Below are 57,450 nucleotides of genomic sequence, written 5' to 3'. Positions count from 1 at the left end.
CACATAGGTTTCGAGCCGCGCGCCGTTGTCGATGTCGACGATGCACACCTGCTCGCCCTCGAGGAGGTCGGCGGCGTCCATCAGATCCTGGTCGACCGTCACCGAGCCCACGTAGTGCAGGTCGGCGTGTGTGACGGTGGCGCGGTGGATCTTCGACTTCATCATGGTGCGAAACATGTTCCGGTCCTTACTCTTCTAGCGGGAAAGAAGTTCGTCTGTGGCCGCGCCCGACGGTGGTTCGGCGTCGCGTTCGAGGAAACCGGTGCCGACGGCGACACCGACGTTGTCGATCAATCGGGTGGTTCCGAGCTTGGCGGCGACGAGCAGCCGGCCGTCGCCTCGTTCGGGGGCGGGGCCGAGATCGACGCCCCGCACTTCGAGGTAGTCGACCTCCACCTCCGGGACGGAGGCCAGCACCTCGCGCGCGGTGGCCAGGATCGCCTCGGCGCCACCGGCCGCGGCGTGGGCGCCGGCGATGAGCGCCGCGGACAGTGCCGTCGCCGCGGTGCGCTGCGCCTCGTCGAGGTAGCGGTTGCGCGAGGACAGTGCCAGCCCGTCGTGTTCACGCACCGTGGGCACGCCGAAGATCCGGACGTCGAAGTTCAGGTCGGTCACCATCTGCCGGATCAGCGTCAGCTGCTGGTAGTCCTTCTCACCGAAATACGCGACGTTCGGCGCCGCGATCTGCAGCAGCTTGGCGACGACGGTGAGCATGCCCGCGAAGTGCGTCGGCCGGGACGCGCCCTCCAGCTCGGCACCCAGCGGTCCGGGATGGATCGTGGTCCGCGGTCCTGCCGGGTACATGGTGGCTGCGGTGGGCACGAACGCCAGCTCGACTCCGGCCTCGCGGAGCAGTTCGAGATCGGCGTCGAGGGTGCGCGGGTAGGCGTCGAGGTCTTCGCCGGCGCCGAACTGCAACGGGTTGACGAAGATCGAGACGATCACCACCGCGCCGGTGAGCTTGGCCTGCCGCACCAGTTCCAGGTGACCCGTGTGGAGGGCTCCCATCGTCGGCACGAGCGCGACCTGGCGGCCGACACCGCGGAGCGCCTTCGAGACCCGGGTCAGCACGTTCGGGTCGTGGTGCACGGTCAGTTCGCCGCGCTTGTATCCGCCCTGCAGATCGCTCACGGAACTCACCTCCGGTCTTCCAGGATTTCCAGCAGTTCAGGTGTCGCGCCGGCGCGTTGCGCCGACCTCAGAGACAGGGCACGGTAGCCGGCCGCGATCCGCGGATCGACCTCTTCGAGTACCCGCAGATGCGTGGCAACCGCTTCCGAATCGCCCCGCGCGACCGGCCCGGTCAGTGCCGACGGCCCGCGCCGCAGGGCGTTGTCGAGCGCCGCGGAGAGCAGCGGCTGGAGGACTCGTTCGGCCAGGCCGTTCGGATCGTCGCCGATCAGCTCCTGGCCGAGCAGTTCCTGGCCTTCGAGGGCGACGCGCAGCGCGGCCACGGCGTCGACGACGAGCGTCACCAGGTGGTTGCTGCCGTGCGCGAGAGCGGCGTGGTACAGCGGTCGCATGTCCTCGCGGACCCGGACGGGCTCGCCGCCGATCTCGAGGACCAGCGACTGTGCGATCGCGTAACCGATGTCGTCGGCGGCAGTGATGCCGAAACAGGCGGACGCGAGACGGACGGTGTCCTCGTCGTGCCCGGTGAACGTCATTGCGGGGTGAATCGCGAGCGGAACGACGCCCTGCTCGGTGAGGGGGTCGAGGATCCCGATGCCGTTCGCGCCGGAGGTGTGCGCCACGATCGCGCGACTCGGCACCGCACGGGTGGAGGCCAACCCCGCGATCAGTGACGGCAGTTCGGCGTCGGGGACGGCGAGAATGAGCAGCTCGGAGCGGGCCGCGACCTCGGCCACCGGCAGAATCTCGGTCTCGGGGAGCCGGGTCCGTGCCCGGTGACGTGAAGCGTCGGAGACAGCCGAGCAGGCGACGACGACGTGACCCGCCCGCTCCAACGCGGCACCGATTGCTGTACCGACCCGGCCGGCGGAGACGATTCCTACCGTCAACCTCGCAGGCGCAGGGCCATTAGTGATCCCGAAAGAGGTCACCTTCGTCCTCTCGTTCGTTCCAGTCCCGCTCGGCGGGTACCAGACGTTCCAGGGTGAGGATAGCCCGGCTCGAACGCACCCCGCCATGCGCCGGCAGAGTGATATATGCCTCACACGATGCGGGTTGATCCTCGGGCGCGTCCGGCCTTACTCGGCCCGGCGACGCCGGCCACCGGTGCTCTGGCCGGTCCCGGATGCCGACTGCATGTTGGCCATGATCTCGGCGACGGACAGCCCGTTCGAGTGCGCACCCGACGGTTCGTCGTCCTCGGGCGCCCGACGGCGGCCCTGCCGCGCTTCGGGCTCTGCCTCAGCCTCTGCCTCTGCCTCTGAGTCGGGCTCGGGGACCGATTCGGGCTCGACCGGGGCGACAGGCTCCGGCTCGGGTGCCGGCCGGGTCTCGGCAACCGGCTCGGGCTCCGGTTCCGGTTCGACCTCGATCTCGGGTTCGGTCTGCCCGGCGTAGGCGGGTTCCACGATGGACGTCTCGGCGGTGACCGGATCGTCGTCCGGATTCGCGAAGTGGTGAGACGACTGGGCGGAACCGCTCTGATGCCCGGCCCCGGCGGCATGCCCTGCTCCCGGGATGTACAGGCCCGACGCAGCCGGCTGATAGCTGCTGTACGACCCGCCTGCGAGTTCCTGCACACGCGTCGAATCCGCCCGCAGCGCAATCCGTTCGGTCGGCATCGCGCCGTCGAACAGGGCCTCGAGATTCTTGCGGAGCGACGCGAGTTCGGCACGCAGCGCGGCGAGTTCTTCGGCGTCGGCGCGCACGTCGCTGCGCACCCGCTTCTCGACGGTGAGCTCGTATTCGCGCCGTGCCGAGATCTCCCGCTCGAGCTGCAACTCATAGACGGTCTGCAGGTCGTTGACCTTCGCCTTGTCGAGCGCCGACTCGCGCCGGTACTTCGTCATGGCGATGGCACCGACCGTGGCAGCCCACAGCGCGGCGACCAGGCCCACTCGCAGGAGTTGGACGCTGTCGCTGAAGATCAGGAAGAGGGACGCGATCACCGCGAGGGCGAGCAACCCCGCAACGATCATCTGGCTCGCGCTGCGCTTGTTGCGGCGCGCAGACTTGAGGCGACCAGGATTCGTCATGGTGCCAGGGTACTTGGCCGCGAAGGGTGCGCCGCGCATTCCATCGGACCTGCGGCGATCCTCCATGTCCTCAATGCGCCGGCTCGTCCGAGGGGTCGTCGGGGGTGCGGCAGCAGTGTTCCAGCCACAGTGCCGCGCCGACGAGGGCCAGTGCGGCGACGAGGCCCACCCACGCGCCGGGAGTGTCCGAGCCCGCGGCCCGGAGCACCGAACGCTGCGGAAGCAGGTACAGCAGGAAGCCGCCCCACACCCCGGCCGTCGCGGCACCGACGAGCGCGGACGCCTTGGCTAGCGCCGCCACCCGGGCGGCGGTGATCGGGTGCAGCTGACGCGGTCCGTCGCCCACCTGATGGTTGCTGACCCGGGATCGCACCATGAACGCGAGCACGACCTCGATCAGCGCGACCGGATACAGCGACGCCCCGGCGTACACGGGAATCGGCGGAAACGAACCGTAGAACACACGGACCAGAATCCAGGTGGCGGCGACGGCGAGAGCGGCCAGGAACAGCAGATCCCAGATCCGGGTGGGTTTCATCGTGCCCGTCGGTTCCGGCTTCATCGCGACCGCCGGTCCAGAACGAGCTGCGTCCGGTGCACACCGGCGCGTTCCTCGTCGCCCAGCAGTGGCAGCAGCGCGTCCACCCGGGTCGTAGTCCCGTCGACCGGCAGCACGGCGTCGGGTTCGACGTCCAGCCACGGAATCAGCACGAAGGCACGCTCGTGCGCTCTCGGGTGCGGCAACGTCAGTTCCGGGTCGTCGCTGCGGACGTCGTCGCACGTGACGACGTCGACGTCGAGCGTGCGCGGGCCCCACCGTTCGATCCGCACCCGGTCGGCGGCAACCTCCAGTTCCTGCCCGCGCCGCAGCCAGCCGTAACCGTCGAGTGCGGGATCGTCGACGACGAGGACCGCGTTGAGGAAGTCCTGCTGCTCGACACCGCCCCACGGCGCCGTCGAATACACCGGAGAGACCGCCACGACCGCGTCGCCCAGACCGTCGAGAACGGACTGCAGATGGGCGAGGCTGTCGCCGACGTTCGACCCGATCGACAACACCGCGCGACTCATGGCCGCGACCTGTGCGCGACCACCGCGACGTCCGCGAAGGTCAGCGGGATCGGCGCGGACGGCTTGTGCAACACCACCTCGGTGCGCCGGACACGAGGGTCGGTCATCACCCCGTCCGCGATCTCCGCGGCGACGGTCTCGATGAGGTCCCGTGAGGGTCCCGCGACGATCGCGGCCGCGCGCTCGGCCAGTCCGCCGTAGTCGAGGGTGTCGTCGAGGTCGTCCGATGCGGCGGCGGGGGCGAGGTCCATCCAGACGGTGATGTCGACGTAGAAGTCCTGACCGTCCCGCTTCTCGTGTTCGAAGACGCCGTGATTGCCACGAACCTTCAAGCCGCGCAACTCGATTCGATCACTCACGTCCGGCTGCACCCTTTGCCCAGGCCTCGGCGACCGCGATGGCGTCGAGGGAACCCTGCGCGTCGTGCACGCGCACTCCCCACGCTCCGTGGGTGGCGGCGAGCGCCGAGACGACGGCGGTCGCGATCTCCCGGCCGGCGGGCGGGCGCGGTTCCCCGTCCGCATCCGCCAGCAGCGAACCCAGGAACCGCTTGCGGGACGCGCCGATCAGGACGGGGAATCCCAGCGCGTTGAACTCGGGCAGCGCCTTCAGCAGAGCCCAGTTGTGGTCGGCGTTCTTCGCGAATCCGAGACCCGGATCCAGCACCAGGGAACCCGGATCCACCCCGGCCTTCACGGCCAGGTCGACCTGGGTCATCAGTTCGTCCCGGACCTCACGGACCACGTCCTCGTAGTGGTCGGCGGTGCCGCGGTGCACGTAGTCGGCAGCCGAACGCCAGTGCATCAGGATCCACGGCACTCCGGCGTCCGCGACGACCGAGGCCATCGCCGCATCCGCACGGCCACCGGCGACGTCGTTGATGATCGACGCACCCGCCTCGATCGCGACCTCCGCGACCGACGCCCGCATCGTGTCCACGCTGACGCAGATGCCCTCGCCCACCAGGTCCGCGATCACAGGTGCGACGCGACCGGCTTCGACGTCGGGATCGACCCGCGCCGCGCCCGGCCGGGTGGACTCGCCGCCGACGTCGACGATGTCGACGCCGAGACGCTTCAGTTCCAGACCGCGCGCGAGCGCCGCGTCACGATCGAGGAAACGTCCGCCGTCGGAAAAGGAATCGGTGGTGACGTTCAGGACGCCCATCACCACGGTTCGGCCTGGCGCGGGCAACTCGATCACGGTCACTTCCGCAGAATAAGGTCCAGAGCCTCGGAACGTGAGGCCGCGCTGGACTGGAGCAGACCACGCACCGCGGAGGTGGTGGTACTCGCACCAGGCTTGCGGATCCCCCGCATCGCCATGCACAGGTGCTCGGCCTCGATGACCACGATCGCACCGCGCGGGTCCAGCTTGCGCATGACAGCGTCGGCGATCTGGCTGGTCAGACGCTCCTGCACCTGCGGACGCTTGGCGTACAGGTCGACCACGCGCGCCAGCTTCGACAGGCCGGTCACCTTGCCCGTCTTACCGGGGATGTACCCGACGTGGGCGACCCCGTGGAACGACACGAGATGGTGCTCACACGTGGAGTACAGCGGAATGTCGCGAACGAGCACCAGCTCCTGGTGCCCCTCGTCGAACGTCGTGTTCAGCACGGTGTCCGGGTCAGTGTAGAGGCCCGCGAAGACCTCGCGGTACGACCGCGCCACGCGGGCGGGCGTATCCCGGAGTCCGGGACGGTCCGGGTTTTCACCGATCGCGATCAGCAGTTCGCGCACCGCAGCTTCGGCACGCGGCTGATCGAACACCCGGCCTGTCTCGAGCGCCACGGGCTCACTACCGAGATGATTCACCGACAACCGAAACTCCTCCAGTACCGGGACCGATCGTCCCGAAGCAACAGCCTAGTGTCGGGCGGATCAGTTCGATCCGTCCGGTCCTTTCCAGGCCCTCGTCTGCGCGTCGTCGTCGCCGGTGCCACGCTGCTCGTGCGGTGGGTTCCACTGGTTCCCCGGACCCTGGTTTCCGGAGTACTGGCCCTCCGGATTCTGGTTGCCCGGATCGCGAGGCGGCCAGCCCGGAGCCGACCAACCCGCGGGGGCGCCGTAGTCCGGACGCGGCTGCGTCATCCCACCCTGCGGCCTGGCCGGTGCCGGCTGCGAGTAGCCGTTGGCGGGTGCCGGCTGCGGGTACTGCTGCTGCGGCGGAGCCTGCTGCGACTGCTGCTGGGCGAACACCGGCTCGGGCTGCTGGGGCCACGGCTCGCCGCGCTCGACCGCGAGTTCCCGCGGCGTCTTGACCGGCGGCTTGTCGGACGGGGTCCGGTGGCCGAAGTCGTTGAACGCGGTGATGCGCGGGCGCTTCTCGACGCTGTGGAAGATCTTCTCGAGATCCTTGCGGGTGAGCGTCTCGCGTTCGAGCAGCTCGGTGGCCAGGATGTCCAGCACGTCGCGGTATTCGTTGAGGATCGCCCACGCCTCGGTGTGCGCGGCCTCGATGAGGTTGCGGACCTCTTCGTCGATCTCGCGTGCGACCTCATGGGAGTAGTCGGACTGCTGACCCATCGACCGGCCCAGGAACGGGTCTCCGCCCTCCTGGCCGTACCGCACCGCACCCAGCTTGGCGCTCATGCCGTACTCGGTGACCATCGACCGCGCGATCTTCGTCGCCATGTCGATGTCGGAGGACGCACCGGTGGTCGGCTCGTGGAACACGAGTTCCTCGGCCGCGCGGCCACCCATCGCCATGACGAGGCGAGCGATCATCTCGGACCGTGTCATCAGGCCCTTGTCGTCCTCGGGCACCGTCATCGCGTGACCGCCGGTGCGGCCGCGGGCGAGGATGGTGACCTTGTAGACGGGCTCGATGTCGGGCATCGCCCACGCGGCGAGCGTGTGCCCACCCTCGTGGTACGCGGTGATCTTCTTCTCGTGCTCGCTGATGATGCGGCTCTTGCGGCGCGGGCCGCCGACGACACGGTCGACGGATTCCTCGAGCGCAGCCTCCGTGATGACGGTGCCGTTCTCGCGGGCGGTGAGCAGCGCGGCCTCGTTGATGACGTTGGCCAGATCGGCACCCGACATTCCGACGGTGCGCTTGGCCAGGCCTTCGAGGTCGGCGTGCTGGTCGATCGGCTTGCCCTGCGAGTGAACCTTCAGGATGGCGCGACGGCCGGCGAGATCGGGGGCGCCGACGGGGATCTGCCGGTCGAAGCGGCCCGGACGCAGCAACGCCGGGTCCAGGATATCGGGGCGGTTGGTGGCGGCGATGAGGATGACGCCGGTGCGGTCACCGAAACCGTCCATCTCGACCAGCAACTGGTTGAGGGTCTGCTCGCGCTCGTCGTGTCCGCCACCGAGGCCCGCGCCACGCTGGCGTCCGACGGCGTCGATCTCGTCGACGAAGATGATGCAGGGGCTGTTCTGCTTGGCCTGGTCGAACATGTCGCGCACACGGGACGCACCCACACCGACGAACATCTCGACGAAGTCCGAACCGGAGATCGTAAAGAACGGGACACCGGCCTCGCCTGCCACCGCGCGGGCGAGGAGGGTCTTACCGGTTCCGGGCGGCCCGTAGAGCAGCACACCGCGCGGGATCTTCGCTCCCAGCGACTGGTAGCGCATCGGGTTCTGCAGGAAGTCCTTGATCTCGTACAGCTCTTCGACGGCCTCGTCCGCACCCGCGACGTCGGCGAACGTGGTCTTCGGCATGTCCTTGTTGAGCTGCTTGGCCTTCGACTTGCCGAAGCCCATGACGCCGCCGCGACCACCGCCCTGCATGCGGCTCATCACGAAGAAGAAGATGCCGAGCAGGATCACCATCGGCAGGACGAACAACAGGATCGACGTGAGCCAGCTCTCCTGCGTGACCGTGGTGTTGTAGCTCTGCAGGCCCTTGTCGGAGATCTCGTTGAAGATCTGCTCGGACGCCGACGCCGGATACTTCGCGAGGATCTCGGTCTTGCCGTCGGTCGCGTCGTTGCCGTCCTTCAGCCACAGGCGGACCTGCTGCTCCCGGTCGTCGATCTGCGCCTTGTCGACGTTGTTCGCGTCGAGCTGCGCGATCGCCACGGAGGTGTCGACACCCTTGAATCCGCGCGTGTCGTTGCCGAAGTAGCTGAAGGCGTAGATCACCAGCAGGATGCCGGCAACTATCGCCAGGTTTCGAAACACAGTCTTACGGTTCATACAGGTCGGCCGAGATGGCCGGTCCTTTCGAGAGTGCGGGTCTTCCGGGTGCGCCTTCCGGCTGCCAACCGGACAAACCAGGTTACCGCGAAGGCACCCCGGCGACTCCAGGTAGCAGCCAACCGCCGTTGGGAGCGGTCTCTTTCTTTCAACGCATGCGATTGCCCATCGGTTCCCTCGGACTCGATCCGGGTCCGAATGTGCGGGAGTTCACCGCGCGGGCGCGACCCTCGGCCAGCCGCCGCCCACCCGCTCGATGTGAGCGGCCAGGGCCAGGATCCTGGCCTCTCCTCCGGGCGGTGCCGCGATCTGCACGGCCAGCGGTGTGCCCGAGTGTGAGTGCGTGCCGACGGGCACACTCGCCGCGGGCCACCCGACGAGATTCCACAGCGCACTGAACGGGGCGTACCGCACGTTGGCCACGATGTTCGACAGCCACGACCGCTCGCTCCACGTCGTCGCCGCGAGCGGCGGCTGCGCGAGAGCGGGTGTGATCACCACGTCGTAGTTCTCGAAGAATGCGCGCAGCGACTCTTCGAGCCTGCCCACCTGCTCGGGGCGGACGAACCGGCCCAGCGCGCGGCCCACCGCGACGTGCCTGCGGGTCCGCGGCTGCAGTAGCCGCAGATCGAGCCCCTTCGCGTCGGCGGCCGTTCCCGCGGTCCAGCGGGCGAGAACGGGAAGCAGGTTGACCGGGTACGGCAACGTCGCAGGCTCGACGTCATGGCCCGAGCCGGTCAGTTCCCTGCCCGCGCGCACGGCCGCATCCCGCCACTGCGGATCGACCGTGGCCAGGAATGTCGGCGACCCTGCCGCCACCGCGATCCGCAGTGGTTCCGACGCGCCGATCCGCGCGAGTTCGGGCCGGTCGGCGAGGACGGACAGCATGAGAGCGGCGTCGTCGACGGTCGTGGCGATGGGCCCGTTCTCGGCCATCCCGAACCACGAGGTGGCGCCGAGTTCGGACGGCACCACTCCCCTGCCCGGTTTGATACCGAACACTCCGCAGTTCGCGGAGGGGATGCGGATCGACCCCAGACCGTCGGTCCCGTGGGCCAGGGGCACCATCCCCGCGGCCACGGCGGCGGCCGCTCCCCCGGACGAACCCCCGCAGGTCCGCGACGGATTCCACGGATTGCGGGTGATGTGGCCGGGCGCGTCGGTGGTTCCCCACACCGCCAGCTCGGGGAGGGTGGTCAGGCCGACGACCACCGCTCCCGCCGCCCGCAGTCGCGCGACGACCGGGTGATCGGAAACCTTCGGTTCGGCACTGGTCGCACCCGATCCCTCGCGCATCGGCAGTCCGGCCACGGAAATGACGTCCTTGATCGCGACGGGCACTCCTGCCAGCGGAAGCGTGGACAGATCCGGCCGGCGAGAGAGGGCGAGGGCGTCGGCTCGGGCCTGTTCGGCGAGGACCGTGACGAACGCCTGAATCTTCGGTTCACGCTCGTCGATGGCCGCGAGCGCGGCCTCGACATGCTCCATCGGGCTCGAGACGCCCGAGCGAACCTGCTCGGCGACGACGACGGCTGAGGTGAACGGGGAGTCCCCCATCACCCGAGTATATGGTGCAGGGAAGCAGTCGTTTCGAGTATTCGCGCTGGATACAGTAGGTCTGCGGGGTTACCATTCGCTTGTCCCTGGATGGGACTCTTCACACCGCTCCAGACAACCTCGATGTGCCCAGAGAACCCGCCCAGTAGAACCCTCGATGTGCAATGACCAGAGGAAACGGGTCGGGCAGAGACGGATCGGCCGCTGGATCGGACTCTGCCGAACGGACCGTCGGAGTCACGAACTCCGAACACGAGAGCAGCGAAGCGACGGTCGCGGCCGGACCGTCGACGGTGGTTGCTGAGCAAACCATGTCCGCACGGACCATGACCGCCGAGCAGACCGCCGCCGCCGAACACACCGCGGCGGCCGAGCAAACCGCACCCGCCGAGCAAACCGCGGCCGCCGAACAGACCGCGGCCGCCGGTCCGACCGTGACCGCCCGCCAGCCGGACACGCTCATCACCACGCCGCCGGGCAATGCGGCGCTCGACGATGTCGAGGTCGGACAGCAGGTCGACGACTTCGATCTGCTGATGGGCCTGGGCAGCGGCGCGTTCGGCCGCGTGTTCCTGGCACGGCAGCGGTCGATGCAGCGACTCGTCGCGGTGAAGATCTCGCACGACAAGGGGAACGAGCCGCAGACCCTCGCCCAGCTCGACCACAACTACATCGTGCGCGTGTTCGACCAGCGGTTGCTCGAGGACCGCGAACTGCGCCTTCTCTACATGCAGTACCTGCCGGGCGGCACCCTGCTGCGGGTTCTGCGCCGCGTACGCGTCACCCCGGAACAGGACCGGACGGGCAGCCTGCTGCTGGATGTGGTCGACGAGGAGATGCGGGAGAAGGGCGAGATCAGGCCCACCGACTCGAGTGTGCGGGACGAGATCGCATCGCTGACCTGGCCGGAGACGATCGCGTGGCTGGGGCGGCGACTGGCGGACGCCCTCGACTACGCCGGCAAGCGCGGCGTCCTGCACCGCGACATCAAGCCCGCCAACATCCTGCTGACGGCCGAGGGGGTGCCGAAGCTCGCCGATTTCAACATCAGTTTCAGCGACACCGTCACTGGCGCGTCACCGCTCGCCTACTTCGGCGGATCCCTGGCCTACATGTCCCCCGAGCAACTCGAGGCGTGTCACCGCGGTATGCCCGGGACGGCGGCGGACCTCGACACCCGCAGCGACATCTTCGCGCTCGGCGTGATGTTGTGGGAGCTGATGTGCGGGCGGCGTCCGTTCGAGGACGAGGACGTGTCGAGCGAGTCGCTCGTCGCACTCGAAGCGATGCTGGACCGCCGCAGCCGCGACATCGACCCGGAGTTCCTCGACCAGTTGCCCTACGACTGCCCGCCGTCGCTGCGACGGGTACTCCTGACGTGTCTGGCACCGAAGCCGGAGGACCGGTGGTCGTCCGGTGCCGAACTGGCCCAGCAATTCGACCTGTGCCTGAATCCCCGGGCCCGCGACCTCGTCGATCCGCCGCCGAACAGTTGGCGCATGCGGCTGCGCCGCTTCGCGCTCCCGATTCTGGTGATCGGTATCGCGGTGCCGAACGCTCTCGCCGGCGCCTACAACTACCACCACAACAAGATGCTGATCATCAGCAATCTGACGCCGGAGGCCCAGCACTCGTTCGAATCGATCCAATTGGTGATCAATTCGATTGCGTTCCCGCTGGGCGCGATCATGCTGCTCTACTGGTGCCGATATCCGCTGCTCGTTCCGCGTGGTCTGCGCAAGGGGAAAACGTACGACCGCCAGACACTGGCCCGGGCCCGCACCGACACCCTGCTGCTCGGCGACCGCGTCGTGCTGGTGGTGTTCGGGTTGTGGGTCATCGCGGGCATCGCCTATCCGATTTCCCTGCAACTCGCGGCGGGGAACGTTCCGCCGGGCGCGTACGTGCACTTCATCGCATCACTGATCGTGTGCGGTGCCGTGTCGGTGGCGTACCCGTTCTTCGTGGTCGCGTTCTTCGCGGTGCGCTGTATCTACCCGACCCTGCTGCCGCAGGACATCGCCAGCAGCGCCGACGCGCACAAACTGCGGGGCCTCGACCGCCGGAGCACGCTGTATCTCGCGGTGGCCGCTTCGGTTCCGCTGGCCGGTGTGGCCGGGGTGACGTTCCTGTCGCCCGACGAGATCACGCTCGTGATCATCGCGGTCCGCATCCTGTGCGTCGGCGGCATCTTCGCGTTCGTCGGCGTGTACTGGCTGTTCCGGCAACTGGAGCAGGACCTGCGGGCGCTGGAGCTCGCCGTGTCGCACGAACCCGTCCGCTGACGAGCAGCGCGGAGATCAGCCGCCGTAGACGGAAGGCTCGAGGGTCCCGATGTACGGCAGGTCGCGGTACCGCTCGGCGTAGTCGAGGCCGTACCCGACGACGAATTCGTTGGGGATGTCGAAGCCGACGTTCGCGACGTTGACGTCGACCTTGATGGCGTCGGGCTTGCGCAGCAGCGTGACGACCTCGAGGGACGCCGGGTTGCGGCTCGACAGGTTGCGCATCAGCCAGGACAGCGTCAGACCGGAGTCGATGATGTCCTCGACGATCAGCACGTGCCGGCCGGCGATGTCCTTGTCGAGGTCCTTGAGGATGCGCACGACGCCGGAGGACGACGTGGACGACCCGTAGGAGCTGACGGCCATGAACTCCATCTGGGTGGGGATGGGGAGGGCCCGCGCGAAGTCGGTCATGAAGAAGATGGCGCCCTTGAGGACACCCACCAGGAGCAGATCCCCTTCCGGGGCACCCTCCGGGTAGCGCTTGGCGATCTCCTCGGCCAGTTCGACGGTACGTCGACGAATCTCGTCCTCGGAGATCAGTACCGATGCGATGTCGCCTTCGTACACGCGATCAAACCCTTCGTCGGTCGTCCAATCCGACGTTCAGCCTGCCACGTCGTCGGCGGACCACCAACCTCGCGTCCGGTGTTCCGCCCCCGATCGCCACCTGTCCCTGTCCCCGCCACCGTGCGACGAGGTCGTCCACGGCCCGCAGTTGCGTGTCTCCGAGACCGCGCGCACCGGCTGCGAGGAGCCAGCTGCGCAGCACCCGCCTGCGGACGGGTGGCGCCGACAGAACGAGTAGGGCCGCGTCGATTTCGCCGTTCACCACGACTTTCGCCTCGGCGTCGGCGGCCATCGCGTCGAGGACCGCCCCTTCCTCACGCAGGTGTTCCCCGGTGCGGGCGAGGGCCCCGGCGACGCCGCCGCCCAGGACGTCCTCGAGCAGCGGGAGCACCTCGGTGCGCAGCCGCACCCGCACGAAGTCGGGCGAGGCGTTGTGCGGATCCTCGTGCGGGCTGAGTCCCAGTTCCACGCAGGCCTGCCGGGTCACCGCGCGGCGCACGTCCAGCAGCGGTCTACCCCACGGGCTGTCGTACGCGCTCATCCCCCAGATGGATCGACCCCCCGAACCGCGCGACAACCCCAGCAACACCGTTTCGGCCTGGTCGTCGAGGGTGTGTCCCAACAGCACCGGGCGGGTTCCGCGCGCCGCGTCGAGGGCGCGGTAACGGGCCTGCCGGGCCGCCGCCTCGAGCCCGCCCGACCCGGTCACATCGACGGGAAGCACCTCGGCGGACGCGCAGCCGAGCGCTCGGGCACGGGCCGCGGCCTCGTCGGCCACGTCGGCCGATCCCGGCTGCAGCCGATGGTCGACGACGAGGGCGCACACCGAACGCGCCTCCGCGGCGGCCGCCGCGGTCAGCGCCAGTGAGTCGGCACCACCCGACAACCCGACCGCGATCTCGCCGTCCGGGGCGTGCGCCGCGATCCAGCGCCGCACGGCGTGACGAACCTCGAGGATCGCCGGCTCCTCGGGAAGCAGCGTCACCGGCTCAGCCCTTCTCGAATCAGCCCAGTACCCGGGACACCCAGGCGTCCGGCGCGTCGATCTCCGCGAGCCGGGGCAACGTGTCGGGGCCGGTCCACACGACGTTGAACCGGTCCATCCCGACCTTGTCCACGACGGCGTCGACGAACGCCTTGCCGCGCACGTATTGCGCCATCTTGGCGTCCATCCCGAGCAGCGCCCGGATGAGACGCTGCACCGGGTTGCTCTTGCGGCGGCGCCGCTGATCGAACGCGGCCCGGATGGCGGCCACCGACGGCACGACCGCGGGTCCGACGGCGTCCATCACGTGGTCCGCATGTCCCTCGAGGAGGGTGCCGAGCACCAGCAGACGGTCGAGTGCCTCGCGTTGCGGCTCCGCCTGGGTGGCGCGCAGCAGTCCGACGATGCCGCCCGGTGCGCCCGACTCGTCCGGCTCTGGGCGCCCGCGGTCGCGCAGCGCGGAGGACAACCGGCCGACCATGTCGGTGACGGACTCGTCCTCGGCGGATCCGAGGGTCTCCACCGACTCCTGCATGTAGCCGGTGAGCCACGGTGACGACGAGAACTGCACCCGGTGCGTCACCTCGTGGAGGCACACCCAGAGCCGGAAGTCGCTGGGCCGCACCCGCAACGTGCGCTCGACGGACACCACGTTGGGCGCCACCAGCAGCAGGGTTCCGTTGTCGCCGGTGAACGGGTCGTACTGGCCGAGGATCGCCGAAGACAGGTACGCGAGCATCGCCCCGGCCTGAAGGCCCGCCGGCTTGCCGAGCAGCATGCCGGGAGCGGCGTCGCCGCCCGTGAGTTGCGACATCGAATGCGCGGCGGCGTGGATCCACCCGGCCCGGTCGAGGATCTGGGCGGTCGGCACCGGAAGTCCGTCGGCGAGGCCGGTGACTTCCCGGACGGGCAGTTCCGCGCGCATCGACGCGTCGGCCAGTTCCGCGACCACGGTTTCGGCCGTGTACCGCGACGTCACCGGTCCGCTGCGCGCGAGCTTCACCCCCGTCCTGGCTGCGAGCTTCCAGTCGACGGCACCACTGAAGGCGTTTCCTTCGGCGGCCATCACTGGCACCCGCACGTGCGGAGCGCAGCGGCAAGTGCGTCGAGTGCGGGACGGCTGACCTCCGGCGGGCGGTCGTTGGACATCAGCGCGAACGTGAGCACCCGCCCGTTCTGGTCCACCACGTAGCCGGCGAGCGCGCTGGCCGTGGACAGGGTGCCGGTCTTCGCCCGCACCCACCCGGCGCCCGTGCGGTTCCCCGACGCGTAGCGGTCGGACAGGCTGCCCGTGGCGCCGGCCACCGGCAGGTAGTCGAGCATCGGCCGCAGGGCGGGATTGCCGTCGCCCGCGGCCGCCGTGAGGACCTGGTCGAGTGTGTGCGGCGCGATGCGGTCGTCGACGGACAACCCGCTCGCGTCGTGCAGGGTGAATCCCGACAGATCGAATCCGGCCGCGGTCAGCGTCTGGCCGATGGTCGCGACGGCGCCCTTGAACGATGCTTCCGCACCGGCATTCATGGCAACCTCCCGCCCGATCGCTTCGGCAAGCACATTGTCCGAGTGTTCCATCATCTGCCGCAACCGGTCGCGCAGCGGCGCGGACTGCACACTCGCCACGGTAGCCGCACCGGGCGCCGCGACCCCCGACGTGACCGCCGACGGGGCGACGCCGAGCGCACCGGCGAGCGTCCGTCCGGCGTCGAGCGCGGGTGTCGAACTGCGCGGCGACTCGTCCACGAGCGGGTCGGCCCGTCCGCCGTCGATCATGATCGGTTCGGTGGGGGTGATGAATCCGGCGCCGACGTCCGTCGGGAACCATCCCTGCGCCATGGTGTCGCCCGAGTAGATGCTGGTGTCGACCACGATGCTCGTCACCTGGATGCCCGCGTTCCGGACCTGATCGACCAGTTGCGAGATGTGCGCCGCACCCGGGTAGTAGCCGTTCTCCCCGACCGGCTTCGCGGTGAGAGTGGGATCACCACCGGCGACGAGGACGATCTCGCCGGGAGTCGCGCCCTGCACCACCTTCGTCGTCACCCGACGGTCGGACGGCAGCGCCAGCAGCGCGGATCCCGCGGTGAGGACCTTGGTGGTCGACGCCGGGGTCATCGGGGTCTGCGGGTTGACGCTCCACAGGACCTGACCGGTGACCGCGTCGGCGACCGTTCCGCTGAACTTGCCGAGGTCGGGGTTCGCGGCGGCCGGACCGACCGCGGCGGCGATCCCCTGCGCCGTCGGCATCGGCGCGTCGTCCGGCACCGGCGTGACCTGCGGGGCCGCCGTGATCGGTGCCGGTTCGGGCGCGATCGTCAGTTCACCGCGGCCCGCCGACGCGTTGTGCGCGGTCACCGCGACCACCAGAACAGCCGCCATCGCGAGCACCACGACGACGACCGACGCGAACAGAATTCGCATGTTCCGACGGTGGCGTCCCGCCAACGAGCCCATCTTCTTCTTTCCCTGGCCCGGCAACGCGCCTCCGTCTTCACTGTGATTCGTGGGTGGTCAGACAACCAACCTTATCCTCGACCCGATATCCTCTCCCCGAATCATCATCGACACGACAGCGAGGAATCGGCGTGGAGTTCGACGTCACCATCGAGATCCCCAAGGGTCAGCGAAACAAGTACGAGGTCGACCACGTGACCGGTCGCGTGAAGCTGGACCGCTACCTCTACACCGCGTTCGGCTACCCGGCCGACTACGGCTTCATCGAGAACACCCTCGGCGAGGACGGCGATCCGCTGGACGCGCTGGTCCTGCTCCCCGAGTCCGTGTTTCCCGGCGTCATCGTCGAGGCACGTCCCGTCGGCATGTTCAAGATGGTCGACGAGGCCGGCGGCGACGACAAGGTGCTGTGTGTGCCGGCCGGCGACCCGCGGTGGGACCACATCCAGGACATCGGCGACGTCCCGCAGTTCGAGCTGGACGCCATCAAGCACTTCTTCGTCCACTACAAGGACCTCGAGCCGGGCAAGCACGTCGAGGCAGCCGACTGGGTCGGGCTCGCCGAGGCGAAGGCCGAGGTCGAGGCTTCGCTCAAGCGTCTGAAGGACAACGGCGGGCACTGAGCCGGCGGCGAATCGTCTGGCACTGAGCCTCCCGACGTTCGCGGTAGCGGCGCCCTCCCCGGTCATCGGGGGTGGGCGCCGTTGTCGTCTCTCACTCCTCCGCTTCTCCCCGCGCCGCGGCCTGGAGTCCGGACTCGCTGCGGAGCGGTACTTCCTTCCACAGCACGGTGAGGACGAAGGCGACGACGGCGAGCATCGACACGCTGAGGAAGACGGATCCGATGGCGTCGGCGAATCCTTCTCGGAAGGGCAGGGCCAGCACGTCGTCGAGTTTCCCGATCACCGAACTGTCCGTGAGGACTCCGCTGACGCCGGCGTGGTCGGGGCTGAGCATTCCCTGGCCCATGGCGGCCTCGGCGGGGTCGTTGCTCTGCGCGGCGGCGACCACGGCTCGACGGAAGTCGGATGTGCCCGCGGCGGCCGTCACCCGCTCGCCGATGGCCGGGGTGAGGCGGGAGAAGAGGATCGACAGGAAGATCGCGACGCCGGCGGTGCCGCCGATCTGCCGGAAGAACGTGGCCGCTCCGGTCGACACTCCCATGTCCTGTGGGGGCAGCGCGTTCTGAATGGCGAGGGTGAGGGGCTGCATCAGGTTTCCGAGACCGAGTCCGAGGATCAGCATGAACACCATCACGACGGGCATCGGGGTGTCGGCGGCCAGCGTGTGCAGCAGGTACGCGCCGACCGCGATCAGGGCGGTACCCAGGATCGGGAAGTACCGGTACCGTCCGGTCCGCGAGATCATCTGACCGCTGACCACCGAGCCGGCCATGAGTCCGAGGACCATCGGCAGGATCTGGAACCCGGCGAGGGTGGGGCTCGAGCCCTTCACCACCTGCAGGTACTGGGGTAGCAGGGTGATGCCGCCGAACATGACGGCGCCCACGACGAGGCTGATCACGACGCCGAGCGCGAAGGTGCTGTTGCGGAAGAAGCGCATCGGGATGAGTGCGTCATCCTTCATCGCCAGTTCCACCGCCACGAAGGCGAGCACGCCGATGACGCCGATCACGTAACACGCCAACGACTTCGAACTTCCCCATCCCCAGCTGTGCCCCTGTTCGGCGACGACGAGCAACGGCACCACGCCGACCGCGAGGGCGATCGCACCCCACCAGTCGATCCGCCGGCTTCCGCTCGGTCGTCGCGGCAGGTGCAGCACCCGGGACACGACCGTGAGCGCGACGAGTCCCACCGGCACGTTGACGAGGAAAACCCAACGCCAGCCGTCGATTCCGAGGAGCTCGTCCTGTCCGGCGAACACTCCGCCGAGGACCGGCCCGAGGACGCTGGACGTGCCGAACACGGCCAGGAAGTAGCCCTGGTACTTGGCCCGTTCACGCGGGGAGACGATGTCGCCGATGATGGTGAGCGCCAACGAGAACAGACCGCCGGCGCCGAGTCCCTGGACCGCACGGAAGGCCGCGAGCATGTACATCGACGTCGAGAACGTGCACAGGACCGAGCCGATCACGAACACCGTGATCGCGAACATGAAGAACGGCTTGCGGCCGTAGATGTCGGACAGTTTGCCGTAGAGCGGCGTCGCCAGGGTGGCGGTGACGAGGTATGCGGTGGTTGCCCACGCCTGCAGCGAGTATCCGTCGAGGTCGTCGGCGATGGTGCGGATCGCCGTCGCCACGATCGTCTGGTCGAGCGCGGCGAGGAACATGCCGAGCATCAACCCACTGAGTACAGCCAGGATCTGCCGGTGGGTGTAAGCCACCGGCGTTTCGACCGAATTCGACACTGTTTCCTCGCTGCGCTGTCGTTTACTTGTAGTCGGCAAGTATGCGAGCGCAGCGAGGTTTCGGGCAACTGATGGACTGAGCTTTACCTGCGGATAAGGCTCTGCGACCGGCTATTCGCCCGTGAATTCAGGGGCGCGCTTCTCGAAGACGGCAGTGATCGCCTCGGTCAGGTCCTGCGACGGCAGGAACGCGGCGTTCCATGCGGCGACGTAGCGCAGGCTGTCGTCGACGGCGGCCGCGCGGGAGTGGTCGAGGACGTCCTTGATGCCATGGACGACGAGCGGCGGGTTCGCCGCGATCTCGGCCGCGGTCTCGTGCGCGGCGACGAGGACGGCGTCGGCGTCCGCGAAGACGCCGTTGACGAGACCGATCTTCTCGGCGCGCCCGGAGTCGATGTCCTTGCCGGTGAGCGCGAGTTCCCGCAGATGACCGTCGCCGATGATGGCGGGCAGTCTGGCGAAGCTGCCCATGTCGGCGACGATCGCGACCTTGACCTCACGGATGCTGAACTTCGCGTCGGTGCTGGCGTACCGGATGTCGCACGCGGAGATCAGGTCGACGCCACCGCCGATGCACCAGCCCTGGATGGCCGCGACCACCGGTTTGCGGCAGTCGGCGACCGCGTTGATGCCGGACTGCATCCGCTTGATCATGTCGTGGAACGCGGTACGCGGGCCGGCCTGCGCCTTGTCGGCGAGGACGGAACCGAAGCTGCCGCTCATGGCGGGCAGGTCGAGACCGAAGGAGAAGTTCTTGCCGGAGCCGGCGATCACCACGGCCCGCACGTCCGGATCGGTGTCGAGTTCACCGAAGATCTCGGGGAGCTCGCTCCAGAAATCCGGGCCCATCGCGTTGCCCTTTCCGGGTCCGATGAGCGTCACCTGCGCGACGTGATCCTTGCGCTCGACGGTGAACGCATTCCAGGTCTTCTGTTCGGTCATTACTCAAGAGTAACCACCGCTCTTCGACGTCACGCGAAATACCCTGGAGGTCTCTGCACCGTCTTGTGAACGGACGGCCGCCATGACGCACCGGACGATCCCGGCCGGCGACGCCGTAGTCGTCGGCGCCGGAATGGGGGGACTGCTTGCCGCGGCGGCTCTCGCCGGAACGTTCCGGAGCGTCGTCGTCCTCGACCGCGACATCCTGCCCGACACGGCGACCGCGCGCAGGTGCGTGCCGCAGGCCCGGCACGTGCACGCCCTTCTCGCCGGCGGGCAGGCCGCGATGGAGGACCTCCTCCCGGGGTTCGCGTCCGAGCTCCTGGCCCTCGGCGCCACCGCGGGCGACGCGCTGGGCGACATCCGGTGGATCGTCGACGGACACCGGATGGCCCGCGAGATCAGTGGGGTCCCCGGCATTCTCGCGAGCAGACCGCTCGTCGAGTGGCAGATGCGCAGGCGGGTCGAGGCGCTGCCGAATGTGCGAATACTGGACCGTTCCGACGTCACGGGTCTCACCGTCGACGGCGGGCGGGTGACCGGCGTGACCGTGCAGCACCGCGGCGGCGTCCCGCCGGAGGTCGTCGGGACCGATCTCGTCGTGGACTCGTCCGGCCGCAGTTCGCAGACTGTCGCCCGGCTCGGCGAGCTGGGTTTCGCGCCGCCGGCCGAGTCGCAGCTGGCCGTGGACGTCAGCTACGCGACGAGGCACTTCCGGCTCGACCCGCCGCATCTGGACGGGGATTCCGGCATCGGGATGGCGCCGGGACCGTCCAGTCCGCGCAGCGGATTCATGGGCGTGCAGGAGAACGGCACCTGGATCGTCACTCTCGCCGGGTACGGGGACGATGTGCCGCCGCTGGATCCGGACGGCTTCCTCGACTTCGTGAAGTCGTTCCCCGCCCCGGACATGTACGAGGCACTGCGCACGGCCGAGCCGGTGGACGACGGGGTGCGTTACCGGATCCCGACGACCGTCCGGCGGCACTATTCCGCGGACGATCTGCCGTCGAATTATCTGCCGTTCGCGGACGCCATCTGCTCGTTCAACCCGATCTACGGCCAGGGCATGAGCGTCGCCGCGGTGGAGGCGACGATCCTGCGGGACTGCCTGCGGTCGGGGCGCGCGCATCTCGCTCACCGGTTCCTCCGCGGGGCGAACCGGTGTATCGATGCCGCGTGGACGCTCACCGTCGACAACGACCTCCGGATCCCGGCCGTGCCCGGTCGGCGGTCGGCGCGGGTGCGGTTGGTCAATGCGTACACGTCCCGGCTCGATCGGGCGGCGTCCGTCGACCCGGCCGTGGGGTCCGCGTTCCTCCGGGTGACGCATCTTCTCGACCGTCCGGGGACGCTGCTCCGGCCGGCGACGGTGTTGCGGGTTCTGCTTGCGTCCCGCTGACGGACGACCGCGAGATTACCTGTATGTTGACGTCACAGATACCTGGAGGATCTGCGCCGCCACGAGAGGAAATCCGTGCTCGACATCGCCTGGAACCCGACGCTGAACACGCTGACCCGCAACGCCTGGCGACTGTCCTTCGGCGGCGGAATCGCACCGGTCCAGCGAACCCCGTCGACGCGCATCCACGAGGCGCCCCATCAGGACCTGTACCGGTTCGACAGCACCGAGACCGACGGCGGCCGACCCGTCCTCCTCGTGCCCCCGCTCGCGGCGCCCGCACACTGCTTCGACCTCCGGCCGGGCCAGAGCCTGGCCGCGCACCTCGTCGGTTCGGGCAAGGCGGCGTATCTCGTCGACTACGGCACGATGGGCTACTCCGACCGCGGCCTGGGGTTCGAGGACTGGATCGACGACTTCATCCCGGCGGCGGTCGACCGCGTGTCCCGACTCCACGACGGTGCACCCGTCGACCTGATCGGCTGGAGCCTCGGGGGAACGATGTCGCTGCTCACGGCCGCGGGCCGGAACTATCTGCCGATCGGTTCGGTGACGGCGATCGGCACGCCGATCGACTACGAGTCGGTGACCATGATCGCGCCGCTGCGGATGGTCGGCCGGTTCACCGGCGACCGCCCCCTCACCACCGCGACGCGGGCGATGGGCGGACTGCCCGCGCCGCTGGTCCAGGCGAGCTACCGTTTCACGGCACTTCAGCGCGAGCTCACCAAGCCGTGGTTCATCGCCAGGAACCTGCACGACACCGAGACCCTGGCACGCATGGAGTCCATCGACCGGTTCATGGCCGACATGCCGGGTTATCCCGCGCGGTTCTTCCGCCAGGTCTGCACCGAGCTGATCCTCGGGAACGCGCTCGCCGCGGGGAGTTTCCAGACCCGGAACGGCGCGATCGCGCTGGCCGATCTCGCGGTGCCGGTTCTCGCGATCGGTGGCACCGAGGACGTCATCGCGCCGATCCCTTCGGTCCGGGCGGCGACGGACGTGCTCACCGGTTCTCCGTCGGTGCGGTTCGAGTCCGCGCCGGGCAGCCACCTCGGGCTCGTCGCGGGCCCGAAGGCCAAGGACTCCACGTGGGCCCACATCGACGGCTTCCTCGACGGGGTCGTCGCGCAGACCGCCTGAGATCAGGTCAGTCCGGCCCTGGCGACGGCGCCCGCGAACAGCGCGGTGACCGCGGCGCCCATCGTCGACTGATCCACTTCCTCGGGGTCGACGGAGTGTTCGAGCACGAGGCCGGAGATGAGGGCCATCAGCGAGATGGCCGTGGTGCGGACGTCGAACGTGTCGTCGACCCCCCACTCCCGCGCGCGCTCGCCGATCAATTCGACGAGCCTTCCCCGCAATTGCCGCCGCTCCCGCAGGTAGGCCTGGGCGATCTGCGGGTCGCGTGCGGCGAGCACACCGAATTCGAGCACCAGCAGTGACCAGCCCGGTTCGCGCACCATCCACGACGCGACGGCCTCGCCCCCTTTGCCCGCGGCGTCCGAGGGGTTCATGCCGGCGATCTCGGCGAGGACCCGTCCCGCCAGTTCGAGTGAGCGCGCCGCGAAGAGCTCGGCGAACAGGTCCTGCTTCGACTCGAAGTTCGAATAGACCGCCCCCTTGGTGAACCCCGCCCGGCGGGCCACCTCGGCGAGCCGGGCCGCGCTGAAGCCCCGTTCCGCGAATTCCTCCGCCGCCGCGTCGAGGAGGCGCTGACGCACGACATCACGACCGGGACGCGTCGTGGGCGCCCATTCGGTGTGACGACTGTCCCGTTGACGATCTTCAGTCACGATACCTAGGGTATTCAATACCCACGGTATTGACAAGGATCGAGGACGTCCGATGACCATGACCGACAGCGAATCCCCCACCCCGGCTCCCGTGCACCACGACAGTCCGGTGTCGAAGTACGGCGCGCCCAAGGTGATGGTCGCGCTGGTCTTCGGCGTTCTGCTCCTCCAACTCGGCTTCATCCTCAGCTACGTGGCCGCGTTCCATCAGCCCACGCCCCGCGACATCGAGATCGGTGTCGTCGCAGCGGAGGGACTGCCCGCAGGCACGGACGAGCAGGTCGCCGACCGGCTCGACGCGATCGACGGCAGACCGCTGCGCGCCCGTGTCGTCTCGGACACCGCGGAAGCCCGGCGGCTCCTCCACGACCGCGAGATCCAGGGCGCGTTCGTCATGAATCCCGTCGGCCCCGACACCCTGATCACCGCGAGCGCAGGCGGCAGCTCCGTCTCCAGCGCGCTCGAATCGGTCTTCACCCAGGTGGAGAACAGTCAGGGTCGCCAGTTCACGCTCCGCGACGAAATTCCGGTCGGCGTGCACGACAACCGCGGACTCTCCGGCTTCTATCTGGCGGTCGGCTGGGTGGTCGGCGGCTACCTGCTCGCGGCGGCGATCGGCCTGTTCATCGGCGCCCCGCGAACCCTGCGTCAGGCGTCCGCTCACACGGCTGTCCTGTTCGGGTACGCCGTGCTGTCCGGCGCCCTCGGCGCCCTGATCACCACTCACGTGCTCGGCACGTTCGCAGGACACTGGTTCCCGCTGTGGCTACTCGGAACAGGCGTCGTCTTCGGCACCGCCGTGTTCACGCTGGGGTTGCGCGCCTCGGTCGGCATCCTCGCCGTCCCCCTCGCGATCGCCGTCTTCGTCATTCTGGGCAATCCCAGCGCCGGCGGGGCGTTCGGTTCGAACGTCATCCCCGCCTTCTACGCGGCCATCGGACGCTGGATCACCCCGGGCGCCGGCACCGAGGGAATTCGCAGCATCGTGTACTTCGACGACGTGGGGCTGGGACAGCCCGCGCTCGCCCTCGCGCTCTACTCGGCGGTCGGGCTCGGACTGCTGTTCGGGTTCACCGCCCGGCCCCTCCGGAAGCCGGAATCGACTACGCCCCGTTCCGATGTCGTGTCGGACGACGCTTCTTGATGTCGTACCGGGGGAATGGACCTACTCTTGGTTCATGCCGACGCCCCTGCACCCCCACGCCGCGCATGTCGCCGAGACTCTGATCGCGCGAGGGCACCATGGGGTGATCGTGACCCAGCCCGACTCCACCCACTCCGCGGCCGAGGCGGCGGAGTCTCTGGGGGTCGATATCGGGGCCATCACCAAGTCGCTGGTGTTCCTCCTGGACGACGACCCGATCCTGCTCCTCGTGTCGGGGGCGCACGAGGTGGATCTGACGAACACGGGCAAACGACTGCAGGGAAATCTGACCCGGGCGCCCCTCGACATGGTTCGGATCGCCACCGGCCAGCCGATCGGGGGTATCGCGCCGCTCGGACATCCCACGAACCTTCCGACGTACGTCGACAACGCCCTGTCGGAGTACGCGGAACTGTGGGCGGCCGCCGGGCACCCGGACACGGTCTTCCGCACGTCGTTCTCGGAGTTGGTGCGGATCACCGCGGGTCTGGCGATCGACGTCGACTGAATCCCAGGCTGTTCACGCCCCTATAGTTGACGTCAGATCTCGTGAACGAGAATGACACAGTGCCCGCACGGGCCGACCCGGAGAATGATTTGTCCGACAGAGCCGAGAACGCCGAAACCGTCGATGGTTCGGACCTCCCCCGCGACCATCGACTCGCCCCCGGAATCTGCGCCGAGGATTACCGCGCAGCACTGCGTCGACACCCGGCGGGCGTCACCATCGTGACCCTCGATTCGGGGTCCGGCCCGGTCGGCTTCACGGCGTCCTCGTTCTCCTCGGTCTCACTGGACCCGCCGTTGGTGTCGTTCAACATCGCGAACACCTCCTCCAGCATCGATGCACTTCATTCCGCGGATTCGCTGGTGATCCACCTGCTCGGGGAACACCAGCAGCACCTGGCTCAGCGCTTCTCCCGAAGCGCCGACCAGCGGTTCGCCGACGAGTCGCTCTGGGCGCGACTCGACACCGGCGAACCGGTCCTCCACGGAACTCCCAGCTGGTTGCGGGTCATCGTGGACCAGCTGATTCCCGTCGGCGATCACACGCTCGTCATCGGCCTCGTCACCCGCGTCCATGCCGAGGCAGACGACGATTCCGCCTCGGCTCCCCTGCTGTACCACGAGGGCCGGTACTACCGGCCCACTCCGCTCGGTTCAGCGAACAACGGCAACTGATCTGGTCAGGATGCCAGTACCCGCTCGCGGAGGGGGAGGTCGAAACGACGCAGTGCTTCGTCGACGGCGGCGGCGGCGGTGACGAGACCTCGCTCCTCCAGCCACGGGAGGGTGCCGTCGACGAGCTGCTCCAGAACCCTGGGCAGCGACAGCGGCAGCACGGTCACACCGTCGGCGACGCCGGCCGCCTGGATGTCGGCGATGAGCCCGGCGAGGCCGACCGGAGTTCCGATGTACTGCAACGACACCGGAGCACGCGGTGCATCCAGTGCGCTGTCGAGGAGGGCCAGCTCCTTGCGCGCGGCGCGGGCCTCTCCGGCGATGAGGACCTCGAGGTCCACCAGGACGGTGACGCTGTCGGGGTCGCGACCGTCGGCGACGAGTTCGGCGCGGATCCGCGCGCGTTCCTGCTGCGCCTCACGCAGATCGGACGCCCGGATCCGGACGACGTTCGGCGGGAACGACGTGAGGTCGAGCTGATCCGTCGAGTCGGCGGTCAGGTCCACCCAGTAGTCCGCGCCGTTGATCGGCCGCGTGCCCGGGGCACCCTCGGCCGCCGGGTGATGGCCGGAGCCGGTCAGTTCGACGGCGACGCGAAGGGGACGGGATACGAAGGCATTGTCTCGAGACATAGGGGTTCCTCGGGAATGACGTGTGAATGAAACGGAGCTGGAAGAACGGTCAGCTCGAACACATACCCGAGGCGGTTCGGCACAGATCGACATGCCGACGGCACCAGTGAGCAATCATTGTGCTCCCAGCCTGCGATGCCATGCGGTCATACTAGCGCGTCTCGCGAAAAACGCGTCTCCGGCACCGGATTCCACTGGCCGCTCTCCTTGGCGTAGGTCCAGCTCCTGCGCCCCGCCACCAGCGTGCGCACCGCGTCGACCAGCCGATCCACGTCCCCGGAGCAGCTTCCGAGACCCACACTCACTCGCACGGCGCCGTCGGGCCGGCCGAGGCGTCCCAGCAGCGGATGGGCGCAGAACCGCCCGTCGCGAACTCCGATTCCGTGTTCGGCGGAGAGGTAGGCGGCGATCTCTCCGGGTTCGAACCCGTCGATCGTGAACGTCACGATCCCCACGGTGTCGGGGGCGTCCGACCACAGCCGCAGGAACTCCAGGCCGTCGACGGAGCCGAGGCCGTCGAGGAGGCGGCGGGTGAGCGCCGCCTCGTGTTCGGCCACCGTGCCGAAGTCCAGCTCGGACAGCGCATCGCACGCGGCGGCGAGCGCCGCCGTGCCGAGCACGTTGGGGGTTCCCGCCTCGTGCCGGGCAGGGGCGGGCGCCCACTGGGTGGATTCGACGGTCACGTTCCGGACCGCGCCGCCGCCTGCGAGGTAGGGCTCGGCGGCGTCGAGCCAGTCCCGGCGGCCGACCAGCACGCCGGCGCCGAAGGGTGCATACAGCTTGTGCCCGGAGAAGGCGAGGTAGTCGACGCCCCACTCCTCGACGTCGATGCGGCGGTGCGGCGCGAGCTGAGCGGCGTCGACGAGAATCCGTGCGCCGCAACGATGCGCCACCTCGGCGAGGGCTGCGATCGGCAGCACCTCGCCCGTCACGTTGGACGCTCCCGTCACCGCGAGCAGGGCGGTGGGCTTGGAGCACAGTTCGGCGACGAGCAGGCGGACGGTCTCGTCCAGCGTGTCCGCCGCCTGCACGACGCGAGAGTTCTTCCACGGCAGCAGGTTCGCGTGGTGCTCGATGTCGAGGACCACGGTGCTGCCGGGGACGCAGCCGGCGAGCAGATTCAGCGAGTCGGTCGTGTTCCGGGTGAAGACCACCACCTGGTCCTCGCCCGCTCCGACGAACCGGGCCACCGAGTCGCGGGCCTTCTCGTAGCACTCGGTCGACACCCGCGACGCGTAGCCGGCGCCGCGATGCACGCTGGAGTACGTCGGAAGCAGCGCCCCGATTCGATCGGTCACCTGCGCCAACGCCGGCGCACTGGCGGCGTAGTCGAAGTTGACGTACGCGCAGTCGCCACCTTGAACGAGCGGAACCCGCAGGTCGGAGCCCGAAACCTGGGCCAGGGGGGCAACACACACGTCAGCGGTCAATACAGCAGTCATCACGACATCCCTCGTAGTCAGGGACTCGTCGCAGGGTCGGTGCCCTCTCGGAGTCCGCGCTTGCCGGGTCCGGTATGGACCTCAGCCTGGTCGTCACCCGGAGCACCCCGCCGCGGTGGAGGGTTGCCGACCAGCAAGCCGGGGCTTGACGCTGGTACTCGTGACCTGTTTCGAAGATTGCAGGATCGACGCGCAGTTGTCAACCCGAAATCCGGGAGCGTCCGGGATCCGGGGTGAGAACTCGCGTCAGTTGGGGGTCACCCCGAGGAGCGGGGCGAGCTGATTGGCAATCGGGTTGAGGTCCAACTTGTTCGGATCCTTCTTGGGGGTGGAGTCCCACGGCTGTACGGTGGCGGGGTCTCCGAACACGATCCGGTTCGCGCTCCGGACACCGGTGAGACTGCCCTGCGGAGCTTCGCAGGATGCGGCGGTGTTCTGCGGGAAGTCCTGCTGCGTGTCGTCGAAGTTCGGGTCGTTCCGCTTCATCTCCTGGAGGATCGCCGGGGTACCCTCGTAGCCGACGGTGCACGACGGCGGATTGTTGGTCTCTGCCACCAGGCCCAGGTGAACGGTTCCGTCGTCGGGCGCAATGGTCGAAGACGCGGCCGCCACGCCGGGCAAATACACGAACAGCGTCTGCAGGGCGGTGGCCTGCACCGAGATCGCCTTCGCCGTGGCGGACAGGTTGGCGAGGTTCGTCGTGGCACCCGGCCCGGCCTCCGAGACGAGTTGCCCTAGTCGATCGCTCGCCGGATTTCCGTTGTCGATCAGCCGCCGGACGTCCGGGTCGCTGCTGCGCAGCCGATCCGCGAGCGAGTCCAGGTCGGCGCTGAAATCCTTGATCGCCGACGACTGTTCGGACTGCGTTCCCAAGACGGTGCGGCCGTCGCGCACCAAAGCCACTGTCCGATCGAGCGATTCGGCGCCCGACGCCGACAGCCCGGACAACGAATCCGCGAGCGACCGAAGGTCTTCGCCCTCGCCGTCGAACGCCGCCCCGAGCAATTCTTCGACGGGAACCGGCGTCGACGTGTCGGCGGCGGCGATACGGGATCCGTCCGTCAGGTACGGAGCGAGCGACGCGATGCGATTCTGAAGGCCAGCGCCACGGCCATTGCCCAACGAGGTATCCGCGGGCTTCGCGTCAACGATGTCGCGGAGGTCGCGGGCGTGTCGCCGGGACTGCTGTACTACCACTTCAAGGATCGCATCGGCCTCCTCGAGGCCGCCCTGAACCACATCAACGACCGTGCCCGCGCCTACCGCAGCGAGGGTGAGGGATCCGGCGACTCCGCTCGCGACCGGCTCACCCGCTCCCTCCTCGGCGAGATCCAGGACCGTCCCGAGGTCGTGGAGAACTCGTTGGCCTGGAACGAGTTACGCGCCTCCGCCGTGTACGAGGAGGCGCTGCGGGAGCCGCTCGCACGGACCACCGCGGCGTGGGTGTCGGAGATCGCCGACGCGATCACGCAGGCGCAGGTCACCGGCGAGATCTCCCGCTCGCTCGACCCCCAGGCCACCGCGGTCACGATGACCGCCCTCGTCGAGGGCCTGTCCGGGCGGTGGCTCTGCAAGGAGATCTCCACCGAGGACGCCCGCTCCCATCTGCTCGGCGCGATCGACGTCGTGATGTCCGAGCCCACCCCCCACACACCCGACACTCCCGTCACATCCAGACCGAAGGAATAACGATGACCATTCGCACGATCACCGCACTGCCCGCACCGTCCTCACCGGCGCGCTTCACCGAATCCGCCCGCACGCCGCTGCGGGTCGGGCTGGTGCAGCACCGCTGGCGTCCCGATGCGGACGCACTGCGCACCGAATTGACCGACGCGATCGGTGAGGCCGCCGCACTCGGCGCCGAGGTGGTGTTCCTGCCGGAACTCACGTTGTCGAAGTACCCCGCCGACACCCGCGCGACCGGGACCCCCGGCCGCGACGCCGAGAACCTCACGACCGGACCCACGTACAGTTTCGCGGCCGCCGCCGCTGCCCGGCACGGCGTCTGCGTCCACGCTTCCCTCTACGAACGAGCCGACGGCCCGGACGGTCTCGGTTTCAACACCGCCATCCTCGTCGCCCCCTCCGGCGAATTGCTCTCCCGCACCCGCAAGCTCCACATCCCCGTCAGCGCCGGCTACTACGAGGACACCTACTTCCGCGGCGGTCCCGCCGACGACGCCTACCCCGTCTACCGCCCGGCCGAACTGGGCGGTGCCGCACTCGGTTTGCCGACGTGCTGGGACGAGTGGTTCCCCGAAGTCGCGCGGATGTATTCGCTCGGCGGCGCCGAGATCCTCGTCTACCCCACGGCGATCGGGTCGGAGCCGAGCGCCCCGTCCTTCGACACCCAGCCGATCTGGCAGCACGTGATCGTCGGAAACGGCATCACCAATGGCACATTCATGGTGGTCCCGAACCGCTGCGGCAACGAGGGCGGCATCGACTTCTACGGTTCCTCGTTCATCTCCGACCCGTACGGCCGCGTGCTCGTGTCGGCTCCCCGCGACGAGGAGGCGGTCCTGGTGGCCGATCTCGACCTCGATCAGCGGAAGGACTGGCTCGATCTCTTCCCGTTCCTGACCACCCGCAGGCCGGACACCTACACCCGGCTGACGGATCCCGTGGACCACGAGCACCCCTACGGACTTCCGACGACGGTATCGGCCTCGGAGACCCGGTCATGACCTGGCGGATGCCGAGCGAGACCGAACCGCAGGAACGGGTGTGGATGGCGTTCCCGCCCCTCGGGGCCTCGATGACCGCGACCGCGGACGACGCGCACGAGGCGCGAACCGCGTGGACGGCAGTCGCCCACACGATCGCCGAATTCGAATCGGTCACCATGGTCGTCGATCCGGCGGATCGGGACGTCGCCCGGCAGTACCTGTCCGCGGACAGCGATGTGGTCGAGGCTCCCCTCGACGACGCCTGGATGCGCGACATCGGACCCACGTTCGTCCTCGACGAGGACGACCGACTCGGTGCCGTCGACTGGACGTTCAACGGCTGGGGACAACAGGAGTGGGCGACCTGGGATCGCGACCGGTCGATCGGCGCGGCCGTCACCCGGTGGTCCGGTGCGCGGCCGGTCCCGTCGACGATGGTCAACGAGGGCGGCGGGATCCAGGTCGACGGTCGCGGAACCGTGCTCGTCACCGAGACCGTGCAACTGGACCCGCTGCGCAACCCCGGCCTGGACGCGGCGGGAGTCGAGGCGGAACTCGCGCGCACGATCGGCGCCGAACACGTCGTCTGGCTCCCCCGCGGCCTCACGCGAGATTCCGAGAAGTTCGGCACCAAGGGGCACGTCGACATCGTCGCGGCGCTGCCCGCACCCGGGGTGGCCCTCGTGCACTCCCAGCGCGACCGATCCCACCCCGACCACGAGGTGTCCGCCGAGATCCTGAAAGTTCTGTCCGACAGCCGTGACCGTTCCGGTGCGCCGTGGCGGATCGTCGAGGTACCGGCCCCGACGGTCCTGCGTGACGAGGAGGGCTGGGTCGACTACAGCTACATCAATCATCTCGTCGTCAACGGCGGCGTCATCGCGTGTGGCTTCGACGACCCTCACGATGCCCTCGCCCGCGACATCCTGTCGAGCGTCTACCCCGGTCGCCGCGTCGTCACGGTCGATGCCCGGCAGATCTTCGCGCGGGGCGGCGGCATCCACTGCATCACCCAGCACCAGCCTCGCGGGCGGATCTAGCGGGCACTGTTCTCGCGGTCCACTTCCGCGAGCCGCCTCGCCAGGAATCGCCGGGTCGGTTCGTTCGCCGCCAGGCCGATCGCGGCGCGGTACTCCGCATTCGCCTCCGCGGGCCTGCCCGCTCGGCGCAGCAGGTCGGCGCGGGTCGCGTGCACGGTGTGCGTCCGCGCCAGTCTCGGCTCCCCGGCGAGTGCGTCCAACTCGGCGAGGCCGGCGTCGGGGCCGTCGCGGAAGCTCACTGCGACAGCGCGATTGAGACGGGCGGCGGGTGAGTTGCCGTACGTGCCGAGTTCGTCGTATCCGGCGACGACGGCGTTCCAATCGGTGGCCGTCCAGTTCGGCGCCGTCGCGTGGGCGGCCGCGATCGCGGCCTGCGCGCCGTACGGACCGCCTCCCCTGCGCCGTGCGGCCCGCAGGCACACGACGCCTTCCGCGATCTTCGCCCGGTCCCAGCGCCGACGGTCCTGCTCCTCGAGTGAGACGAGATCACCCGCGTCGTCCGTTCGCTGTGCTCGCCTGCTGTCGTGAAACAACATGAGCGCCATCAGTGCCCAGGCCTCACCCTCGTCCGGCATCAGCTCGCACAGCAACCGGCCGAGCCGCAGCGCCTCCTCGCAGAGTTCGTCGCGGATCGCGGTGTCGCCGGACGTCGCCGAATAGCCCTCGGTGAACACCAGATAGATGCAGGCGAGTACCTGCGGGGTGCGCTCGGGCAGCAGATGGTCGGGCGGGACCCGGAAGGGGATACCGGCCGTCCGGATCTTCGACTTCGCGCGGCTGAGCCGTTGGGACACGGTCGGTTCCGGGGCGAGGAACAACCGGGCGATCTCCGCGGGCCTCAGCCCGGCCACCAGGCGGAGAGTCAACGCGACCTGCGACTCCGGGGACAGCGCGGGATGGCAGCAGGTGAACATGAGCCGCAACTGGTCGTCACGCACCGGCCACACCTCTTCCTCGTCCGGAGGGGGAACGAGCCGCGCCGCATCGTGCTCCTTGTCGCCGCGCAACGATTCCCGGCGCAACCGGTCCAGTGCCCGGTTGCGGGCGACGGTCGTGATCCAGGCTCCCGGGTTCTCGGGCAGTCCCGCCTCCGGCCAGCTGCGGATCGCCTCGGCGAACGCCTCCTGCACCGCGTCTTCGGCGAGGGACAGGTCGCCGACCATCCGTGCCACGGTCGCCAGCGCCCGACCGGACTCCTTCCGGAAGACGCGGCTCAGCGTGTCGCCGTCCATTACTCGGCGTAGGCGACGATCTGCCGGAGTTCGACGCAGCCCTTCGGCGTCACCGGGATCTTCGCCGACAACGCGATCGCACTCTCCCGGTCGTCGGCTGCGAGCACGTACAGGCCGTTCGCGACCTCGGCTGTCTCGGCGAAGGGGCCGTCGGTGAGAAGGAGTTCCCCGTCGCGAACGCGGATCGTCGTCGCGGAGTCCGGCGGATAGAGGGCCCCGCCGCCACGCACCGCGGACCCGGCGAGCCGACCGAACTTCTCGTGCTCGGCCATTCCCTCGTCCCACTGGGGTGTGCCCGGCGCCACCGCCGCCGCCACCGGTTCGCGGAGCAGCGCCATCCAGCAGCCTGTCTGATCGGTCACGGGCATCCACTCGAACATCGGCCACAACTCGATGATCGCCTCGGGGATGTGCCGCGCCAGATTCAGCACCTCGTCCAGGTCCGGCCCCTCGAGGACGTAGAAACCACCGATCACCTCCGCGGTCTCCGCGAACGGACCGTCCGTGATCAGCGCACGGCCGCCCTCGTTCCGGATGGTGGCCGCCTCCGCGCTCGGATACAGGGCACCACCTCCGACGATCGCGGAGCCCGCTCTCTCCGTGAACGCCTGGTGGCGCGCAACGGCCACCGCGAACTCCGGACTATCCGGTGCCCATTCGGTGGCGTTCTTCTCGTCCGCCAGCAATGCCAGGTAGTACATGAGGTGATCCTTCCTCGAAAAGAAGGAACTCGGGTGCTCCTTCTGACCAGACGACGAAGAAGAGGGACGAACTTCGACACGTGCGGCGAGAGAACCGGCAACTGCGGGTGAAGAATGGACGACGAAGCCCTACGAACCACCAACTGTTCACCATCTGGCCACTTGATCGTGAGATAACGAGCCGTACGCATCACCACCCTCAGAGAAGGAATTCTGGATTGTCTCTCCAGTCGCCGACGGATTCGGACCTGTCGCTCCGTATACCCCGGGAATTCCTCCGCCGTGAATTCGCACCGGCGCCGCGCACTCTCGTCGACATCCTGTTCGCGACGGCCGAGGCGAACCCCGAAGCCCCGGCGATCGACGACGGCTCGACGTCGCTCACCTACCAGGAACTACTCGAGGAGATCCGGCAGACCGCGGAGGTCCTGGCCGAATCAGGAGTCGGGGCCGGCGATCGCGTCGGAATCCGAATGCCATCCGGATCCTGCTCGCTCTACGTCGCGATCCTCGCGACGCTCGCCGTCGGCGCCGCCTACGTGCCGGTCGACGCGGACGACCCCGAGGAACGCGCCGAACTCGTGTTCGGCGAGGCGCAGGTCCGGTGCGTGATGACCGGCACCGGGATCACCGCGGGTACCGCCCCCGACAGGGCCGAGTCGCCGAGCGCCCGTCCGCCGACCGTCGACGACGACGCCTGGATCATCTTCACCTCCGGTTCCACCGGCACCCCCAAGGGTGTCGCGGTGAACCATCGCAATGCGGCGGCGTTCGTGGATGCCGAAGCCCGGATGTTCCTTCAGGAAGACCCGATCCGGCCCGGCGATCGGGTGCTGGCCGGACTGTCGGTCGCGTTCGACGCGTCCTGCGAGGAGATGTGGCTCGCGTGGCGTCACGGCGCCTGCCTCGTTCCCGCGCCCCGGTCCCTGGTGCGCAGCGGCATGGACCTCGGCCCGTGGCTCGTCGCGCGCGATGTCAGCATCGTCTCGACGGTGCCGACCCTCGCGTCGCTGTGGCCCGCCGAGGCCCTCGAGGCCGTGCGCCTGCTGATCTTCGGCGGCGAGGCCTGCCCACCCGAACTGGCGGAGCGTCTCGCCGTCGACGGACGCGAGGTATGGAACACGTACGGGCCCACCGAGGCGACCGTCGTGGCGTGCGGCGCCCTGATGGACGGCAAGAGTCCGGTCAGTATCGGCCTCCCGCTCGACGGCTGGGACCTCGCGGTGGTCGACGCAACCGGTGAACCCGTCCCCGAGGGCGACGTGGGCGAACTGGTCATCGGCGGTGTCGGTCTGGCCCGGTACCTCGACCCGCAGAAGGACGCCGAGAAGTACGCACCGATGCCGACCCTCGGCTGGGATCGCGCCTACCGCAGTGGCGACCTCGTCCGCCTCGACCGACGCGGACTGCTGTTCCAGGGTCGCGCGGACGATCAGGTGAAGCTGGGCGGCAGGCGGATCGAACTGGGCGAGGTCGACAACGCCCTGCAGAACCTTCCCGGGGTCGGCGGCGCCGCCGCGGCCGTGCGCAGGACCGGAGCCGGTCACCAGATCCTCGTCGGCTACCTGGCCAGCACCAACCCCGACTTCGACCTCAAGGCGGCGCACACCGCGCTCACCGAGCAACTGCCGGCGGCGCTGGTCCCCCGGTTGGTCCTGGTCGACGAACTGCCCACCCGCACGTCCGGCAAGGTCGACCGGAACGCCCTGCCCTGGCCCCCGCCAGGTATCGACGACGCCGCGGAGAAACTGGGTCTCGAAGGCACGCAGGCCTGGGTCGCGGGGCTGTGGACGGCGATTCTCGGCGCCGAGATCACGGGCCCCGACGACGACTTCTTCGAGCTCGGCGGCGGATCCCTCTCGGCAGCCCAGCTGGTCACGGCGCTGCGCGAACGGTTCCCCGAAGTGACGGTCGCGCAACTCTACGACCATCCGCGGCTCGGTTCGCTCGCGGAATACCTCGACGAGCTGGCGCCGATCGACGCCGCCGAACCCCGCATCGTCACACCGACTCCGCGTCGGAGCCAGCTCGCGCAGATCGCGGCCACGGTTCCGCTCACCACGCTCACTGGCCTGCAGTGGGTCACGTGGCTGGCCATCGCGAACAACGCCTTCTCGTGGTTCACGACGGTGTCGTGGGCGCCCACGGTGTCGTGGTGGTGGATTCTGCTCGCGTTCTTCGCGTTCATCAGCCCGGTCGGCCGGATGGCGATCTCGGTGATCGGCTCACGGATCCTGCTGCGCGGACTCGAGCCCGGAACGTATCCCCGAGGCGGCAGCGAACACCTGCGACTGTGGGTGGCGCTACGCCTGACCGAGGCCAGCGGCGCCGCGAACCTGTCTGGCGCGCCGTGGATGCTCTACTACGCGCGGGCGCTGGGCGCCACGGTCGGCAAGGGTGTCGACCTGCACACGCTCCCGCCGGTCACCGGCATGCTCGAACTCGGCGACGGTTGCTCCATCGAACCCGAGGTCGACCTGTCCGGGCACTGGGTGGACGGCGACGTCGTCCACATCGGCTCCATCAAGATCGGTCCGGGTGCGTCGGTGGGCGCCCGCTCCACGCTGATTCCCGGCGCCACCATCGGGCGAAACGCCGAAGTCGAGGCCGGTTCCGCCGTGTTCGGACGCGTCAAGGCGAATCAGCACTGGGCCGGTTCACCGGCGGTCAAGGTCGGCAAGGCCGTCCACCCGTGGCCCGAGGAGACCCCTCGCCGCGCGGCCTACTGGGTTCCCGCGTTCGGCGTGACGTCGATGCTCATCGCCGGACTGCCGATCTTCGCCCTCGTCGCCGGCATCGTGGTCATCGGGTGGTGGATCCGCGACGCCGGCACGATCGGGTCCGCGGTACTCCAGTCGCTGGTGATCCTTCCCGTCGCGACGCTCGTCAGCCTCGCCGTATTCGCCCTCCTCACGGTCGTGTCCGTCCGGCTGCTGTCCATTGGGCTGCGTGAGGGCTACCACCCGGTCCGCAGTCGCATCGGCTGGCAGGTGTGGGCCACCGAACGACTCATGGACTCCGCCCGCACGTTCCTGTTCCCGCTGTATGCGAGCCTCCTGACGCCGGGATGGCTGCGGTTGCTCGGCGCCCGGATCGGCAAGAACGTCGAAGCGTCGACCGTCCTCATGCTTCCGAAGTTCACCACCGTGGCGGATGGCGCATTCCTCGCCGACGACACGATGATCGCGAGTTACGAACTCGGCGGCGGCTGGATGCACATCGAACACGCGAAGGTCGGCAAGCGCGCCTTCCTCGGCAACTCCGGGATGACCGGTCCGGGTCGGCGCGTGCCCAAGAACGGTCTCGTCGCTGTGCTCTCGGCCACGCCGTCGAAGGCGAAATCCGGTTCCTCCTGGCTGGGCAGTCCCCCGGTCCGTCTCCGCAGGGCGCCCGGCGACACCGACGCCTCCCGCACGTTCCGTCCCCCGGTCCGGCTCAAGATCGCCCGCGCGGTCGTGGAGACGTGCCGCCTCATCCCGGTGACGGTGACGTTCGGAATCGGCCTCGGTGTGCTGTTCGCGCTGCAGGTGATGGCTCACCACATCGGCTTCTGGCTCGCAGCGCTGGCCAGCGGTGTCGTCCTCCTCGTCGCGGGCGCGGTCGCCGGGCTGATCTCCGTGATCGCGAAGTGGCTGGTGGTGGGTCGGATCGGGAAGATCGAACACCCGCTGTGGAGTTCGTTCGTGTGGCGGAACGAGGTGTCAGACGCCTTCGTGGAGACCGTCGCCGCACCCTGGTTCGCCCGTGCCGCCACGGGCACCGCCGTCCTCAACGTCTGGTTGCGGGGTCTCGGAGCCACCATCGGCAAGGGTGTGTGGTGTGAAACCTATTGGCTCCCCGAGGCGGATCTCGTGACGCTGGGCGACGGCGCGACTGTGGAACGGGGGTGTGTCGTGCAGACTCACCTGTTCCATGATCGGATCATGTCCATGGACACCGTCATCCTCGGAGCCGGCGCCACCCTCGGCCCGCACTGTGTCGCGTTGCCCGCCGCCCGGATCGGCGAAGGCGCCACGGTCGGCCCGGCCTCACTCGTCATGCGCGGCGACACCGTGCCGCCGTCCACGCGGTGGCAGGGAAACCCGATCGCCCCCTGGGCGGCCACGTGAAGTCCGACAAGGGGATCGACGAGCCGGTCGACCCGTACCTCCCCCAGAACGGAAACCGCGGATACCGGGTGTCCCGGTACGAACTCGACCTCACCTACAAGGTTCACAGCAACCGGCTGGCAGGCAAGGCCACGATCACCGCGGTCACCACGGAGGCCCGCTCCCGGTTCGCCCTGGATCTGGCGTCCAACCTGCACGTCACGAAGGTCGCGGCCAACGGTTCCCGCAACACGAAGTGGTTGCACCGGAACGGCAAGCTGATCGTCACGCCCGCGCAGGCGATCCCCGCGGGCGGCGCCCTCGTGCTCACCGTCCAATACGGGGGTTCGCCGAAACCGATCCGCAGTGTGTGGGGTGAGGTCGGCTGGGAGGAGCTGTCCGAGGGCGCACTCGTCGCCAGTCAGCCCAACGGGGCGGCGTCCTGGTTCCCGTGCGACGACCACCCGAGTTCGAAGGCGAGTTACCGCATCGCGATCACGACCGATTCGCCGTATTTCACGGTGGCCAACGGTGCGCTGGTCAGCAAGCAGACCCGGGCCAGCCAGACGACGTGGGTGTACGAGCAGACCGAGCCGATGGCGAGCTACCTGGCCACCATCCAGATCGGACCGTACGAACGCCGGAGCCTCGGTTCCGGCGGTGTGCCCATGTTCGCCGTCCATCCGCCGCGGCTGCGTCCGACGTTCGACGTGGACTTCGGCCGGCAGCCTCAGATGATGGACGTGTTCTCCCGGTTGTTCGGCCCCTACCCGTTCGCCGACTACACGGTGGTCGTGACGGACGACGAGTTGGAGATCCCGCTCGAGGCGCAGGGACTGTCGATTTTCGGCGCCAACCATTGCACCGGCCGGCGCTGGTCCGAACGTCTGGTGGCGCACGAACTGGCCCATCAGTGGTTCGGCAACAGCCTGACGCTCGGCCAGTGGCGGGACATCTGGCTGCACGAAGGCTTCGCCTGTTACGCGGAGTGGATCTGGTCGGAGAATTCCGGTGGACATTCCGCGCACCAGCTCGCCCTGCAGGCGCATCAGGGCCTGGCCCGCAAGCCACAGGATCTGGTGATCGCCGATCCGGGACCGCAGCTGATGTTCGACGACCGCGTCTACAAGCGCGGCGCTCTCACACTCCACGCCTTGCGACGCCGGCTCGGCGACGACAAGTTCTTCGCGCTGCTGCGGCAGTGGACGCTGGCCCATCGCCACTCCACCGTCACGAGCGAGCAGTTCACCGACCTGGCCACCCACTACACCGACGAGCCGCTGCGCCGGCTGTGGGATTCCTGGCTCGGCGAGAAGACTCTGCCGCCGATGTGAGCTGCGCTCACTCCGGGTGCGGCAGGTGTGCGCGCCACTTCGTGAGGGCGAGCGCGAGACAGCCCGCGGCCGCGACCGCGCCGAAGACGAACATTCTCGGGTACGTCACCGCCGGGAACGTCTCGGACAGGTAGGCCATCACGGCGGGCGTCCCGAATCCCAGGTACGTGAGCGAGTAGAAGACCGCGGTCAGTCCGGCCAGGTCGTCCGGTCCCGCGATCCGCTGAATCTCCTGCAGTCCCGACACCATGGCCATGCCGTATCCGCAGCCGAGCACGACGGCGGCGGCGAGCGCCAGCGGAATGGTCAGCGCCGACGCGGCAACGGCGGCGACGCCCATTCCGGCGAGGACGACGACGAGTGACACCACGACGGCACGCGCGTTGCGGGGGGTGTCGATCTTGCGGCCGAGTGCCTGGATCGCGAATCCCGCCCCGAGGCCGACCATGCACATGAGCGCCGAGAACGCGAGCGGCAGCCCACCGGTGTTCCCGGACATCAGCGACGGCAGCACCGCGTAGGCGGCGGCCGCCGTACCGAACACCCAGGGGGCGAGCGGTGCGATCACGAACAGGAATCGCTTGTGGGCGGCGGACGGGATCGCGAGGTCGCGGGCGAGCGAGACACGTTCGGAGACCGGCTGGGCCGCCCGGGTCTCCGGGGCCCGCCACAGTGCGACGGCAGCGGCGACGGCGATCGCGCTGTGCACGACGTAGGACAGGACACTCGGCAGTGGCGCCCACTGCGCGAGGACGCCGGCGACGCCCGCGCCGAGGCCGAATCCGCCGGTCAGACTCATCGCTGCCCGTCGCGCACCGGCACCGTCCCTGGCCGCGGGATCCCACGGCGCGGAGGACAGTTCCTTCACCCAGCTGCCGCCGACGGCCATGCCGAGGCCGAGCGCCATACCGCACAGGACGCGGCCGACGATGAGCATCGCCGCGGAGTCGGCGCCGAGGGCCAGGAGCGTGGAACCGGCGATCGTCAGGAACGGTGCCGGGAGCAGGATCGGCCGCCGTCCCAGCCGGTCGGAGAGTGGTCCGCCGAGGAGCAGGGCGGGCACGATCCCGACAACGTAGGCGAACAGGAACAGATCGACCGTGACCGGCGAGAAGCCGTGATCGGCGCGGTACATGCCGAGCAGCGGCGTGAATTCGTTGCCGCCCCACGCGACCGCGAACATGGTCGCGGCCACCAGCAGCCACGCGCGCGGCGACGCGAGGGCCTCGGGCACCTCCATCGGGTATTCGCGGACGACGGTCATCGCGCAACTCCTCTCGGGTTGAGGGCGTGGACCTGGCGCATGTGGACGAGCACCGCGGCGTCGAACCCGGCGGCGTCACCCGCCTCGACGAGTTCGGTCAGCTGCTCGTGGTCGGCGATGATCCTGGGCAGCTGTCCCGGGTCACGGGTGATCGAGTGTGCCGTCATGCGGCGCTGACGCTCGCGGATGCTGGAGTAGAACGTCGCGAGCAGCGGATTCTCGCCCGCCTCGACGATCATCCGATGGAAGTCGGCGTCGGCGGCGCTGAAGGCGGCGACGTCGCCGCGCTCGGCGATCTCCCGCTGCTCCACGAGGTTCTCGCGCAGGCGGGCGACGAGGAGTTCGCGGGCGTGGGGCTGGTCGGCCAGCACCCGGACGCTGTGCGTCTCGACGAGCTGGCGGGCGTCGACCACGTGTTCCGCCTCGCCGTCCGCGACGGGCACGATGAGCGCGCCCCGCTTCGGGTACAGCCGCATCCAGCCCTCGGACTCGAGCCGGAGAAAGGCTTCGCGCACCGGGGTACGGCTGAGCCCCATGCGTCCGGCGATCTCGCCCTCGCTGATCAGCTCACCGCCGGGCAGACCGCCCGACAGGATGAGCTCCTTGACCTCGCGATAGGCCTGCTCCGCGGCGGAATACAACATAGACACAAGATGTATTTATACTCCGGAGCCGGGTGCGGGTCTATGCGCGGACAGCCACTGTGAGCTCTATCTCCACGGGGGCGCCGGACGGCAGGGCGTACACGCCGATCGCGCTGCGCACCGGCAGCGCGTCGAGTCCGAGGCATTCGACCAGCACGTCGGACGCGCCGTCGGCCACCGCGGACAGTTCGCGGAAGTCCGGAGTACACGCGACGAAGACGCTCATGCGAAGGCACCGGGAGATGGCCGCCGTTCCGCCGACAGCCGCGGCGACGGCGGCGATCGCGTTTCTCGCCGCGACCCCGGCCGCCTCCCGGGCCCGCGGGATGTTCAGGTCCCGTCCGACGATGCCGGTAACCGTCAGCACCCCGTCGCGGCGTGGCGTCATGCCGGCGCTGTACGCGATCCCGTCGTGCACGACGGCGGGAATGTAGCGGCCCTGTGGCCGCGGGGCCGCGGCGACGGATTCCAGCTCAGACACCGAGTGCTATTCCTTCCTGGCGGGGGTCGGCGGCGCCGGACAGCAGGCCGCGCGCTGCGTCGAGGGTGATGATCTGCGCGCTTCCACCGGCGGCCCACGGACCCTGCAGGGCGACGTCGTGACCCAGGCGCTCCAACTCGGTGCGCACCTCCTCCGGAATGCGGGACTCGCAACGCAGTTCCGCCGGGCGACCGACCACATCGGCGTCACTGCCGGGGAAGACGGTGAAGCGGGGTGCCGCGACGGCCTCCGCCGGGTCGAGCCCGTGATCGAGCAGGTGCGAGATCAGTTGCATGTTCCATTGCACCTGCCCGTCCCCGCCCGGGGTGTTTCCGACGTGCAGGAGATTCCCGGATGCATCGGTGATCACCCACGCGTTGAGGGTGTGCAGCGGTTTACGCCGCGGCGCCGCGGCGTTGGGGTGCCCCGGGATCAGATAGGCGCCGCGGCCGTATCGGTTGTTCAGCACCACTCCGGTGCCGGGGACGGTCATCTTGGCGCCGAACGTGAAGGCGAGCGAGTGGATGAAGCTGACGGCGCGTCCGTCGGAGTCCACCGCGACGGTCGAGGTGGTGTCTCCGGCGCTGACGCTGAAGGCGCCCGACGACGCCCGACGGCCGTCCAGCCGGTCCCTCGCCGCTCCGATCGCGGCCGGCTCGAGCACGTCCTTCCACCCGTCGTTGCCGGCACCGCACGTCGCGAACCGATCCTCGAAGGCCAGACGGGCCGCTCTCGCCATGCGATCGACGGCCGGAGCGGTGAGCCACGGGGAGAAGCCGACGACGCCGTCGTTCAGCGCCGCCTGCTGGAGCACCATCCATCCGGGGGTGGGCAGGGGTGTCTGGTGAACGACAGCACCGGCGTAGTTTCCGCTGATCGCGGCCTCCGGTCGCACGTCGGCGCCTGCCGCCCACTCGTCCCCGCCGAACGGCGCCCCACCGGCGCGGAGTGCCTCGACAGCCTGCCGCGCGAACGAACCGGTGTAGAAACCGTGCACGTCGCGCGCGAGCGCACGAATGGACCGGGCGAGGTCGCGTTGCGGCAGCAGCTCCCCGACCTGCGGCAACCGTCCGCCGGGGAGATACACCGCACGCAGTCCGGGGTCGGCGGCAATCGCGGTGTGCGCTTCTCGAACGTCGTCCCGAGTCTTGGCCGAGCAGGGAAGCCCCTTCTCCGCTGCGCGCACCGCCGGTGCCCAGAGGTCCGTCAGCGAGCGCGTGGCGCCACCCGCGTGCAACGCGCCGAGGGCGGCCGGCGCCCCGGGAACCGCCACCGCCAGTGCCCCGTCGAGGGGAATCGACCGCAGCCCCCGTTCGGTGTAGAAGTCCACGTCACCGCCGTCGGGCCCGAAGCCGCTGCCCCCGACCGTCCATACCGATCCGTCCGGTTCGCGGACGACGGCGAACGCGTCACCGCCGATCCCGCATTGCCCCGGCAACGTCAGCCAGGTCATCGCGGCCATGGCCAGCGTCGCGTCGATGGCGTTGCCTCCGTCGGCTAGTACGCGGGCACCTACGGTGCTCGCCGCGGGATGACTGGACGAGACCATGCCGTCGGCGGAGAGGGTGGACGGTCGAGGGTTCACTTCATGCACCCCCGCGCGGCCCGCCGGCGCGGGATGGAACTGGTGTCGTCGGGGTCGATGCCGACGAAGATCTCGCCGTCACGTTCCTCGACCGGGTAGGTCTTGATCGCCACCGTCGCCGGTGGGCACACGGGTTCCCCGGTCTCCAGATCGAATACGCTTCCGTGGCAGGAGCATCCGATGCCGTCGTCGACGAGTTTCCCGGACGAGAGCAGGCAGTCCAGGTGCGTGCAGTAGTTGGAGGTTGCGTAGGCCTTCCCGTTCAGGCGGGCCACGGCGAATTCGTGGTCGCCGGCGAAGAAGCGGCGCACGATGCCTTCGGAAACCTGTCCGGAGCGCGCAACGCGAGTGAATTCCATGGTCTTCTCCCTCTGTCGACAGGTAGGTCTCAGACCGAAGGGCTGAGGTAGACGGTCTTTTCGGCTTGATAGAACTGCATCATCGACTCGCCCGCCTGTTCCTTGTGGGTTTGCGTGCTCGACGCCTTGTAACCACCGAACGGCGCGTTCATGCTCATGCCGGTGGTGGGCTGATTGATCTTCACCAGACCCGATTCGGAACGGCCCGCGAACGCGAGTGCCTTGGTCACGTCGTTGGTGACGATTCCCGCGCTGAGCCCGAATTCGGTGTCGTTCGCGAGTGCGACCGCCTCGTCGAAGCCGGAGGCCCGCAGGAAGACCAGCAGTGGCCCGAACACTTCTTCCGTGACCACCCGCATGTCGGGGCTGCCACCGGCGAACACGGTCGGGACGGCGAAATAACCGTTCCCACTGTCGAGACTTACTCCGCCACAGATCAGTTCGGCGCCTTCGTCGCGGCCGATCTGCACGTACTCGAGGAACTTCGAGAGCTGTCCCGCGCCCGCGAGAGCCCCCATGCCCACACCCGGGTCTGCGCCCGGGCCGACGGTGATCCCTTCGGCGAGTTCCACCACGCGGTCCAGCAACCGGTCGTGGATCGCGTCCACCGCGATCACCCGGCTGGTGCCCGTGCACGCCTGCCCGGACAAGCCGAAGGCGCCCTTGACGATCAGTGCGGCCGCCTTGTCCACGTCGGCGTCGCCCAGGACCACCACAGGGTTCTTGCCGCCCATCTCGAGCTGACTGCGGCGAGACGGACCCACTGCCGCATGGATCGCACGGCCCACGTGAGTGGATCCCGTGAACGTCACGGCATCGACGCGTTCGTCCGCCGCGACCGCGGCACCGGCACGACCGGAACCCTGGACCAGGGCGAGGGCACCGGCCGGAAGTCCCCCGGCCAGCAGCGCCTCGACCAGTCGCTGTCCCATCAGCGGCGTGAGTTCGGACGGTTTGAACACCACGACGTTTCCTGCGGCCAGCGCCGGTCCGAGTTTGCGCGACGGAATGTTGAGCGGGAAGTTCCAGGGGGTGATCGCCCCGACGATTCCGACGGGTTCGCGCAGGGTGATGACGAGTCCCTCACCCGGGGTGGGGTATGTACTGCCGGTGGTGCGGAGCGCTTCACCGGCGTAGAAGCGCAGGTTCATCGGTGTGCGGCCGACTTCCATGGTCGCCTCGGCCAGGGTCTTGCCCTCCTCGCGGACGAGTTCGTCGACGAGTTCGCCTGCCCGCGCCTCGAGGTGTGCGGCCGCGGCCTCCAGGATCGCCGCGCGGCGTTCCGGGGGCGTCGCGGCCCACTGCGGCGCCACCTTGGCCAGCGCGCTGACGGCGGCATCCACGTCCGCCTCGGTCGAATCCGGGAACACGCCGATCACGTCGTCGTGATCCGCGGGATTGCGCCGCTCGAACGTCGCTCCGGAAGACGACGGGACCCACTGCCCGTCAATGAGATTGAGTCCCTCGATCATGACACCGTCACCAATTCCTCGTCGTCGTCCATCAGGTCGAACAGGTCGACGTCCTGATCCGCCAACCGGCCCGGCGCGATCGACCGGCCGATCAGTTCTCTGGCGGCGCTGATCTCGTCGCCGCGGTCGAGTGCGAAGGCGCCGCGCACGACCCCGCTGTCCAGATAGAAGGCGGTGAACTCGCCGTCGTCGGCGCTGCCGCGGAAGACCAGGTCGGTGTAGCGGGCGGTGCCGGTGAACTGGATGTTCTTGCCGAACTGGTCGGACCAGAACCAGTGCGCGGGGTCCACCACCCCGACGCGTCCGAGCATGAGGTTCGCGGTCGCCGCCCCCTGCTTGCTCGCGTTGTCGAAGTGTTCGACGCGAACATGCCTGCCTGCCGCGTCGGAGAATCGCGCTGCCACGTCGCCGGCGGCGTAGACGTGTGGAATCGATGTCCGCCCCTGTGCATCCACGAGGATCCCGCCGTCGACGGCCAGTCCGGAGGCCTGTGCGACCTCGACGTTGGGGACGATCCCGATGCCCACCACCACGACGTCGGCCTGAAGCACCTCGCCGCCCTGGAGGGCGATGAGCACGCCGTCCGGCCGGGTCGTCACGGTGTCGACCCGCACGCCGGCGCGGACGGTGACTCCGTTCTCCCGGTGCAATCGCGTGCAGACGTCGCCCATCTCGGCTCCGAGGATTCGAGCGAGTGGCACCGCGTCCGCCTCGAGAACGGTCACCTCGGCTCCCAGAGCCTGTGCAGTGGCGGCAATTTCGAGCCCGACGAAGCCTCCGCCGATCAGGACCAGGCCGATGCCGGGACGAAGGTGGGCGGCGAGCCGTTCGGCGTCGTCGATCGTCCTCAGGTAGTGCACCCGTTCGGACGCAGGCCCGTTCACCGGCATCGTGCGCGGTCTGCCGCCGGTCGCGACGAGCACGGCATCGGCCGCGATGCTCCGCCCGTCGGACAGGTCGACCGATCCGCCGCTCGGGTCGATCCGGGTCACCGTCGTGCCGGTGAGGAGTTCGACGTTCTGTTTCTCTCGCCACGCGTCGGGAAGCAGCATCAACGACTCGCGATCCTCCTGCCCGGCAAGGAATTCCTTGGACAGTGGTGGGCGCTGATACGGCGCGTGCGGCTCGTCGCCGACGAGGACGATCCTGCCGTCGAACCCTCGGCGCCGCAGGGTGCGCGCCGCGACGGCAGCGGTCTGACCGGCGCCGATGGTGACGATGGTGTTCAACGTCATGGGGTCACTCGCTCTCTCAGTCGACTTCGGCGGGCGAAGTCGCGGTCTCGGCGTAATTGGGGCTGCGGGTGAGATCCACGTAGACGACGTCGTCCTCGACCGTCACCGCGTAGGTCGGCTGGCACAGGTCCTGGTCTTCCTCGTAGCCGGTGTCGAGGTCGAACGCCCACTGGTGGCCCGGGCAGATGACCCGCCCGTGCAGCAGGGTGCCTTTCGCCAGTGATCGATCCTGATGGATGCACAGATCACGAAAGGCGTAGATCCGGTCGTCGGCCTGGAACAGGGCGACCGCGGTGTCCCCGACCTCGACGCGAAGCTTCCGGCGGCGGCCGAGCTCACGCAGGGTGACCAGCCGGGTCCAGTTCGTCTCCATCGTTCTCTCCTGTCGGGCGAGTTGCCTGCGTCCGGAGGGGCCCGGTGCGGGCCCCTCCCTTCGCACGGTCAGGCGGTCGCGAGCTCGAGGTCGGTCGCCACGTACGTGTCGTAGAGTCCCTTCGTGTACGAGAAGCGCATCTCGGCTCCCCACTGCACGAGTTGCAGGCAACGCTGCTGCAGTTGCGGGGTATCCGCGTGGTCGAGCACGATCTGGTATCCACGCTCACCGTGCACGACGTCCGACGTGATGTGCAGGTCGAAGAATTCGATCTCGTCCTCGGTGAACCCGTACACCTCACGCAGAGGGATGATCTGCTTCTTGTAGATGCTCGGTACCTGCGACTCGAGTCCGACGACGAGCGCGGCGGTGGCCACGACGAAGTGCTCACGCTGCGAGACCGCGTAGCACCAGGACTGCAGACCACGGGTGATCGCGTTCATGTTCGACGGATCCTCGACACGTTCCTTCGTGGTGCCGCACGCCTCGGCGAACTTGATGAGGAGGTCGGTGTGCCGGATGTCGGCCAGTTCCTCCTCGTACATGTTCTGGAGGGTGAAATCCTTTGCATTGGTGAAGGTGTCGGGGGTGTTCGAGTAGATGTTCGCGAGGTAGTCGGCGAAGGGGCCGACGTAGTGGTAGTGGTTCTCCGCCCACCGCGCGAAATGGTGCTTCTCGAGCTTGCCCTCGGCCCACGCCTTGCTGAACGAGGCGTTCTTCGCCTCGCGGCCCTTGATGGCGTTCTCCAGAGCTGCGCGGAAATCGTCCCTGCCTAGAAGTTCGGTCATGATGTGCCTCGTCTTCCTCGAGTATGAGAATGGTTGGGGATGCTCCGACTGGAGTGAATTCGACGTTATCGACTCACGGCCTGCCCGACCACGGTCGAAGTGACTGCGTTGGAAGGGTTTCGATGTGCACGTTGTCGGCACATCGTGTCCATTCAGCTGGGTACTGCGGCGAGGGCTTCGAACTCGGCCAGCATCGCCGCTCCGACTGCCTTGTCCTGCTTGCCGTTTCCGCCGCTGATGCCTATGCCGCCGACGATCTGGCCGTCGAAGACGAGGGGAAATCCGCCGACGAACACCGCGAACTTGCCCGGCAGCATCTGGCTGATGCCGAATGCCTCGTTCCCGGGCAATGCCGGACCGTCGGGAGCCTCGTTGAACAGGTGCGTTGCCCGTTCGTGGCCGGCAGCGGTGAACGCTTTGGCGATCGCGATGTCGACGCCGGTGAGGCGCGCTCCCGGCAGTCGGTGCAGGGCGAGCACGTTGCCGCCGTCGTCGCAGACGCACAGGGTCTGCTTGACGCCGATTTCCTCGGCCTTCGCGCGTCCCGCGGCGAGCAGTGGGAGTGCGTCGTCGAGGGTGATTCGGTGAACCTGATGCATTGTCTTCTCCGTTGCGTATTCGGGAGGAAGTGATGCACCGATTTCTATCACCGGCATCACCGGCGGAACCATGGTCAAAATATCCGGCAATCTCGGCGAAATCAGGGCATAGTGCATAGGCAGTGCAGGCGCGCGCTCCGCCATACTGCACTTTTCGATGCCACCCGAGGAGGGTCCGTAGTGGACGACACCACGACACCGAACGCGGAGGACGAACGACTGTCGTTACGCGGCCTCCTGGAAGAGCCCCTGCTCGCGTCGGCCCGGCTGCTGTCCGGCACGGACGCCCCGAGCGGCCCGGTGACGTGGTGCCTGCCGTGGGGTGAGGTGATGAGCCGGCCCGATTCCCTCGCCGAGGTCGCTGTGTACACCCGGCCGGAAACCCTGTCCGCGCACGGACGTGAACTCGAATCGCTGGTGGCACGGGGAGCCGGGGTCCTTCTCGTCGACGGGTCGGCGCCCGCGGGCACGGTCTGGCCGACCGGACTCACGGTCGTGGAGCTGGGATTTCCCGTCGGTTTCACCGCACTCAACCGGCTTCTCGCCGAGCGCGCACTCACCCAGGAAGCGCACGTGATGCGCTATGCCCTCACGGTGCACCAGTCGCTCGCAGGGTTGCTGCACCGCGGAGCGGGCCTGCCGATGCTGATCCGCGAGGTGGCGACGCTGACCTCGGACGTCGCCGTCGCCCTGGACGTCCGGGGGCGGCTCCTCGCCCACGCGGGCCTCCCGGACACCGAGGACACGGGCACCGTCGCCCTGCTGGAGGCTCTCGCGGACGCCCTGCCGCGGCTCGAGGAATCACCACCGGCACGGATGCACAACGTTCACGTGCTCCGCCTGGAGCATCCGGACGGACTGTTCGCGCCCACGACGGCAGTCGCCGGGGCCATGCAGCTGGCCGGCCGCTACGAGGGCTGGATCGTGGTCGTCGTGCCCGGGGCGAACCCCCGCAGGCACGACATCGCACAGCACCGGGTGGTCGTCGAACAGGCCGGGACGATCATCGGCACCGAGATGCTCCGGCAGCGGAGCGTGGACGAGGCCGAGGAGCGGGCCCGCGGCGACTTCGTCCAGGCTCTGGTGCACGGCAACTTCGCCAACGACCACGACCTGCGCACCCGGGCCGCGCTGCACGAGATCGATCTGGACCTGCACTACATCGTGTTCGTCGCGCCCGGCCTCGTCGACCGGGCGTCGGGACGGCCCGGCGCGAGCATGGTCCGGCTGGCACGGTACGCCGCCGGCGTCCTCCCACGTCCGGGCGTACGTTCCCACGTCACCGTCATCGGCGACGTGCTCGTGGTGATCCGCTCGTTGACTTCCGTCGACACACCCGGCGTCGAATCCGAGATCAGCGAGTACGCGCACGCCATGTCGCTCGATCTCGAAACCCGTTTGGGTCAGCGGATCCCGGTGGCCCACGGACGTCCCGCGGCGGGCGCCCGCGATATCGGGGAAAGCTACCGCGAAGCCCGCATCACTCTGGGCATCGCCCAGCGGCTCGGGCTGTCCGGTTCGGTGGCGTACAACGACCTGCGCGGGTTCAGTGTGCTCGCCCGCGCGACCGACACCGACGAGAGCCGACGGCTCATCCGTGACGTTCTCGGCCCCCTCCGGGCGTCGAGTTCGCAGGCCGACACCGAGGAGTTGCTGTTCGCCTACCTCGAGGAGGGCGGCAACATCAACGCGGCCGCGCGGCGTCTCCGGATCCACCGGAACACGATGATCGCCAAGCTCGATCGCACGTCACGGCTCATCGGCATGGACATCCGGGAACCCGAGAACCAGTTCACGCTGTGGCTGGCTCTCCGTCTCGATCTGCTCTCCCAGGTGCAGGACACCGTCAACCACGAGATCGTGACCCGCTAGCCCTCAGACGGCCCCCGGGTTCTCGCCTGCGAACGTCCCGGCCAGTCCGGCGAGCACGACGAGTGCCGCCACGGCGAACAGCAGTCCGTACGGATCGGCCGCCAGGTGCGCGGCCACGCCCACCCAGGCGGCGCCCACCGCCGAGCCACCGAAGCGGATGAGGTTGAACAGTCCCAGACCGGTTCCGACGGCCCCCGCGGGCGATCGGGTCGAACCGGCCGCGGCGGGCGTCTGGACCATGCCGATCCCCACTCCGGCGACGACGAGCACGGCGCCGACGGCGATCGGGTTCCGGACATCGGCGGACAACGTGATCGCCAGTGCGACTTGACTACTGATCAACACCACCAGGCCGGACCGCATCACCACCCGGGCCCCGATCCTGTCGACGAGACGCCCGACGACCGGCGCCACGCACGTCATGACGACCGGCAGCACGAAGAGCATCAGCCCCGCCTGTGTGGTGGAACTGCCCGAGCCCGTCAGGTAGAGCGGAAGCGCAAGCAACAGCGCGCCCAGCGCGAACATCTGGGTGAAGGCGGCGAGAGCGCTACGCAGGAACCGCGATTCGATCACCAGGTCGATGGGCACGAACGGGTTCGCCGCCCGCCGGCAATGGACCACGAACCCCGCCGCGACGACGGCTCCGCCGCCGATCGTCGCGATGCTGACCCAGACGGGAACCTGCTCCATCGAGACGGTCGTGAGGCCGAGGATCAGCAGGACCGCTCCGAGCGTGACGGTGAACGCCCCGATCACGTCGAGCCGCATCTTCTTGCCTGGGTAGCGCGGGATGTAGCGGAGGGTTGCGGCGAACCCGATCAGCGCGACCGGCACCAGTGGCACGAAAGCCCACCGCCAGCCCCACCAGTCGCTGACAATTCCGCCCATCGACGGACCGACGGCCTGACCGATCCCGTTCACCGCCGCCCAGGCGCCGACGGCGCGCGCCCGCCGCGCGGGCCCGAACAGCCACGCGATCAGGCCCATGACCGCAGGCGCGAACGCGGCCGCGGCGATCCCGCCGAGCGACCGCCAGATCACGAGCACGGGCAGGGAGGGCGCGAGCGCCGCGCCGAGCGAACAGACCGCGGTTCCCAGCAGTGCGGCGCAGTACACGCGTCGGCGACCGAACCGGTCCCCGATCCACCCGGCCAGCGGCATTGTCGCCGCGAAGGTGAGGAGGAATCCGACGACGACGAAGATGCCGCTGCCGAGGCCGGCATCGAAGTCCGTGAGGATCGCGTTCAACGGGACGTTGACGATGTTGTTGCTGACCGTGCCGACGAACGTTCCGGCGAGCAGCGCCGCCAGCGCGGGCGACGTGCCGGGTCCGCGTTCGTCCCCCGCGGTTGCACTCTGAGCCTGACCGACCGCCGTGTTCATAGAGTCCACTTTCATCCGAGAATTCGCGTTCCGGCGTTGCCAGTTCTCGCCGGAAACCCTTGCCGCACTCCGCCCACCCAAATTTGGTTAGGCAAACCTAATTATGAACACGGGATTCCGTGAAATGGCCTCTGCCGAGCATTCCTTTACTTGCGCGTGACAACAAGCAATCCCGGCGAAAAATGCCGGGCACAATGCACAAATACGCTGGTTATCGATGTGCACTCTGGACGTTGACCCTGGAAAACGCCCCGCGCAGTATCACTGCACTGTGACTAGTGCCACTAGTCTGTACCTATTTCGAAGGGGCGCACCGTGGATGTAAGTCTCACCGCCGCACATTGGGTGTATCTCGGAGGAATCATCGTCATCCTCGGGACGATGCTCATGCGGAAGAACATCGTCGTCCCCGCCGTCATCGGCACGTTCCTGACCGCCTTCGTGTTCTCCGACAGCCTCGTCACCGGTCTCGCGTCGATTTTCAACGCGAGCCTCGTCGCCGCCCGCGAGCTGTTCAACATCTTCCTGATCATCTCGTTGGTGACGGCGATGCTCGGCGCCCTCCGGCAGATGGGAGCCGACCGGTTGATGGTCGCCCCGTTCCGGCGCGTCATGCGCGGCGGCACCAGCAGCTTCATCGTCCTGGCCGTCGTCACCTACGCGATCTCGCTGTTCTTCTGGCCCACCCCCGCGGTTCCGTTGATCGGAGCCGTCCTCATCCCCGTCGCCATCCGCGCCGGCCTTCCCCCGATGGCGGTCGGCATGGCGATCGCGATCTGCGGGCAGGGCATGGCGCTGTCGTCCGACTACATCATCAAGGTGGCGCCGGGTCTGTCGGCGAAGTCGGCGGGAGTCGATCCGGACGTCGTCGCGGACCGCGCCCTGGTGATGTCCCTGATCGTCGGTCTCACCGCGCTCCTCATCGCCTACTTCACGCAGCGCAGGCACATGCGCCGCCCCGCACCGGAACTGCTCACCGACTGGGAGTCACGCGCGGAGAGCGACTTCGGCAAGCCAGGCGGCGACGCCCCCGAGGGCGGTGCGACCCCCACCGGCGGCGCGATCGATCGCGCACCGGCCGAAGCGGCGACGAGTGCCGCTCTCCCGACGACGACGGCCGTCCTCGCCGAACCCGTCACGGCTTCCGCCCGGCAGGTCATCGACGACACGTTCAAGAGCATCCGTGCCGCAAAGACTTTCGCAGTACTCGTGCCCACCGCGTACCTGGCATTCATCGTCTACCTCATGGTCGGCAAGTTCACCGATCTGGTGCCCGACCTCAAGGGCGGCGACGCGGCGGCGATGGTCGGCGGCATCGCCGCGCTCATCCTGTTCGCCGCGGCCGCGACCAACGACAAGAAGGGATTCCTCGAGACGACGTCCGAGCATCTGATCGACGGCCTGGTCTTCGCGTTCAAGGCCATGGGCATCGTGATCCCGATCGCCGGATTCTTCTTCATCGGCAACGGTGACTTCTCCGCCGCCATTCTGGGACTTCCCGCGGACGCGACCGGTCCGACGCTGCTCTTCGACCTGGTGAACGCCGCGCAGTCCCACCTGCCGCAGAACGTGTTCGTCACGTCGTTCGGCATTCTCGCCATCGGAATGATCGCGGGCCTCGAGGGCTCCGGATTCACCGGGCTGCCGCTCACCGGTTCACTCGCGGGCGCGCTCGGGCCCGCCGTCGGGATGGATCCGGCAACCCTGGCGGCGATCGGTCAGATGGGGAACATCTGGTCCGGCGGCGGAACGCTCGTCGCCTGGTCGTCGTTGATCGCGGTGGCCGGCTTCGCCCGTGTGCCCGTCCTCGAACTCGCCCGGAAGTGTTTCGTGCCCGTGGTGTCCGGCCTGGTGCTGTCCACCGCGCTGTCCGTGCTCATCTTCTGACGGCTCGACGGCCTCGGTGGGGCGGTTACCCCGCCGAGGTCACGCGCGCAGTCGATCCGCATTCTCGAGGATGGCGGCACGCAGCGCCTGCTCCGGTTCGCTGAGAACACTCCGGCGGGCCTCCAGCACGAATTCGACGTCGACGTCGGGCCCCCATTCGTCGCGCGAGCGCATCCGCACCGGCGCCAGCCCCGCCGGCGGCAGCGTCTCGGCATGGAATACGACGCCGAGACCCGCAAGACAGGCAGCCCGCAACCCGTTCAAACTGTCCGTCACACAGGCCACCCGCGCGCCGCGCCCGGATTTCTCCAGGACGTCGAGCGCCGCTTCCCTCGTGATCGACGGCGGCGGATACGTCACCAGCGGCACCGGCCCCTCTGCATCCGGAACGAAGTCGGGTGCCGCGAAGAACGCCAGCCGGTCGGTCCACACCAGTTCGCCGTGCCGGTCTCCTCTGCGACGCTTCCCGAAGACCAGGTCCAGCCGGCCTTCGTGCAGTTGCCGGAACAACACTTCGCTCAAGGCCACCGTGAGTTCGAGATCCACCAGCGGATGGCTGCGACGGAACTCGCCCAGAATCCGAGGAAGCTCGTGCAGAACCAGATCTTCGGACGCCCCGAACCGGACGCGTCCTCGCAGACCGGATTGCGTGAAGTAGCGCTCGGCGTCCGAGTGCCGCTCGAGTATCGACGTCGCGAAACCCACCATCACCGTGCCGTCCGCGGTCAGCTCGACCGAATGCGTGTCCCGCAGAAACAGGCGGCGCCCGGCTGCCAGCTCCAGCTTTCCGACGTGCTGGCTGACCGTCGACTGCCGCAGGTTCAGTCGCCGGGCCGCGGCGGTGAAACTCCGGGTGCGCGCGACCGCGAGAAAGCTCCGCAGATGAACCGGATCGAACATCACCCATTGTTATCACGGTTCGGCATTACAGTAAACGCGACTATCGCCTTTCGAAATATCCGCGTGTTCCATACGGTCGAACCATGCTGACAAAGATCCCGCTGCTCAGAAGACTCGATCCGTTCATTCTCGGCATCCTGATCACCGTCGGGATCGCCAGCCTGATCCCCGCGGACGGCACGGCCCTGACCGCGTTCACCTGGGCCACGAAGGTGGCCGTCGGAATTCTGTTCTTCCTCTACGGCGCCCGACTCTCCACGCAGGAGGCGCTGCACGGCCTGCGTCACTGGCGTCTGCACGTCACCATCCTCGCGGCGACGTTCGTGATCTTCCCGCTACTCGGAATCGCTGCGCGCGTGCTGGTCCCGACGATCCTGACCCAACCGCTGTACCTGGGCCTCCTCTACGTCTGCCTGCTGCCGTCGACCGTCCAGTCGTCGATCGCCTTCGTATCGATCGCCCGAGGCAACGTGCCCGGCGCCATCGTCAGCGCCTCGTTCTCCAACATCCTCGGTATCTTCGTCACCCCGCTCCTCGTGGCATTGCTGATGACGAGTGAGGGGGCAGGCTTCGACGCGTCCTCCGCGACCGGCATCCTCGTCATGCTCCTGCTCCCGTTCATCGCCGGCCAGGCAGTGCGGCGGTGGATCGGCCCCTGGGTGAAGAAGCACGGCGCACCGCTCAAGCTCGTCGACCGGGGTTCGATCCTGCTGGTCGTCTACGTCGCATTCAGTGAGGGAATGAACGAGGGAATCTGGGGCACGTTGTCCGTCGGCCGACTCCTGGCTCTGCTCGCGGTGTGCGCGGTGCTGCTCGCGATCGTCCTGTCCGTCACCTGGTTCGGGTCGAAGCGACTCGGTTTCGACCGGGCCGATCAGATCACGATCACGTTCTGCGGGTCGAAGAAGAGCCTCGCCACCGGTCTTCCGATGGCCACCGTCCTCTTCGCGAGCCAGCCGATCGGCCTGATCGTGCTGCCGCTCATGCTGTTCCACCAACTGCAGTTGCTGGTGTGCGCGTGGATGGCGGGCCGGCTGGCCCGACGCGCCACAGCCGAGGAGACGGAACTCGCGACCAGTTCGAGCTAGCCGGGAATCAGTCGGCCAGCACGGCCTTCAGGAAGGTCTTGGTGCGCTCGTTCTTGGGCGCGGTGAAGATCGTCGCCGGGTCGCCTTCCTCCACGATCCGTCCGGCGTCGAACATCATCACCCGGTTCGACACGTCCCGCGCGAACTGCATCTCGTGCGTGACGATCAGCATGGTGATGTCGGTGGTGCGCGCGACGTTCCTCAGCACGTCGAGGACGTCCGCCACCAATTCCGGATCCAGTGCCGACGTGACCTCGTCGAGCAGCAGAATGTCAGGGTCCATGGCCAGTGCCCTCGCGATCGCGACCCGCTGCTGCTGGCCACCGGACAGTTGCGTCGGATGCGCGGTCTCCTTGTCCGAGAGCCCGACCGTCTCCAGCAACTCGCGAGCCCGCTGCACGGCCGCGGCCTTGTCGAGTCCGAGAACGTGGATCGGCGCTTCGGTGATGTTCTCGATCACGTTCATGTTGGGGAACAGGTTGAACTGCTGGAAGACCATGCCGATCCGGCGTCGGATCCGGCGCACGTACTTCTCCGACGCCGGCACGAGTTTGCTTCCCTTCTCCTCGTGCGTCAACGGTGTCCCGTCCACCCAGATGACGCCGTCGTTCACCTTCTCGAGGGTCATGAGCAGCCGCAGGATCGTCGTCTTCCCCGATCCGCTCGGACCGATCAGGGTCACCCGGTCGCCACGCGCGACCTGGAAATCCAGGTGGTCGAGCACGACGTGGTCGCCGAACTGCTTCACGACGTCGTCGAATCGGATCATCGGGGTTGCTGCGCTCGCGTCATCGGGCAAGACGTCTCTCCAATCGCCGTATGAGCAGGGACGTCGGGTAGCTGGCGACGAGAAAGATCACACCCGCCAGGGTCAACGGTTCGAGGTACTGGAAATGCCGGGCGCCGAACTGCTGCGCGGCCGTCACCATCTCCACCACGGTGATGGCGAACAGGAACGGGGTGTCCTTGAACATCGACACCGCGTAGTTGCCCAGCGCGGGGACGACGCGACGGATGGCCTGCGGCAGGATGATCGCCCGCCACGTCCGAGTGGGCGCGATCGACAGCGCCCGCGCGGCCTCCCACTGGCCGACGGGCACCGCTTCGATACCCGCCCGGTACACCTCGGCCATATACGTCGAATAGTGGATTCCGAGTACGACGACACCGATCTGCAGCGGCGACAGTCCCGTGAACGTGTAGTACACGAACAGCAGTTGCACGACGAGCGGCGTCAGCCGGATGAATTCACTGATCGCGCGGACCGGGACACTCACCCATCGCGGCGCGGCCTGCCGGATCAATGCGATGACGAGACCCAGAACGACAGAGATCAGGAATCCGAGAACGGTGGCGATGAGGGTGATCTTGAAACCCTCGAGCAGCACGGGCAGAGCCTCGAACGCTCGGTCCCAACTCCACTGGACGCTCATTGCTTCGCGGCCTCCAGTCCCCGTGGATCGGTGGGCGCGAGGCTGAAGATCTCCCGTAGGGACGGTCCCGTGCCGAGGCGATTCTTCGCCCGCACCTCCAGCGCGTTCATCACCAGTGTCAGCACGTAGCCGATGACGAAGTAGATGACGAGTCCGACGCCGAACGCGAAGAGCGTATTTCCGGTCGTCTGACGGAGTTGGTCGATCTCGAAGGTCAAGTCCTGCAGAAGGATATAGCTCGCGAGCGCCGTGCCCTTGAGGAGTTGGATCAGGAGATTGGTCAACGGAGGAATCATCTCCGCCCAGGCCTGTGGGAAGACCACCCGGCGCAGCCGCTGCCAGTGACTGAAGTCCAGCGCCGTCGCCGCCTCCCATTGCGATTGCGGCACCGAGTTGATCGCGCCGCGCACCACCTCGGCTCCGTAGGCGCCGTAATTCAGCCCGAGCGCGAGGATCCCGCAGAGCACCGGGTCGATGAGATAACCGAACAGCGGAACCACGTAGAACAACCAGAAGAGCTGCACCAACAACGAAGTGCCCCGGAAGAATTCGATGAAGGCGCGAGCCGATCCCCTGATCACGATGTTGTGCGCACGCGCAGCCAGTCCGAGCGCGAGCGCGAGGACGAACGCGAGGAGGGCGCCTCCCGCAGTCAGTTGGAGCGTGACGACGATGCCTTCCTGGATGCTCGGCCACGCATCCAGGAAGGCATCGATATTCTCGTTCACAGGCAGCAGACCTCTACGACGATCAGCCTGCCCCGCCGCAGAGTTTGGCGGTGGTCAGGTTCGGATCGGGCAGTTCCTCCGCGGTGAATCCGAACGGTCCGACGATGGACAGGTACTTGTCCTTGTCGGAGGTGATCTTGGCCAGCTCGGCGTTGTAGGCGTCGCGCAACTCGGTGTCCTCCTTACGGAAGACCGTGCCGCCGGCACCGACCTGGGGGACCCCGTCGATCTCGGCGACGAAGGAGCTGGTCACGTCGACCGGGGCCTGCGGGTTGTTTTTCGCCAGCCAGTTCAGCGAGATCCCGGTGAGCGCAAAGACATCGGCTCGCCCGTTGGCGACGGCGTCCATTCCATCCTGCGGCGACGCCACCTGCATTGCATCGATTCCGAGCTGCTGCGCATAGTCCGATTCGATCGCCCCGGTCATCGCGGCCATCCGCACCCCGCTCTGCTGCACCGACTGCATGTCGGTGAGGTTCGCGGGATTGCCCTTGGGCACCATCAGCGCGGTGGTGTAGTTGAACTCGGGCTCGCTGAACGCCGCCTGCTCGCACCGCTGCGGCAGGATCGACATACCCGCGCTGACGACGTCGAACCGGCGGGCCTGCAGTCCGGGTATGAGCGCTCCGAAGTCGGTGCTCACGCCCTCGACGTTGTCAATGCCCAGGTTCTTGAAGATTTCGCGGTGCAGGGCCACGGTGGCGCCGGTCAACTGGCCGTCCTGCTCGAAGCTGTACGGCGCCTCGCCGGCGAAGCCGACGGTGACCGTTCCGCTGTCCTGCAGTTGCTGGAGGAGCGATCCGCCGCTGGTCGTGTCGGTCTTCGTGCACCCCGCCAGGGAGCCGGCAGCCACCATCATGCCTGCGAAGGCGACAGCCGCTCTGACCGCCGGACGTTGTTTCGACATCGTGCTCGTCACCACAGATTCCCTTCGTCACCTCGGGTGATCCGGGAGGACGCGCACCGCACGGCACGACCCCAACGGATCTGCCCGGGCCACGTTACGCAGGCGAAGGACCTACCATAGGGGAACCGGGGGGACGTTACCGCAGCGTTATCAAATGGCGGTCGGCGAATGTCTCCGGGAATGCCGAAAGCCCCCCAACATGGTTGGGGGGCTTTCGGTAACGGATGTT

At 68.3% G+C, this 57,450-nt stretch carries 54 protein-coding genes, 1 pseudogene and 1 riboswitch (1 of these 56 only partly in view); of the genes and pseudogenes, 15 read left to right on the top strand and 40 right to left on the bottom strand.

The genetic code is table 11. The annotated features are described in order from the left end of the window. From panD to QM806_RS33230, 11 genes are all read right to left on the bottom strand, one after another. On the bottom strand, window positions 1-177 hold the 5' portion of the coding sequence (gene panD, locus QM806_RS33280) for an aspartate 1-decarboxylase (protein WP_005262154.1). 270 nt of this gene lie to the left of the window's left edge; the window shows 177 of its 447 coding nt (coding positions 1-177); the start codon lies at window positions 175-177; its stop codon lies beyond the left edge, outside the window. 18 nt (window positions 178-195) lie between these two features. Next, window positions 196-1,131: a pantoate--beta-alanine ligase gene (panC, locus tag QM806_RS33275; RefSeq protein WP_037206080.1), complete on the bottom strand. Its 936-nt coding sequence runs from the start codon at window positions 1,129-1,131 to the stop codon at window positions 196-198. 5 nt (window positions 1,132-1,136) lie between these two features. Then, on the bottom strand, window positions 1,137-2,063 hold the full coding sequence (locus QM806_RS33270) for a Rossmann-like and DUF2520 domain-containing protein (RefSeq protein ID WP_037242324.1): 927 nt from the start codon (window positions 2,061-2,063) through the stop codon (window positions 1,137-1,139). Between the two features lie 147 nt (window positions 2,064-2,210). Continuing rightward, window positions 2,211-3,167, bottom strand: coding sequence for a DUF6779 domain-containing protein (locus QM806_RS33265; RefSeq protein ID WP_182623544.1), 957 nt, complete (start codon window positions 3,165-3,167; stop codon window positions 2,211-2,213). 70 nt (window positions 3,168-3,237) lie between these two features. After that, on the bottom strand, window positions 3,238-3,705 hold the full coding sequence (locus QM806_RS33260) for a DUF3180 domain-containing protein (RefSeq protein WP_182624050.1): 468 nt from the start codon (window positions 3,703-3,705) through the stop codon (window positions 3,238-3,240). 20 nt (window positions 3,706-3,725) lie between these two features. Further along, window positions 3,726-4,238, bottom strand: coding sequence for a 2-amino-4-hydroxy-6-hydroxymethyldihydropteridine diphosphokinase (folK, locus tag QM806_RS33255; RefSeq protein WP_005574769.1), 513 nt, complete (start codon window positions 4,236-4,238; stop codon window positions 3,726-3,728). Further along, window positions 4,235-4,597, bottom strand: coding sequence for a dihydroneopterin aldolase (gene folB, locus QM806_RS33250; RefSeq protein WP_005262144.1), 363 nt, complete (start codon window positions 4,595-4,597; stop codon window positions 4,235-4,237). Before folB ends, folK begins: the two co-directional genes overlap by 4 nt. Continuing rightward, window positions 4,590-5,447, bottom strand: a complete 858-nt coding sequence (gene folP / locus QM806_RS33245) for a dihydropteroate synthase (RefSeq protein ID WP_005262143.1) — start codon at window positions 5,445-5,447, stop codon at window positions 4,590-4,592. The genes folB and folP overlap by 8 nt, the downstream gene beginning before the upstream one ends. Beyond that, a complete protein-coding gene (gene folE, locus QM806_RS33240; protein ID WP_025431746.1) occupies window positions 5,444-6,061 on the bottom strand; it encodes a GTP cyclohydrolase I FolE in 618 nt (205 codons plus the stop codon). Before folE ends, folP begins: the two co-directional genes overlap by 4 nt. Window positions 6,062-6,121: 60 nt before the next feature. Continuing rightward, window positions 6,122-8,392, bottom strand: coding sequence for an ATP-dependent zinc metalloprotease FtsH (gene ftsH, locus QM806_RS33235; RefSeq protein ID WP_005574768.1), 2,271 nt, complete (start codon window positions 8,390-8,392; stop codon window positions 6,122-6,124). A 210-nt stretch (window positions 8,393-8,602) separates the two neighbouring features. Then, on the bottom strand, window positions 8,603-9,949 hold the full coding sequence (locus QM806_RS33230; RefSeq protein WP_005574765.1) for an amidase: 1,347 nt from the start codon (window positions 9,947-9,949) through the stop codon (window positions 8,603-8,605). A gap of 164 nt (window positions 9,950-10,113) precedes the next feature. Between QM806_RS33230 and QM806_RS33225 the strand changes: the two genes are divergently transcribed. Continuing rightward, entirely contained in the window at window positions 10,114-12,234 is a 2,121-nt protein-coding gene (locus QM806_RS33225) for a serine/threonine-protein kinase (RefSeq protein WP_005574764.1), read from the top strand. A gap of 15 nt (window positions 12,235-12,249) precedes the next feature. On the opposite strand, the gene hpt is transcribed toward QM806_RS33225, so the two are convergent. The 4 genes from hpt to dacB are packed head-to-tail and all read right to left on the bottom strand — an operon-like array spanning window position 12,250 to window position 16,240. Beyond that, the gene (gene hpt / locus QM806_RS33220; protein ID WP_005244976.1) at window positions 12,250-12,804 is read right to left on the bottom strand and encodes a hypoxanthine phosphoribosyltransferase; all 555 of its coding nucleotides are present in this window, start codon (window positions 12,802-12,804) and stop codon (window positions 12,250-12,252) included. Window positions 12,805-12,808: 4 nt separating this feature from the next. Next, the gene (tilS, locus tag QM806_RS33215) at window positions 12,809-13,789 is read right to left on the bottom strand and encodes a tRNA lysidine(34) synthetase TilS (protein ID WP_120659837.1); all 981 of its coding nucleotides are present in this window, start codon (window positions 13,787-13,789) and stop codon (window positions 12,809-12,811) included. Between the two features lie 19 nt (window positions 13,790-13,808). Then, window positions 13,809-14,855, bottom strand: coding sequence for an Rv3626c family coenzyme F420 biosynthesis-associated protein (locus QM806_RS33210; RefSeq protein WP_005560664.1), 1,047 nt, complete (start codon window positions 14,853-14,855; stop codon window positions 13,809-13,811). Then, window positions 14,855-16,240 carry a D-alanyl-D-alanine carboxypeptidase/D-alanyl-D-alanine endopeptidase gene (gene dacB / locus QM806_RS33205; RefSeq protein WP_120659838.1) on the bottom strand — a complete coding sequence of 462 codons (1,386 nt, stop codon included), beginning with the start codon at window positions 16,238-16,240 and terminating at the stop codon, window positions 14,855-14,857. Before dacB ends, QM806_RS33210 begins: the two co-directional genes overlap by 1 nt. Before the next feature lie 131 nt (window positions 16,241-16,371). Here dacB and QM806_RS33200 point away from each other — a divergent pair, with 131 nt between their 5' ends. After that, window positions 16,372-16,863, top strand: a complete 492-nt coding sequence (locus tag QM806_RS33200) for an inorganic diphosphatase (RefSeq protein ID WP_005244982.1) — start codon at window positions 16,372-16,374, stop codon at window positions 16,861-16,863. 91 nt (window positions 16,864-16,954) lie between these two features. On the opposite strand, the gene QM806_RS33195 is transcribed toward QM806_RS33200, so the two are convergent. Both QM806_RS33195 and QM806_RS33190 read right to left on the bottom strand, forming a co-directional pair. Further along, window positions 16,955-18,652, bottom strand: a complete 1,698-nt coding sequence (locus QM806_RS33195; protein WP_120659839.1) for an MDR family MFS transporter — start codon at window positions 18,650-18,652, stop codon at window positions 16,955-16,957. A gap of 72 nt (window positions 18,653-18,724) precedes the next feature. After that, window positions 18,725-19,555 (bottom strand): crotonase/enoyl-CoA hydratase family protein, encoded by an 831-nt coding sequence (locus QM806_RS33190; protein ID WP_065488909.1) that lies wholly within the window; start codon window positions 19,553-19,555, stop codon window positions 18,725-18,727. 82 nt (window positions 19,556-19,637) lie between these two features. Between QM806_RS33190 and QM806_RS33185 the strand changes: the two genes are divergently transcribed. Beyond that, window positions 19,638-20,957 (top strand): hypothetical protein, encoded by a 1,320-nt coding sequence (locus tag QM806_RS33185; protein WP_005570977.1) that lies wholly within the window; start codon window positions 19,638-19,640, stop codon window positions 20,955-20,957. Between the two features lie 75 nt (window positions 20,958-21,032). After that, complete coding sequence (locus QM806_RS33180; RefSeq protein ID WP_005570976.1) at window positions 21,033-22,100, top strand: alpha/beta fold hydrolase; 1,068 nt, start codon at window positions 21,033-21,035, stop codon at window positions 22,098-22,100. Window positions 22,101-22,102: 2 nt separating this feature from the next. Here the strand turns inward: QM806_RS33180 and QM806_RS33175 are convergent, their stop codons facing one another. Continuing rightward, the gene (locus tag QM806_RS33175; protein WP_206032034.1) at window positions 22,103-22,813 is read right to left on the bottom strand and encodes a TetR/AcrR family transcriptional regulator; all 711 of its coding nucleotides are present in this window, start codon (window positions 22,811-22,813) and stop codon (window positions 22,103-22,105) included. Between QM806_RS33175 and QM806_RS33170 the strand changes: the two genes are divergently transcribed. The 3 genes from QM806_RS33170 to QM806_RS33160 all read left to right on the top strand — a co-directional run bounded on the left by QM806_RS33170 (window position 22,806) and on the right by QM806_RS33160 (window position 25,079). Beyond that, window positions 22,806-23,897: an ABC-2 transporter permease gene (locus QM806_RS33170; RefSeq protein ID WP_120659841.1), complete on the top strand. Its 1,092-nt coding sequence runs from the start codon at window positions 22,806-22,808 to the stop codon at window positions 23,895-23,897. The two genes, QM806_RS33175 and QM806_RS33170, sit on opposite strands and share 8 nt — an antisense overlap. Before the next feature lie 34 nt (window positions 23,898-23,931). After that, complete coding sequence (locus QM806_RS33165) at window positions 23,932-24,405, top strand: YbaK/EbsC family protein (RefSeq protein ID WP_005570973.1); 474 nt, start codon at window positions 23,932-23,934, stop codon at window positions 24,403-24,405. Window positions 24,406-24,569: 164 nt separating this feature from the next. Beyond that, window positions 24,570-25,079, top strand: a complete 510-nt coding sequence (locus QM806_RS33160) for a flavin reductase family protein (RefSeq protein WP_337460066.1) — start codon at window positions 24,570-24,572, stop codon at window positions 25,077-25,079. Window positions 25,080-25,084: 5 nt separating this feature from the next. Here the strand turns inward: QM806_RS33160 and QM806_RS33155 are convergent, their stop codons facing one another. From QM806_RS33155 to QM806_RS33145, 4 genes and pseudogenes are all read right to left on the bottom strand, one after another. Next, window positions 25,085-25,711 (bottom strand): LLM class oxidoreductase, encoded by a 627-nt coding sequence (locus QM806_RS33155; protein WP_065488905.1) that lies wholly within the window; start codon window positions 25,709-25,711, stop codon window positions 25,085-25,087. A gap of 49 nt (window positions 25,712-25,760) precedes the next feature. Further along, the gene (locus tag QM806_RS41895) at window positions 25,761-25,829 is read right to left on the bottom strand and encodes a putative leader peptide (protein WP_369325290.1); all 69 of its coding nucleotides are present in this window, start codon (window positions 25,827-25,829) and stop codon (window positions 25,761-25,763) included. Between the two features lie 28 nt (window positions 25,830-25,857). Next, window positions 25,858-27,153 (bottom strand): aminotransferase class V-fold PLP-dependent enzyme, encoded by a 1,296-nt coding sequence (locus QM806_RS33150; RefSeq protein ID WP_120659842.1) that lies wholly within the window; start codon window positions 27,151-27,153, stop codon window positions 25,858-25,860. 51 nt (window positions 27,154-27,204) lie between these two features. Further along, window positions 27,205-27,319: riboswitch (SAM riboswitch) on the bottom strand. An 80-nt stretch (window positions 27,320-27,399) separates the two neighbouring features. Further along, a pseudogene (locus QM806_RS33145) lies at window positions 27,400-28,224 on the bottom strand (Mce/MlaD family protein); the annotation flags it as partial. Window positions 28,225-28,242: 18 nt separating this feature from the next. Between QM806_RS33145 and QM806_RS33140 the strand changes: the two are divergent. Genes QM806_RS33140 through QM806_RS33130 form a run of 3 tightly spaced genes read left to right on the top strand, consistent with a single transcriptional unit; the run spans window position 28,243 to window position 30,865 of the window. After that, on the top strand, window positions 28,243-28,842 hold the full coding sequence (locus QM806_RS33140; RefSeq protein WP_283294165.1) for a TetR/AcrR family transcriptional regulator: 600 nt from the start codon (window positions 28,243-28,245) through the stop codon (window positions 28,840-28,842). Window positions 28,843-28,844: 2 nt separating this feature from the next. Then, on the top strand, window positions 28,845-29,843 hold the full coding sequence (locus tag QM806_RS33135) for a nitrilase-related carbon-nitrogen hydrolase (RefSeq protein ID WP_283294135.1): 999 nt from the start codon (window positions 28,845-28,847) through the stop codon (window positions 29,841-29,843). Beyond that, window positions 29,840-30,865 carry an agmatine deiminase family protein gene (locus QM806_RS33130; RefSeq protein ID WP_283294134.1) on the top strand — a complete coding sequence of 342 codons (1,026 nt, stop codon included), beginning with the start codon at window positions 29,840-29,842 and terminating at the stop codon, window positions 30,863-30,865. The genes QM806_RS33135 and QM806_RS33130 overlap by 4 nt, the downstream gene beginning before the upstream one ends. Here the strand turns inward: QM806_RS33130 and QM806_RS33125 are convergent. Beyond that, window positions 30,862-32,097, bottom strand: a complete 1,236-nt coding sequence (locus QM806_RS33125) for an RNA polymerase sigma factor (RefSeq protein ID WP_283294132.1) — start codon at window positions 32,095-32,097, stop codon at window positions 30,862-30,864. The genes QM806_RS33130 and QM806_RS33125 overlap by 4 nt on opposite strands. Continuing rightward, the gene (locus QM806_RS33120) at window positions 32,097-32,798 is read right to left on the bottom strand and encodes a YciI family protein (protein WP_005570960.1); all 702 of its coding nucleotides are present in this window, start codon (window positions 32,796-32,798) and stop codon (window positions 32,097-32,099) included. Before QM806_RS33120 ends, QM806_RS33125 begins: the two co-directional genes overlap by 1 nt. Window positions 32,799-33,016: 218 nt before the next feature. Between QM806_RS33120 and QM806_RS33115 the strand changes: the two genes are divergently transcribed. Further along, the gene (locus QM806_RS33115; protein WP_265146951.1) at window positions 33,017-36,907 is read left to right on the top strand and encodes a Pls/PosA family non-ribosomal peptide synthetase; all 3,891 of its coding nucleotides are present in this window, start codon (window positions 33,017-33,019) and stop codon (window positions 36,905-36,907) included. Then, a complete protein-coding gene (locus QM806_RS33110) occupies window positions 36,904-38,220 on the top strand; it encodes a M1 family metallopeptidase (protein WP_283294129.1) in 1,317 nt (438 codons plus the stop codon). The genes QM806_RS33115 and QM806_RS33110 overlap by 4 nt, the downstream gene beginning before the upstream one ends. A 7-nt stretch (window positions 38,221-38,227) precedes the next feature. Here QM806_RS33110 and QM806_RS33105 read toward each other — a convergent pair whose 3' ends face one another. The 10 genes from QM806_RS33105 to QM806_RS33060 all read right to left on the bottom strand — a co-directional run bounded on the left by QM806_RS33105 (window position 38,228) and on the right by QM806_RS33060 (window position 47,020). Further along, complete coding sequence (locus tag QM806_RS33105; RefSeq protein WP_283294127.1) at window positions 38,228-39,484, bottom strand: MFS transporter; 1,257 nt, start codon at window positions 39,482-39,484, stop codon at window positions 38,228-38,230. After that, a complete protein-coding gene (locus QM806_RS33100; RefSeq protein ID WP_005262092.1) occupies window positions 39,481-40,128 on the bottom strand; it encodes a GntR family transcriptional regulator in 648 nt (215 codons plus the stop codon). The genes QM806_RS33105 and QM806_RS33100 overlap by 4 nt, the downstream gene beginning before the upstream one ends. A gap of 40 nt (window positions 40,129-40,168) precedes the next feature. Further along, window positions 40,169-40,609, bottom strand: coding sequence for a RidA family protein (locus QM806_RS33095; RefSeq protein WP_065488892.1), 441 nt, complete (start codon window positions 40,607-40,609; stop codon window positions 40,169-40,171). Further along, complete coding sequence (locus tag QM806_RS33090; protein ID WP_265146949.1) at window positions 40,602-42,194, bottom strand: gamma-glutamyltransferase family protein; 1,593 nt, start codon at window positions 42,192-42,194, stop codon at window positions 40,602-40,604. Before QM806_RS33090 ends, QM806_RS33095 begins: the two co-directional genes overlap by 8 nt. Then, a complete protein-coding gene (locus QM806_RS33085; RefSeq protein WP_005262088.1) occupies window positions 42,191-42,553 on the bottom strand; it encodes a Rieske (2Fe-2S) protein in 363 nt (120 codons plus the stop codon). The genes QM806_RS33090 and QM806_RS33085 overlap by 4 nt, the downstream gene beginning before the upstream one ends. A 29-nt stretch (window positions 42,554-42,582) precedes the next feature. After that, complete coding sequence (locus QM806_RS33080) at window positions 42,583-44,025, bottom strand: aldehyde dehydrogenase family protein (RefSeq protein ID WP_283294125.1); 1,443 nt, start codon at window positions 44,023-44,025, stop codon at window positions 42,583-42,585. Then, window positions 44,022-45,260: an NAD(P)/FAD-dependent oxidoreductase gene (locus tag QM806_RS33075; RefSeq protein WP_265146947.1), complete on the bottom strand. Its 1,239-nt coding sequence runs from the start codon at window positions 45,258-45,260 to the stop codon at window positions 44,022-44,024. Before QM806_RS33075 ends, QM806_RS33080 begins: the two co-directional genes overlap by 4 nt. Window positions 45,261-45,276: 16 nt before the next feature. Beyond that, a complete protein-coding gene (locus QM806_RS33070; RefSeq protein WP_283294123.1) occupies window positions 45,277-45,633 on the bottom strand; it encodes a Rieske (2Fe-2S) protein in 357 nt (118 codons plus the stop codon). 68 nt (window positions 45,634-45,701) lie between these two features. After that, window positions 45,702-46,421: an iron-containing redox enzyme family protein gene (locus QM806_RS33065; protein ID WP_005245024.1), complete on the bottom strand. Its 720-nt coding sequence runs from the start codon at window positions 46,419-46,421 to the stop codon at window positions 45,702-45,704. Window positions 46,422-46,573: 152 nt separating this feature from the next. Continuing rightward, window positions 46,574-47,020 (bottom strand): GlcG/HbpS family heme-binding protein, encoded by a 447-nt coding sequence (locus QM806_RS33060; protein WP_005262083.1) that lies wholly within the window; start codon window positions 47,018-47,020, stop codon window positions 46,574-46,576. Between the two features lie 180 nt (window positions 47,021-47,200). On the opposite strand from QM806_RS33060, the gene QM806_RS33055 reads away from it, so the two are divergent. Next, entirely contained in the window at window positions 47,201-48,892 is a 1,692-nt protein-coding gene (locus QM806_RS33055; protein ID WP_005262082.1) for a PucR family transcriptional regulator, read from the top strand. A 3-nt stretch (window positions 48,893-48,895) separates the two neighbouring features. Here the strand turns inward: QM806_RS33055 and QM806_RS33050 are convergent, their stop codons facing one another. After that, entirely contained in the window at window positions 48,896-50,278 is a 1,383-nt protein-coding gene (locus QM806_RS33050) for an MFS transporter (RefSeq protein WP_005262081.1), read from the bottom strand. A 315-nt stretch (window positions 50,279-50,593) separates the two neighbouring features. Here QM806_RS33050 and QM806_RS33045 point away from each other — a divergent pair, with 315 nt between their 5' ends. Further along, window positions 50,594-52,165, top strand: coding sequence for a hypothetical protein (locus QM806_RS33045; RefSeq protein ID WP_283294120.1), 1,572 nt, complete (start codon window positions 50,594-50,596; stop codon window positions 52,163-52,165). Window positions 52,166-52,204: 39 nt separating this feature from the next. Here QM806_RS33045 and QM806_RS33040 read toward each other — a convergent pair whose 3' ends face one another. Beyond that, window positions 52,205-53,065 carry a LysR family transcriptional regulator gene (locus QM806_RS33040; protein ID WP_005262079.1) on the bottom strand — a complete coding sequence of 287 codons (861 nt, stop codon included), beginning with the start codon at window positions 53,063-53,065 and terminating at the stop codon, window positions 52,205-52,207. 83 nt (window positions 53,066-53,148) lie between these two features. On the opposite strand from QM806_RS33040, the gene QM806_RS33035 reads away from it, so the two are divergent. Next, window positions 53,149-54,153, top strand: a complete 1,005-nt coding sequence (locus QM806_RS33035) for a bile acid:sodium symporter family protein (RefSeq protein ID WP_265146946.1) — start codon at window positions 53,149-53,151, stop codon at window positions 54,151-54,153. A gap of 7 nt (window positions 54,154-54,160) precedes the next feature. On the opposite strand, the gene ehuA is transcribed toward QM806_RS33035, so the two are convergent. From ehuA to ehuB, 4 genes are read right to left on the bottom strand one after another with little or no spacing between them, the layout of a single operon-like run. Continuing rightward, entirely contained in the window at window positions 54,161-54,922 is a 762-nt protein-coding gene (gene ehuA / locus QM806_RS33030) for an ectoine/hydroxyectoine ABC transporter ATP-binding protein EhuA (RefSeq protein WP_005262077.1), read from the bottom strand. Between the two features lie 19 nt (window positions 54,923-54,941). Further along, window positions 54,942-55,586 (bottom strand): ectoine/hydroxyectoine ABC transporter permease subunit EhuD, encoded by a 645-nt coding sequence (gene ehuD / locus QM806_RS33025; protein ID WP_005262076.1) that lies wholly within the window; start codon window positions 55,584-55,586, stop codon window positions 54,942-54,944. Continuing rightward, complete coding sequence (gene ehuC, locus QM806_RS33020) at window positions 55,583-56,314, bottom strand: ectoine/hydroxyectoine ABC transporter permease subunit EhuC (RefSeq protein WP_005569255.1); 732 nt, start codon at window positions 56,312-56,314, stop codon at window positions 55,583-55,585. Before ehuC ends, ehuD begins: the two co-directional genes overlap by 4 nt. Window positions 56,315-56,336: 22 nt before the next feature. After that, window positions 56,337-57,221, bottom strand: coding sequence for an ectoine/hydroxyectoine ABC transporter substrate-binding protein EhuB (gene ehuB / locus QM806_RS33015; RefSeq protein ID WP_037206073.1), 885 nt, complete (start codon window positions 57,219-57,221; stop codon window positions 56,337-56,339). Window positions 57,222-57,450 lie beyond the last annotated feature (229 nt).

This window comes from Rhodococcus sp. IEGM 1351 (genome assembly GCF_030056875.1).
GTDB lineage: Bacteria > Actinomycetota > Actinomycetes > Mycobacteriales > Mycobacteriaceae > Rhodococcus_F > Rhodococcus_F opacus.
This window is presented reverse-complemented; position numbering and strand designations above follow the sequence as displayed.

Bases quoted from the DNA above. Each gene is read 5' to 3' on its own strand.
- QM806_RS33075 (WP_265146947.1), bottom strand. From the start codon at position 45,260: ATGACGTTGAACACCATCGTCACCATCGGCGCCGGTCAGACCGCTGCC.
- QM806_RS33070 (WP_283294123.1), bottom strand. From the start codon at position 45,633: ATGGAGACGAACTGGACCCGGCTGGTCACCCTGCGTGAGCTCGGCCGC.
- QM806_RS33135 (WP_283294135.1), top strand. From the start codon at position 28,845: ATGACCATTCGCACGATCACCGCACTGCCCGCACCGTCCTCACCGGCG.
- ftsH (WP_005574768.1), bottom strand. From the start codon at position 8,392: ATGAACCGTAAGACTGTGTTTCGAAACCTGGCGATAGTTGCCGGCATC.
- QM806_RS33260 (WP_182624050.1), bottom strand. From the start codon at position 3,705: ATGAAACCCACCCGGATCTGGGATCTGCTGTTCCTGGCCGCTCTCGCC.
- QM806_RS33050 (WP_005262081.1), bottom strand. From the start codon at position 50,278: ATGAACACGGCGGTCGGTCAGGCTCAGAGTGCAACCGCGGGGGACGAA.
- QM806_RS33035 (WP_265146946.1), top strand. From the start codon at position 53,149: ATGCTGACAAAGATCCCGCTGCTCAGAAGACTCGATCCGTTCATTCTC.
- ehuD (WP_005262076.1), bottom strand. From the start codon at position 55,586: ATGAGCGTCCAGTGGAGTTGGGACCGAGCGTTCGAGGCTCTGCCCGTG.
- QM806_RS33125 (WP_283294132.1), bottom strand. From the start codon at position 32,097: ATGGACGGCGACACGCTGAGCCGCGTCTTCCGGAAGGAGTCCGGTCGG.
- QM806_RS33185 (WP_005570977.1), top strand. From the start codon at position 19,638: ATGACGCACCGGACGATCCCGGCCGGCGACGCCGTAGTCGTCGGCGCC.
- QM806_RS33065 (WP_005245024.1), bottom strand. From the start codon at position 46,421: ATGACCGAACTTCTAGGCAGGGACGATTTCCGCGCAGCTCTGGAGAAC.
- ehuB (WP_037206073.1), bottom strand. From the start codon at position 57,221: ATGTCGAAACAACGTCCGGCGGTCAGAGCGGCTGTCGCCTTCGCAGGC.
- QM806_RS33210 (WP_005560664.1), bottom strand. From the start codon at position 14,855: ATGGCCGCCGAAGGAAACGCCTTCAGTGGTGCCGTCGACTGGAAGCTC.
- ehuA (WP_005262077.1), bottom strand. From the start codon at position 54,922: ATGATCCGATTCGACGACGTCGTGAAGCAGTTCGGCGACCACGTCGTG.
- QM806_RS33060 (WP_005262083.1), bottom strand. From the start codon at position 47,020: ATGCATCAGGTTCACCGAATCACCCTCGACGACGCACTCCCACTGCTC.
- QM806_RS33100 (WP_005262092.1), bottom strand. From the start codon at position 40,128: ATGTTGTATTCCGCCGCGGAGCAGGCCTATCGCGAGGTCAAGGAGCTC.
- dacB (WP_120659838.1), bottom strand. From the start codon at position 16,240: ATGGGCTCGTTGGCGGGACGCCACCGTCGGAACATGCGAATTCTGTTC.
- QM806_RS33170 (WP_120659841.1), top strand. From the start codon at position 22,806: ATGACCATGACCGACAGCGAATCCCCCACCCCGGCTCCCGTGCACCAC.
- QM806_RS33175 (WP_206032034.1), bottom strand. From the start codon at position 22,813: ATGGTCATCGGACGTCCTCGATCCTTGTCAATACCGTGGGTATTGAAT.
- QM806_RS33040 (WP_005262079.1), bottom strand. From the start codon at position 53,065: ATGTTCGATCCGGTTCATCTGCGGAGCTTTCTCGCGGTCGCGCGCACC.
- QM806_RS33150 (WP_120659842.1), bottom strand. From the start codon at position 27,153: ATGACTGCTGTATTGACCGCTGACGTGTGTGTTGCCCCCCTGGCCCAG.
- QM806_RS33080 (WP_283294125.1), bottom strand. From the start codon at position 44,025: ATGATCGAGGGACTCAATCTCATTGACGGGCAGTGGGTCCCGTCGTCT.
- QM806_RS33190 (WP_065488909.1), bottom strand. From the start codon at position 19,555: ATGACCGAACAGAAGACCTGGAATGCGTTCACCGTCGAGCGCAAGGAT.
- QM806_RS33225 (WP_005574764.1), top strand. From the start codon at position 10,114: ATGACCAGAGGAAACGGGTCGGGCAGAGACGGATCGGCCGCTGGATCG.
- QM806_RS33120 (WP_005570960.1), bottom strand. From the start codon at position 32,798: ATGTACTACCTGGCATTGCTGGCGGACGAGAAGAACGCCACCGAATGG.
- QM806_RS33165 (WP_005570973.1), top strand. From the start codon at position 23,932: ATGCCGACGCCCCTGCACCCCCACGCCGCGCATGTCGCCGAGACTCTG.
- QM806_RS33155 (WP_065488905.1), bottom strand. From the start codon at position 25,711: ATGTCTCGAGACAATGCCTTCGTATCCCGTCCCCTTCGCGTCGCCGTC.
- QM806_RS33085 (WP_005262088.1), bottom strand. From the start codon at position 42,553: ATGGAATTCACTCGCGTTGCGCGCTCCGGACAGGTTTCCGAAGGCATC.
- QM806_RS33105 (WP_283294127.1), bottom strand. From the start codon at position 39,484: ATGACCGTCGTCCGCGAATACCCGATGGAGGTGCCCGAGGCCCTCGCG.
- QM806_RS33265 (WP_182623544.1), bottom strand. From the start codon at position 3,167: ATGACGAATCCTGGTCGCCTCAAGTCTGCGCGCCGCAACAAGCGCAGC.
- QM806_RS33130 (WP_283294134.1), top strand. From the start codon at position 29,840: ATGACCTGGCGGATGCCGAGCGAGACCGAACCGCAGGAACGGGTGTGG.
- folK (WP_005574769.1), bottom strand. From the start codon at position 4,238: ATGAGTCGCGCGGTGTTGTCGATCGGGTCGAACGTCGGCGACAGCCTC.
- QM806_RS33230 (WP_005574765.1), bottom strand. From the start codon at position 9,949: ATGGGGGACTCCCCGTTCACCTCAGCCGTCGTCGTCGCCGAGCAGGTT.